At 67.2% G+C, this 57,671-nt stretch carries 42 protein-coding genes (1 of these 42 running past the window's edge); 20 read left to right on the top strand and 22 right to left on the bottom strand.

Annotated features, from left to right (window positions below):
- The 6 genes in view from gspE to gspG are tightly spaced (at most 6 nt apart) and all read right to left on the bottom strand, a layout consistent with a single transcriptional unit that may run on beyond the window.
- Nucleotides 1-1,338 carry the 5' portion of a type II secretion system ATPase GspE gene (gene gspE, locus ACODS9_RS20455; RefSeq protein WP_046856003.1) on the bottom strand. The gene continues 84 nt to the left of window position 1, outside the view, so the window shows 1,338 of its 1,422 coding nt (coding positions 1-1,338); the start codon lies at nucleotides 1,336-1,338; the stop codon falls past the left edge of the window.
- A complete protein-coding gene (gene gspD / locus ACODS9_RS20450) occupies nucleotides 1,335-3,698 on the bottom strand; it encodes a type II secretion system secretin GspD (protein ID WP_489094612.1) in 2,364 nt (787 codons plus the stop codon). Before gspD ends, gspE begins: the two co-directional genes overlap by 4 nt.
- Nucleotides 3,695-4,213 carry a type II secretion system protein M gene (locus ACODS9_RS20445; protein WP_489094611.1) on the bottom strand — a complete coding sequence of 173 codons (519 nt, stop codon included), beginning with the start codon at nucleotides 4,211-4,213 and terminating at the stop codon, nucleotides 3,695-3,697. Before ACODS9_RS20445 ends, gspD begins: the two co-directional genes overlap by 4 nt.
- A complete protein-coding gene (gspL, locus tag ACODS9_RS20440) occupies nucleotides 4,203-5,123 on the bottom strand; it encodes a type II secretion system protein GspL (RefSeq protein WP_489094610.1) in 921 nt (306 codons plus the stop codon). Before gspL ends, ACODS9_RS20445 begins: the two co-directional genes overlap by 11 nt.
- Nucleotides 5,120-6,070, bottom strand: a complete 951-nt coding sequence (gspK, locus tag ACODS9_RS20435) for a type II secretion system minor pseudopilin GspK (protein ID WP_489094609.1) — start codon at nucleotides 6,068-6,070, stop codon at nucleotides 5,120-5,122. The genes gspL and gspK overlap by 4 nt, the downstream gene beginning before the upstream one ends.
- A 6-nt stretch (nucleotides 6,071-6,076) precedes the next feature.
- Nucleotides 6,077-6,523: a type II secretion system major pseudopilin GspG gene (gspG, locus tag ACODS9_RS20430; protein WP_038705895.1), complete on the bottom strand. Its 447-nt coding sequence runs from the start codon at nucleotides 6,521-6,523 to the stop codon at nucleotides 6,077-6,079.
- Nucleotides 6,524-6,670: 147 nt separating this feature from the next.
- On the opposite strand from gspG, the gene gspI reads away from it, so the two are divergent.
- The gene (gspI, locus tag ACODS9_RS20425; protein WP_401110580.1) at nucleotides 6,671-7,051 is read left to right on the top strand and encodes a type II secretion system minor pseudopilin GspI; all 381 of its coding nucleotides are present in this window, start codon (nucleotides 6,671-6,673) and stop codon (nucleotides 7,049-7,051) included.
- A gap of 36 nt (nucleotides 7,052-7,087) precedes the next feature.
- Here the strand turns inward: gspI and ACODS9_RS20420 are convergent, their stop codons facing one another.
- On the bottom strand, nucleotides 7,088-9,322 hold the full coding sequence (locus ACODS9_RS20420; protein WP_489094608.1) for a TonB-dependent siderophore receptor: 2,235 nt from the start codon (nucleotides 9,320-9,322) through the stop codon (nucleotides 7,088-7,090).
- A gap of 303 nt (nucleotides 9,323-9,625) precedes the next feature.
- Here ACODS9_RS20420 and ACODS9_RS20415 point away from each other — a divergent pair, with 303 nt between their 5' ends.
- Nucleotides 9,626-10,714, top strand: coding sequence for a TerC family protein (locus ACODS9_RS20415; RefSeq protein ID WP_401110584.1), 1,089 nt, complete (start codon nucleotides 9,626-9,628; stop codon nucleotides 10,712-10,714).
- Here ACODS9_RS20415 and ACODS9_RS20410 read toward each other — a convergent pair whose 3' ends face one another.
- On the bottom strand, nucleotides 10,715-11,008 hold the full coding sequence (locus tag ACODS9_RS20410) for a DUF1330 domain-containing protein (protein ID WP_038705893.1): 294 nt from the start codon (nucleotides 11,006-11,008) through the stop codon (nucleotides 10,715-10,717).
- 78 nt (nucleotides 11,009-11,086) lie between these two features.
- Between ACODS9_RS20410 and ribBA the strand changes: the two genes are divergently transcribed.
- The 5 genes from ribBA to ACODS9_RS20385 all read left to right on the top strand — a co-directional run bounded on the left by ribBA (nucleotide 11,087) and on the right by ACODS9_RS20385 (nucleotide 16,446).
- The gene (gene ribBA / locus ACODS9_RS20405; RefSeq protein ID WP_489094607.1) at nucleotides 11,087-12,199 is read left to right on the top strand and encodes a bifunctional 3,4-dihydroxy-2-butanone-4-phosphate synthase/GTP cyclohydrolase II; all 1,113 of its coding nucleotides are present in this window, start codon (nucleotides 11,087-11,089) and stop codon (nucleotides 12,197-12,199) included.
- Between the two features lie 326 nt (nucleotides 12,200-12,525).
- On the top strand, nucleotides 12,526-13,551 hold the full coding sequence (locus ACODS9_RS20400; RefSeq protein WP_489094606.1) for an ABC transporter substrate-binding protein: 1,026 nt from the start codon (nucleotides 12,526-12,528) through the stop codon (nucleotides 13,549-13,551).
- Nucleotides 13,548-14,465: an ABC transporter permease gene (locus ACODS9_RS20395; RefSeq protein ID WP_038705891.1), complete on the top strand. Its 918-nt coding sequence runs from the start codon at nucleotides 13,548-13,550 to the stop codon at nucleotides 14,463-14,465. The genes ACODS9_RS20400 and ACODS9_RS20395 overlap by 4 nt, the downstream gene beginning before the upstream one ends.
- A gap of 6 nt (nucleotides 14,466-14,471) precedes the next feature.
- Nucleotides 14,472-15,278, top strand: coding sequence for an ABC transporter permease (locus tag ACODS9_RS20390; protein ID WP_046856011.1), 807 nt, complete (start codon nucleotides 14,472-14,474; stop codon nucleotides 15,276-15,278).
- A gap of 19 nt (nucleotides 15,279-15,297) precedes the next feature.
- On the top strand, nucleotides 15,298-16,446 hold the full coding sequence (locus ACODS9_RS20385) for an ABC transporter ATP-binding protein (RefSeq protein WP_046856012.1): 1,149 nt from the start codon (nucleotides 15,298-15,300) through the stop codon (nucleotides 16,444-16,446).
- 27 nt (nucleotides 16,447-16,473) lie between these two features.
- Here ACODS9_RS20385 and ACODS9_RS20380 read toward each other — a convergent pair whose 3' ends face one another.
- The 3 genes from ACODS9_RS20380 to mqo form a co-directional block, all read right to left on the bottom strand.
- Nucleotides 16,474-28,962 carry a putative filamentous hemagglutinin family protein gene (locus ACODS9_RS20380; protein ID WP_489094605.1) on the bottom strand — a complete coding sequence of 4,163 codons (12,489 nt, stop codon included), beginning with the start codon at nucleotides 28,960-28,962 and terminating at the stop codon, nucleotides 16,474-16,476.
- Between the two features lie 207 nt (nucleotides 28,963-29,169).
- Entirely contained in the window at nucleotides 29,170-30,318 is a 1,149-nt protein-coding gene (locus ACODS9_RS20375; protein ID WP_401110603.1) for a substrate-binding domain-containing protein, read from the bottom strand.
- 348 nt (nucleotides 30,319-30,666) lie between these two features.
- Nucleotides 30,667-32,241 carry a malate dehydrogenase (quinone) gene (gene mqo, locus ACODS9_RS20370; RefSeq protein WP_489094604.1) on the bottom strand — a complete coding sequence of 525 codons (1,575 nt, stop codon included), beginning with the start codon at nucleotides 32,239-32,241 and terminating at the stop codon, nucleotides 30,667-30,669.
- 216 nt (nucleotides 32,242-32,457) lie between these two features.
- Between mqo and aroQ the strand changes: the two genes are divergently transcribed.
- Together aroQ and ACODS9_RS20360 are read left to right on the top strand one after the other, a co-directional pair.
- A complete protein-coding gene (gene aroQ / locus ACODS9_RS20365; protein WP_489094603.1) occupies nucleotides 32,458-32,907 on the top strand; it encodes a type II 3-dehydroquinate dehydratase in 450 nt (149 codons plus the stop codon).
- Nucleotides 32,904-33,749, top strand: coding sequence for a shikimate dehydrogenase (locus ACODS9_RS20360; RefSeq protein ID WP_401110609.1), 846 nt, complete (start codon nucleotides 32,904-32,906; stop codon nucleotides 33,747-33,749). Before aroQ ends, ACODS9_RS20360 begins: the two co-directional genes overlap by 4 nt.
- A 71-nt stretch (nucleotides 33,750-33,820) precedes the next feature.
- Here ACODS9_RS20360 and ACODS9_RS20355 read toward each other — a convergent pair whose 3' ends face one another.
- Nucleotides 33,821-34,483: a TetR/AcrR family transcriptional regulator gene (locus tag ACODS9_RS20355; RefSeq protein ID WP_038705885.1), complete on the bottom strand. Its 663-nt coding sequence runs from the start codon at nucleotides 34,481-34,483 to the stop codon at nucleotides 33,821-33,823.
- Between the two features lie 126 nt (nucleotides 34,484-34,609).
- Nucleotides 34,610-36,517, bottom strand: coding sequence for a 3-dehydroshikimate dehydratase QuiC (gene quiC / locus ACODS9_RS20350; RefSeq protein ID WP_401110612.1), 1,908 nt, complete (start codon nucleotides 36,515-36,517; stop codon nucleotides 34,610-34,612).
- Nucleotides 36,518-36,910: 393 nt separating this feature from the next.
- On the opposite strand from quiC, the gene ACODS9_RS20345 reads away from it, so the two are divergent.
- Entirely contained in the window at nucleotides 36,911-38,284 is a 1,374-nt protein-coding gene (locus ACODS9_RS20345; RefSeq protein ID WP_489094602.1) for an MFS transporter, read from the top strand.
- Between the two features lie 99 nt (nucleotides 38,285-38,383).
- Here ACODS9_RS20345 and ACODS9_RS20340 read toward each other — a convergent pair whose 3' ends face one another.
- A complete protein-coding gene (locus tag ACODS9_RS20340; protein WP_489094601.1) occupies nucleotides 38,384-39,727 on the bottom strand; it encodes an OprD family porin in 1,344 nt (447 codons plus the stop codon).
- Between the two features lie 278 nt (nucleotides 39,728-40,005).
- On the opposite strand from ACODS9_RS20340, the gene ACODS9_RS20335 reads away from it, so the two are divergent.
- The gene (locus ACODS9_RS20335) at nucleotides 40,006-40,329 is read left to right on the top strand and encodes a DUF2790 domain-containing protein (RefSeq protein WP_023631816.1); all 324 of its coding nucleotides are present in this window, start codon (nucleotides 40,006-40,008) and stop codon (nucleotides 40,327-40,329) included.
- Nucleotide 40,330: 1 nt separating this feature from the next.
- On the opposite strand, the gene ACODS9_RS20330 is transcribed toward ACODS9_RS20335, so the two are convergent.
- Nucleotides 40,331-41,485: a GGDEF domain-containing protein gene (locus ACODS9_RS20330; RefSeq protein WP_401110620.1), complete on the bottom strand. Its 1,155-nt coding sequence runs from the start codon at nucleotides 41,483-41,485 to the stop codon at nucleotides 40,331-40,333.
- Nucleotides 41,486-41,629: 144 nt separating this feature from the next.
- Nucleotides 41,630-42,514: a LysR substrate-binding domain-containing protein gene (locus tag ACODS9_RS20325; protein ID WP_038705881.1), complete on the bottom strand. Its 885-nt coding sequence runs from the start codon at nucleotides 42,512-42,514 to the stop codon at nucleotides 41,630-41,632.
- Between the two features lie 104 nt (nucleotides 42,515-42,618).
- Between ACODS9_RS20325 and ACODS9_RS20320 the strand changes: the two genes are divergently transcribed.
- The 8 genes from ACODS9_RS20320 to ACODS9_RS20285 all read left to right on the top strand — a co-directional run bounded on the left by ACODS9_RS20320 (nucleotide 42,619) and on the right by ACODS9_RS20285 (nucleotide 50,282).
- Nucleotides 42,619-43,584, top strand: coding sequence for a DMT family transporter (locus ACODS9_RS20320; RefSeq protein WP_489094600.1), 966 nt, complete (start codon nucleotides 42,619-42,621; stop codon nucleotides 43,582-43,584).
- A gap of 135 nt (nucleotides 43,585-43,719) precedes the next feature.
- Nucleotides 43,720-44,559: a glutathione-dependent disulfide-bond oxidoreductase gene (gene yghU, locus ACODS9_RS20315; RefSeq protein WP_489094599.1), complete on the top strand. Its 840-nt coding sequence runs from the start codon at nucleotides 43,720-43,722 to the stop codon at nucleotides 44,557-44,559.
- Between the two features lie 165 nt (nucleotides 44,560-44,724).
- Nucleotides 44,725-45,288, top strand: a complete 564-nt coding sequence (locus ACODS9_RS20310) for a hypothetical protein (protein WP_401110790.1) — start codon at nucleotides 44,725-44,727, stop codon at nucleotides 45,286-45,288.
- Nucleotides 45,289-45,304: 16 nt separating this feature from the next.
- Entirely contained in the window at nucleotides 45,305-45,889 is a 585-nt protein-coding gene (locus tag ACODS9_RS20305; RefSeq protein ID WP_489094598.1) for a hypothetical protein, read from the top strand.
- Between the two features lie 208 nt (nucleotides 45,890-46,097).
- The gene (locus ACODS9_RS20300) at nucleotides 46,098-47,801 is read left to right on the top strand and encodes an amidase (protein WP_489094597.1); all 1,704 of its coding nucleotides are present in this window, start codon (nucleotides 46,098-46,100) and stop codon (nucleotides 47,799-47,801) included.
- A 140-nt stretch (nucleotides 47,802-47,941) separates the two neighbouring features.
- Nucleotides 47,942-48,637, top strand: a complete 696-nt coding sequence (locus ACODS9_RS20295) for a helix-turn-helix transcriptional regulator (protein ID WP_201754845.1) — start codon at nucleotides 47,942-47,944, stop codon at nucleotides 48,635-48,637.
- A gap of 15 nt (nucleotides 48,638-48,652) precedes the next feature.
- Complete coding sequence (locus ACODS9_RS20290; protein ID WP_489094596.1) at nucleotides 48,653-49,567, top strand: pyridoxal-phosphate dependent enzyme; 915 nt, start codon at nucleotides 48,653-48,655, stop codon at nucleotides 49,565-49,567.
- 100 nt (nucleotides 49,568-49,667) lie between these two features.
- The gene (locus tag ACODS9_RS20285) at nucleotides 49,668-50,282 is read left to right on the top strand and encodes a TetR family transcriptional regulator C-terminal domain-containing protein (protein WP_489094595.1); all 615 of its coding nucleotides are present in this window, start codon (nucleotides 49,668-49,670) and stop codon (nucleotides 50,280-50,282) included.
- Nucleotides 50,283-50,304: 22 nt separating this feature from the next.
- Here the strand turns inward: ACODS9_RS20285 and ACODS9_RS20280 are convergent, their stop codons facing one another.
- From ACODS9_RS20280 to ACODS9_RS20260, 5 genes are all read right to left on the bottom strand, one after another.
- A complete protein-coding gene (locus ACODS9_RS20280; RefSeq protein ID WP_489094594.1) occupies nucleotides 50,305-51,723 on the bottom strand; it encodes a DOPA decarboxylase in 1,419 nt (472 codons plus the stop codon).
- A gap of 79 nt (nucleotides 51,724-51,802) precedes the next feature.
- Nucleotides 51,803-52,747, bottom strand: a complete 945-nt coding sequence (locus ACODS9_RS20275) for a LysR family transcriptional regulator (RefSeq protein WP_401110638.1) — start codon at nucleotides 52,745-52,747, stop codon at nucleotides 51,803-51,805.
- Between the two features lie 85 nt (nucleotides 52,748-52,832).
- Nucleotides 52,833-53,543, bottom strand: coding sequence for a YebC/PmpR family DNA-binding transcriptional regulator (locus ACODS9_RS20270; RefSeq protein WP_023631852.1), 711 nt, complete (start codon nucleotides 53,541-53,543; stop codon nucleotides 52,833-52,835).
- Nucleotides 53,544-53,648: 105 nt separating this feature from the next.
- Nucleotides 53,649-55,040, bottom strand: coding sequence for an FAD-dependent oxidoreductase (locus ACODS9_RS20265; protein ID WP_489094593.1), 1,392 nt, complete (start codon nucleotides 55,038-55,040; stop codon nucleotides 53,649-53,651).
- A gap of 14 nt (nucleotides 55,041-55,054) precedes the next feature.
- Nucleotides 55,055-56,371, bottom strand: coding sequence for an MFS transporter (locus ACODS9_RS20260; RefSeq protein WP_217869400.1), 1,317 nt, complete (start codon nucleotides 56,369-56,371; stop codon nucleotides 55,055-55,057).
- Nucleotides 56,372-56,617: 246 nt separating this feature from the next.
- Between ACODS9_RS20260 and ACODS9_RS20255 the strand changes: the two genes are divergently transcribed.
- Complete coding sequence (locus tag ACODS9_RS20255) at nucleotides 56,618-57,481, top strand: LysR substrate-binding domain-containing protein (protein WP_489094592.1); 864 nt, start codon at nucleotides 56,618-56,620, stop codon at nucleotides 57,479-57,481.
- A 110-nt stretch (nucleotides 57,482-57,591) separates the two neighbouring features.
- Here the strand turns inward: ACODS9_RS20255 and ACODS9_RS20250 are convergent.
- The coding region (locus ACODS9_RS20250) for an IS3 family transposase (RefSeq protein ID WP_489094621.1) at nucleotides 57,592-57,671 on the bottom strand (80 nt) is incomplete at its 5' end.

The raw sequence follows: 57,671 nt of genomic DNA, 5'->3' as shown, positions 1-57,671 counted from the left end.
GCGCATGCCGTTGCCCCGGGCGGCGGCGCGCAGGGCCTGTTCATCGGCGCCCTGGTGCACCAGGGCGCGCACTGCATCGTCCACGCAGAACAGCTCATGGATGCCGGTACGCCCGCTGTAGCCACAGTGATTGCAGTGCGCGCAGCCCACCGCTCGGTACTGCCCGGGCGTGGCCGGGTCGGGCTCGCGGCAGTGCGGGCACAGGCGCCGCACCAGGCGCTGGGCCAGCACGCCGAGCAGCGCCGAGGCCAGCAGGAACGGCTCGACGCCCATGTCGACCAGGCGGTTGACCGCCGACACCGCATCGTTGGTATGCAGCGTGGCCAGCACCAGGTGCCCGGTCAGCGAGGCCTGCACGGCGATCTGCGCGGTCTCCAGGTCGCGGATCTCGCCGATCATGATCACGTCCGGGTCCTGGCGCAGAATGGCGCGCAGGGCCACGGCGAAACTCATGTCGATACGCGCGTTGACCTGGATCTGGCTGATCCCCGGCAGGTCGTATTCCACCGGATCCTCGACGGTGAGGATGTTGCTGACACTGGCATCCAGCCGCGCCAACGCGGCGTACAGGCTGGTGGTCTTGCCCGAGCCGGTGGGGCCGGTGACCAGCACGATGCCATGCGGCTGGCGGATCAACTGGTCCAGCCGTGCCAGCACCGCGGCGTCCATGCCCAGCGCCTCCAGGCGCAGGCGCCCAGCCTGTTTGTCCAGCAGGCGCATGACCACGCGCTCGCCATGGCCGGTGGGCACGGTGGACACGCGGATATCGATGGGCCGCCCGGCCACGCGCAGGGCGATGCGGCCGTCCTGGGGCAGGCGCTTCTCGGCGATGTCCAACTGCGCCATGATCTTGATCCGCGACACCAGCGCGCCGTGCAACGCCTTGCGCGGCGAGACCACGTCGCGCAGGGTGCCGTCGACCCGGTAGCGCACCAGGCAGTGGCTCTCGAACGGCTCGATATGAATGTCGCTGGCCTGGTCACGGGCCGCCTGGGTGAGCAAGGCGTTGATCATGCGGATCACCGGCGCGTCGTCCTGGGCCTCGAGCAGGTCGGTGACTTCCGGGATGTCCTGCAGCAGGCGGTCGAGGTCCACCTCGTTCTCCGCCGCGCCCACCACCGCCGCGGCGCTGCCGGTATCGGCGTAGGCGCTGACCAGCAACGCGTCCATGTTCGCGTCGGTAACCGCTTCGACAGCCACCGCGCCAAAGCGCCGACGCACCTCTGCCACCGCCCAGCCCGGGCTCGAAGGGCAGCACGAGAGTACCGCCCTCGCCTCGTCATCGGCCTGCAGCACCACCCGCTGGGCCTTGGCCCAGGCATACGGCAGGCGGCTCAACGGGCCACCTCGCCCACCGGCACGGCACGGATCGAGGCCCGTGGCGCCTGCGATGATACCGGCCGCGCGCGGCCCTGGTCGGGCACGCCCTGCTCCACCGGCGGCAGCAGCGGCATGTCCATGTCCGGCAGCGCCCAGGAGTGCTCGGGCTTGAGATTGCCCTGGGTACGACGGATGAAGTCGTAGCGGTTCAGGGTGATGCTGCGCCCGGCTGCGGCATCGCGCACGATGTACGGGCGCAGGAACACCATCAGGTTGGTCTTGGTGCTGGCCCGGCGCTCGCTGCGAAACAGCGCGCCGACCCCCGGCAGCCCGGACAGCCACGGGATGCCCTCGTTGCTCTGGGTATAGCCGTCCTGTAGCAACCCGCCAAGGACCATGATCTGACCATCGTCGAGCAGGATGCTGGTGTCGATGGCGCGCTTGTTGGTCACCGTGCCGGCGGCACTGGAGGCGCGCGGGTCGACGCTGCTGACCTCTTGGTAGACATCGAGCTTGACCGTGCCGCCCTCGGAGATCTGTGGCCGCACGTTCAGGCGCAGGCCCACTTCCTCACGCTGGATGGTCTGGAACGGGTTGTTGCTGTTGCCGCCGCCATCGGTGACGTACTGGCCGCTGACGAAGGGGATGGTCTGGCCGACGAAGATGCTCGCCGCCTCGTTGTCCAGGGTCAGCAGGTTGGGTGTCGACAGCACATTGCTGCCACCCTTGCTGGTCAATGCACGGGCCAGTACCTTGAGGTCGAGCACCTCGCCGATGCCGGGGATCTTCACCGTGCCATCGACCACGCCCACCGACAGCCCCTTCGGCAGCACATCGATGCTGCTCGGCCCCTTGACCAACCCACTGCCACCGAGGTTGGCACCGCCGAACACGCCATTCTTGCCAAGGTTGCCGGCCTGCCACTGGATGCCGAATTCATTGGCATCGTCCTCGCCGACCTCGACGATCAGGCTTTCCACCACCACCTGGGCGCGGCGCTGGTCAAGCTGGTCGATGACCTCGCGCAGGCTGCGGTACAGAGGCTCGGGGGCGGAAATCAGCAGGGTGTTGGTGGTCTTGTCGGCCTGAATGGTCGCGCCGCCGGCAGAGAATGCGGTGCCTTGGTCGTTCTGCTGCGCGCTGGCGCCGTAGCCGTTCGGCGTGCTGCCGGCGCCCAGGCCGTTGCCGCGGTTCTGGCTGCCAGTTGTGTTGTTGTTCTGCATGCCGGTGTTGTTGCCGGTGCTGGCGCTATTGCTGTTGCCACTGCCGCCGGTGAGCATGCCGCCACCGCTGAGCAGCGCACGCGTGCCGTCGGCAGTGGCGCTGTCGCTCTCGCCGGTCAGCAGCCCGCGAAGGCTCTGCGCCAGCTTGTCGGCCTGGGCATTGCGCAGGTACACCACGTGCAGGTTGCCGGCGCTGTTCTGCGCATTGTCGAGCTTGTAGATCAGGTCACGGGCCAGCTGAGTGCGCTCGGGGCTGCCGGAGCGGATCACCACGCTGTTCGAGCGCGGATCGCCCAGCACGCTGATCTTCTGGGTCGGGTCGCTGCCCTGGCTGTCGAGCAGTTCGTTGACCATGCTGGCGATGTCGCTGGCGATACCGTTGTTGATCGCCACCACATCGGTGTCGATGGCGCTGGGGATGTCGACCCGGTCAAGGATCTGCGCGACCCGCTCGAGGTTTTCGGCGTAATCGGTGACGACCAGAGTGTTGTTGCCCGGGTAGGCGTTGATCGGGTTGTCCGGCGAAACGATCGGGCGCAGCACCGGGATCAGGTTGACGGCATTTTCATACTGCAGGCGGAAGGTCCGGGTGACCATGCCGTTGCCAGCGTCGCGGTCGCCGCTCACCAGCGCGCCGCCGAGCAGCTTGGCGTCGGCCTGGGGCACCACCTGGGCCACGCCGCCGACATCGACCACGCTGAAGCCCTGCATGCGCAGGGCCGACAGCAGCATGGAATAAGCCTTGGCGGCAGGCACCTCGCCTTCGGAAACCAGGGTCAGCTGGCCCTTGACCCGTGGATCGACCAGGAACTGGCGACCGGTGGCGCGGGACAGGCCGCGCACCACTGCCTGGATATCGGCGTCGACGAAGTTCAGCTGTACCGGCTGGTCGCCGAGTGGATTGGCCGGCGCGGGTGCGGCCACGGCGCGGCTGTGGCGCTGTCCGACCCGGGGCGGCGACTGGCGCTGCAGCGGGCGGCTCTGCGGTTCGCGGTGATCCAGGGTGCCCGCCGTGGCACCGGCTTCGGCCAGCGGGCGGCCCAGCTCGCTGCTGGCCAGGGGGCGTTGCACGCTCGGCGCGCTGGCGCAGGCGCTGAGTGCCAGGGCCAGGAGCAAGGGCGCGAACGGCAGTCGCGGTGAACGGAGGCACGTCATGAAGGGTCCTTAGCGCCATGCGCCTGAGTCATGCGAAGGGTTCCGGAAAAGGTCACCGGGCTGCCGGGCTCGCCGGAGTCCCGGCGCAATGTCAGCTGGCCAACACCGAGCCCGAGGCGCAGCGGCACAGACTGCAACCAGGCCATGGCCGCCTCTGCGGGGGCCCGCTGCCAGCCCAGGTGCCAGGTATCGCCCTCGCCGTCGAGCTGTGACTGCGCCAGCAGGCCAGCCTGCTCCAGGCTCTGGCGCAAAGCCTGGGCGGTATCCGCAGGCCGTTGTGCCAGGCGCTCCCCTAGCAGTGCATCGAGCGCCTGCGCCTGGCTGCGCAGCTTGGGTGTTTCGGCCTGCCAGTGGTCGATCCGGGCCAGGGCTGGCAGCACCAGTACCTGCCAGCAGAACAGCGCGCCGAGCAAGCCGCCTGCCAGGGCAACCGCACGACGCTCCCTCGCGGCCAGGGCTTGCCAGCGTTGCCGGCCCTGCCCGCGCAGCAGGCCCAGGCGGGCCTTAATCGACATGGGCCAGCTCCTCGCCGGATGGGTTGGCCGCACGCAGGGTCCAGCCCTGCCCACTGGCCTGGCCTTCGATGCCGAGTGCGGCGAGGTCGGCCTGCCAGGCGCTGTCGGCCGGGGCCTTGCCGCCTTCGTCCAGGGGAGTGAGGCGCAGCACGCCCTCCTGATAATCCAGCGCCTCGACATTACCCGCGAGGAACGGCATGACCTGACCGGCGCCGTCGAGCAAAGCCGCCAGCCCCGAGCCGGCGCCACCCTGCCCGGCCTGCAGCTGCTGACGTGCTTGCTGCAGGGGGTTGAGCACTACCGGCAACTGCGGGAAGGCCATGCGTACCTGGGCGACCATGTGCGCACGCAACTGCTCACCCTCGTCGGCCAGGTGCGCGGCATAGAGGTTCAAGCCCAGGCACCAGATCACTGCCGCCGCGCCCCAGATCGCCAAGGTGCGTCCCAACGCTGGCGATTTCACTGGCCCGGCAAGCCCGCCAGCCAAATCGACCGACGACGCTGTATCGTCCTGCCGGGCGAACAGCCCGGCCACGCGGATACCATCGGCCTGCAGCCATGCCTGCAAGCGCGCCATCTGCGCAAGGCCCAGCCATGCCACGGCAACCTGCCCGTCAGCCTGGCGCGGCCCGTGCGCCACGTGGACCTGCCCGCCATCGCCGAGCACCAGGCCCTGGACCGCGCAGCCCACCGCCGCGCTCAACCGCTTGCCCGTCAGCGGTGGCAAGGCCAGGACCAGGGCCAGGCTGTCGTGCGTATGCAAGTGCAGGCGCCAGGATGCACCCTTGATCTCGCGCTGCAATTGCCCGCGTGTGGCCTGGCCGCTTCGCTCGGCCTGGCGGTAGTCCAACAGTGAGGCATCCTCCAGCTCCGCCAACGGCGGCAGCTGCACATCAACCAGCGTACTCATGCGCCCACCCGGCTCCAGATGACATCCGGCAACTGCCCCTCGCGCTGGCGCAGCAGCGCCTGCAGCGGGAGTTCGCGGCTGCCCAGGCGCGCCTGGCCGCGCAGGCGGAACCAGTCGCTGTTGATCCCCACCCGCACATTGGCCATGGCCAGTTGCGGCATGCGCAAACGGTTGACGAAATCGCCCCGGTTGATGAACCAGCGCCCACTGTCGCGCTCGGCCACCAGCGCCATGGCCTGCTGCAGCGACAGCCCCGGCACCTGCGCGGCAAGCACTTCGGCACTGGCAGTGTTGCCATTGATCCAGGTCAGCGCCGGCAGCACCGTGACGAATCGGCGCAGGCGTTGCAGGGCCTCTGCGTCCATGCCCTTGAGCCCGACCAGGGCATCGACGCTGCGCAGCATCGGGCGCCTGGCCGGCAACGGCTCGGCGGCAACGGCCGGCGAGGTCGCACGGCCGCCTTCCAGGCCTTGACCGGCACTGCCGGAGGATACCGGCGGACGCTGTGGGTAGCTGTCGATCACCTGCCCGGCAATGGCCGTGGCCAGCCGCTCGCCGATGCCGATCAGCGCGCACAGACGCTGGAAGGTCGCCAGCGCCTCGCTGTCCACCTGGCCATCGACCACCAGGTTGCGCAGGTTGAACTTGCCCTGCTCATCCTCCAACTGCCCGTCGAAGCGCACGCTACCGGACGGCACATCGCGCATCGGTCGCGTCCAGGGTTGTCCGCCACGTACCAGCGGATCGCGCAGGCGTTGTTCGAACAACACCCGACGGCTCAGCTGCAGGCCGCCCTCCAGGGCCCATTGCCCCTGCAGCGCCATCTGGCGGCTCTCCACCTGACGGGTCTGCAGCCCCTGGCGTTCGATCATGCCTGCGGCGATCACCGCCACCACCGCGGCAATCAACAGCGCACTGATCACGGCCATGCCTTCCTGGCGCGCCATGGCCGGTCACAACTGCCAGGAGCCGAGGTCGGCGTTCACCCCATCGCCCCCGGCCTGGCCGTCGGCGCCCAGGGAAAACACATCGATCTCGCCGTTGGCGCCCGGGTTCAGGTACTGGTAAGGGCGGCCCCAGGGGTCGTTGGGCAGGCGGTCGAGGTAGGCACGCCATTGGCCATCCTTGGCCTGCGCCGGCTTCTCCACCAACACCTTCAGGCCCTGGTTCTGGTTCGGGTAGGCGCCGTTGTCCAGGCGGTACAGCTTCAGTGCCTGCATCAGCCCGCCGATGTCCTGGCGCGCCGCCGTGGCGCGGGCCTGGTCGGGGCGGTCGAGCACCTTGGGCACCACCATCGCCGCGAGGATCCCGAGGATCACCACCACCACCATGATCTCGATCAGGGTGAATCCCTGCTGGCGCAAGCGGCGGGCGGGAAGGTTGCGGCGGGCGATCTGCATCTCGGCATTCCTTGCGTGAGTTCGAATCGGGGGCCGATTGTGGCAAGGCGGTATGTCACGGATATTGAAAAAGCTCGGGAGTCGGCGTCGTCAAAGCGTCATCGGGCCGCTCTACAGTGCTGCTTTGCCTTGCGCGAAAGGTGCCCTGTGCGTGCCACCGAGGATGGTTTCACCCTGATCGAAGTGCTGGTGGCGTTGACCATCGTGGCGGTGGCCATGGCCGCCGCCGTGCGCGCCAGCGGCTTGATGACCCAAGGGAGCGGGCTGTTGCGCGACAAGGCGCTGGCCTTGCTCGCCGCCCAGGGACGCCTGGCCGAACTGCGCCTGGAAGGCAGCGCCAGGCCGGGCGTCAGGCAGTTCGAATGCGACCAGGGCCGGCTGCGCTTGCGCTGCGAGCAGCGCGTGTCGCGCTCGCCACAAGGGCTGCTGGAGGTGTCGCTGCAGGTGTTCGACCGCCAGCATGAAGGGCCGGCGCTGGCGCGGTTGCAGACGTTGCTCGGGGGCGCCGAGGCTGCGCCCGCCACGTAAGAAGCGGGCGTGCCCGCTCCCCCGTGGCGGGTACCCTCAGAACGCGTAGCGCGTGGTCAGCATGAAGTTGCGTGGGTCACCGTAGTAACCGCCGTTGTAGAAGCCCAGGTTGTTGAAGTACTTCTTGTCGGTGAGGTTGTTGCCGTTGAGGGTCACCGACAACTGATCGGTCACCTGGTACCGCGCCAGCGCATCGAGGGTCAGGTAGTTCGACTGGGTGTAGCGGATGGTCTCGCCCGCCGCCACCGGGCTGTCGAGGTCCTTCCAGATCTTGCTCTGCCAGTTGGCCGAGCCGCCCACGGTGAGCTTGTTCCACACCCCCGGCAGGCGGTAGGTGGTGGACAGGCGCAGCAGGTTCTCCGGCTCGATGGTGGAGATCTTGTCGCCCTCGCCATCGCGGGTGATGCGGTGGGTGAAGCCACCCTGCACATGCCAGTCCGGGGTCAGCTCGCCCGCCACTTCCAGCTCGAAGCCACGGGTCTTGGCGCCCTGGATCGCGCGGTAGATGCCACGGTTGGTGACCGGGTCGGTGCGGTCGAGCTCAGCGAGGTTGTCCTGGCGAACCTCGAACAGCGCCAGGCTGGCGTTGAGACGCCCGTCGTAGAACTCGCCCTTCAGGCCCAGCTCATAGGCGTCGCCCTCCTCCGGCTCGATCATCTTGCCGTTGGCGTCCTGCTCGGTCTCGTGCGGTTTGAAGATGCTGGTGTAGCTGCCATACACCGACCAGCTGTCGTCCAGGTCATAGACCACCCCGGCATAGGGTACGACCACGCCGTTCTTTTCCAGGTCCTGGGTCTTGCTGCGCTGGCCGCTGGTGGTGTCCAGGCGGGTGCTGTCGAGCTGCCAGTTGGACAGGCGACCACCGAGGATCACCGACAGTTTGTCGGTGGGCTTGAAGCGGCCGGTCAGGTAGGCCGCGTCTTCCTGCACACGGGTATCGACCTTCGACAGCGGACGCCCCCAGTCGGGTTCGCTGAACTCGCCGCGCCACTGGTAGATGTTGGCGCCCCCGAACAGGAACGGCCAGTTGCTTTCATGAGCGCGCACGTCACGGTGGGAAATACCCGCTACCAACTCGTGCTCACGCCCCAGCAACTGGAACGGGCCACTGGCATACAGGTCGTAGGCGTTCTGGTCGGTCTGGTAGCGGTAGCGGCCCAGCCACACGCCCATGCCGGCTCCCGTGGCGGCATCGGGGTAGCCACTGGCAGCCGAACCCAGGCGCATCGGCGCATCGGTCTCGCTGCGAGTGGCCGAGGCCTTGAGCGTCCAGTCGTTGGCCAGGCGCTGCTCGAGGGTGACGAACAGGTTGTCGGCGGTGTTGTCCCAGGCACTCCACTTGGCCCCGGGGTTGAACGAGCGCGACATGCCAAAACGGTTGCCCTGGCTGTCCAGCAAAGGTGTCGACGGCCCCCAGGACGAACCTTCCGGGCGGTTGCTCTGGCGGCTCAGGCCGACGCTGAGCAAGGTGTCATCGCTGAGGTCGGCCTCGACGATGCCGTACATCACCTGTTTCTTCTCGGACAGGTTGTCCATGAACGACTGGCCGTCCTCGTAGGCCGTGACCAGGCGCCCGCGCACGTTGCCGTCCGGCGTCAGCGCGCCGCCGATGTCGAACTCGCCACGGTAGGTGTCCCAGCTGCCGGCACCGAGCGATACATAGCCGGACAACTCGCGGGTCGGCCGCTTGCGCACCAGGTTGACGGTCGCCGACGGGCTGCCGAAGCCACTGAGCAGACCCGTGGCGCCACGCAGCACCTCGACCCGGTCGTAGATCACCAGGTCGGTCTGGTCGATGCCATTGCCGAAGCGGAAGGCCGCCGGGATGCCATCGACCTGGAAGTTGTCGATGTCGAAGCCACGGGCCTTGAAACTGGCGCGGTTGCTGTCGAGCTTGGTGACGGTGACGCCAGGCGTCTTGCCCAGCACATCGCTGATGCTGGTGAGGTTCTGGTCATCCATCTGCTGGCGGGTGATGACCGTGACCGACTGCGGCGTCTGCCGTGGCGACAAGGCCATGCGCGTGGCGGTGCGGCTGGCGCCGGTGGTGTAGGACCCGCTGCCTTCGGTGGTCTCGCCCAGCGCGGTATCGGTGATGGCGGTGGCGCCCAGCTCCAGGGTGCCCTTGCCGCTGGCGGTTTCCGCCCAGGCCGGGCCGGCCGGCGCGGCAAGGCTTGCCGCAAGGATGGCCAGTGCCAGCGGATGGCGCTGGCGGACGGTGGTGGCGTTCCCTGCCCTTTGAACCGTGTTCAGAGAGTGCTGTCGTTGCACGCTTGTCGACCCCTAGTTGTTGTGTCTGCTTGATGCAGGTAGGGCTAATCACTGGCGATTGTTGTGGTTGTGCGCCTGTTCTGCGACGGCTGCGGCGCATCCTAGGGTTTTTACGAATTTTTTACAATTGCGAATATTTCGCATTGATTGGATCCAGGCAAAGAAATGTAACAGCCTGCCATTCGGCAACCCCGGCGAACGCGACTAGGCTCAATCGCATGTGATGCCGGGCCCCTCTGACGGTTTGCGCCGCCATGTCGGAATCACTGTTGCCATGCAACGTCGACAATCAAGGAGGGGCTCATGACGGCTCTGCACACATTCCTTTTCACGCCTTTTCTCGGTACCAGCACCTGGTTGTGGCTGGTCTTCATCACCATCGTCATCGCCTTGCTGGTCCTCGACCTCGGTGTGCTGCACCGCCAGGACCGTGAGATCGAAATGCGCGAAAGCCTGCTGCTGTATTCGGGCTACTTCAGCGTCGGCGTGCTCTTCGGCGTATGGGTCTGGTATGAACTCGGGGCACAGCCGGCGCTGGAGTTCTATACGGGTTTCCTGGTCGAGCAGTCGTTGTCGATGGACAACGTGTTCGTCATGGCGATGATCTTCAGCTTCTTCGCCATCCCCCGCCGCTATCAGCACCGCGTGCTGTTCTGGGGCATCCTCGGAGTGGTGGTGCTACGGGCGATCATGATCGGCGTGGGCGCCGCGCTGGTGCAGCACTTCGCCTGGGTGCTGTATATCTTCGGCGCCTTCCTGCTGTTCACCGGGGTGAAGATGGCCCTGTCCAAGGATGACGCCCACCCGGACCTGGCCAACAACCCGGTGCTGCGCTTCGTGCGTCGGCACATGCGGGTAACCGACCAGCTGCATGGCCGGCACTTCTTCGTTCATCTCACGCCGCCCGGAACCGACCGCGCCATCCGCTATGCCACGCCGCTGTTCCTGGCCCTGGTGCTGATCGAGCTGGCCGACCTGGTGTTCGCCGTCGACAGCGTGCCGGCGATCTTCGCCATCACCCAGGACCCGTTCATCGTCTACACCTCGAACATCTTCGCCATCCTCGGCCTGCGCTCGCTGTACTTCGCCCTGGCGGCGCTGATGCACCGCTTCGTCTACCTCAAGTACGCGCTGGCGTTGGTGCTGATTTTCATCGGCTGCAAGATCTTCTGGCACGGGCTGGTGGGCAAGGTACCGGCCGGGATTTCGCTGGGGGTCACGTTCGGGCTGTTGCTCGGCGGCGTGCTGCTGTCGTTGCTGCGCACGCGCAATCAGCAGCAACCGGCCGAACAACAACCCGTGCAGGACGAACCACTGCCCACAGTGGACAAGCCGACAGCCATTGCCACCGACAGCAATCCCGAGAAGAAAGGCCCGCACCTGCGGGTCTGATCAGGGCGCGAGCCCCTCGACGATGATCACCTGCGCCATCGCCGCGCCCTGGCGATGGCGGCAGGCCTCCTGGTACAGGTCCGAGCGATAGCAGGCCACGGCCTGCTCATAGGAATCGAACTCGATCACCACGCTGCGCTGCGGCGTCGCCCGCCCCTCCAGCGCCTCGCTACGCCCGCCCCGGGCCAGGAAGCGCCCGCCGAAGGCGACGAACGCCGCCGGGGCGCGCTGGGTGTATTGCAGGTATTGCTCGGGGTCGGTGACGTCCACGTGGGCGATCCAGTAGGCCTTCATTCGTCGCGCTCCTGTTGCATGGTCAATTTCGTATTATGGTATACCATAAAACTTTCTTGACCAGCATGAGCGTGCAACATGGCCTTCAACAGCATCGAAGAACTCCTCGAGGACTATCGCCAGGGCCGGATGGTTCTGCTGGTGGACGACGAAGACCGGGAAAACGAAGGCGACCTGCTGATCGCCGCCGAGCGCTGCGACGCCCAGGCCATCAACTTCATGGCCCGCGAGGCGCGTGGCCTGATCTGCCTGACGCTGACCGACGAACACTGCCAGCGCCTGGGCCTGGAACAGATGGTGCCGAGCAACGCCAGCGTGTTCGGTACCGCCTTCACCGTGTCGATCGAGGCCGCCAGTGGCGTGACCACCGGTATTTCCGCCGCCGACCGGGCGCGCACCGTCGCCGCGGCCATGGCTGCCGACGCCCGACCCGAAGACCTTGTACAGCCCGGCCACATCTTCCCCCTGCGCGCCCGTGAAGGCGGCGTGCTGACCCGCGCCGGGCACACCGAGGCCGGTTGCGACCTGGCCCGCCTGGCAGGCTTCAGCCCGGCCTCGGTGATCGTCGAGGTGCTCAATGACGACGGCAGCATGGCCCGCCGGCCGGACCTGGAAGTGTTCGCCGCCCAGCATGGCATCAAGATCGGCACCATCGCCGACCTGATCCACTACCGGCTGAGCACCGAGCAGACCATCAAGCGCATCGGTGAACGCGCATTACCCACGGTGCACGGCGCGTTCCGCCTGGTCACCTACGAAGACCGCATCGAAGGCGGCGTGCACATGGCCATGGTCATGGGCGAGATCCGCCGCGAGCAGCCCACCCTGGTGCGCGTGCATGTGATCGACCCGCTGCGCGACCTGGTCGGCGCCGAGTACGCAGGCCCGGCCAACTGGACGCTGTGGGCGGCGCTGCAGAAGGTCGCCGAAGAAGGTGCCGGAGTGGTGGTGATCCTGGCCAACCATGAATCCTCTCAAGCTCTGCTTGAACGCGTGCCGCAATTGACTCAACCGGTACGGCCCTACCAGCGCGGCCAGTCGAAGGTCTACTCGGAGGTCGGCACCGGGGCGCAGATTCTCCAGGACCTGGGCGTAGGCAAGCTGCGTCACCTGGGGCCGCCGCTCAAGTACGCCGGGCTGGCCGGGTACGAGCTGGAGGTGGTGCAGAGCATTCCGTTCGAGGGCAATTGATTTCACGTGGCTGCAAGCACTGCCTGTCAGCTGGCTCCCACAGGGACCTCGCGATTCCTGAGACCCGCGCCGTATCTGTGGGAGCCGGCTTGCCGGCGATGGGCCGCAAAGCGGCCCTGTCGCCACGCGGAGTGATGGCCGGTCAGCGCCGACCTCTTGCGAAAAGTTTGGAATACCATAATATGACATTCCGTAGACCTTGATTCTGCCGGCCGCACCTACACTGACATGACGGCCACGCTCCACCCGTTTGACGCTGCTCCCCGAACATGATTGGCGGGCGACAGAAGCCCGCCTCGAATAACAAAAGCAACGAGGGCGTAACCATGCTGTTGAGCAAACGAGTAACCGCAGTGCTGTCCGCCAGCCTGCTGACCCTGGCCTGCCAGGCCACCCAGGCGGCCGACAGCCTGAACTTCGTCAGCTGGGGCGGGACCACCCAGGATGCGCAGAAGGCCACATGGGCCGACCCCTTCAGCAAGGCGTCCGGCATCAAGGTGGTGCAGGACGGCCCCACCGACTACGGCAAGCTCAAGGCCATGGTCGAAAGCGGCAACGTGCAGTGGGACGTGGTCGATGTCGAAGCCGACTTCGCCCTGCGCGCCGCCAGCGAAGGCCTGCTCGAACCCCTCGACTTCAAGCAGATCCAGCGCGACAAGATCGACCCGCGCTTCGTCTCCGACCATGGCGTCGGCTCGTTCTTCTTCTCCTTCGTGCTCGGCTACAACGAGGGCAAGCTCGGCGCCAACAAGCCGGTGGACTGGTCCGCCCTGTTCGACACCAAGACCTACCCCGGCAAGCGCGCCCTGTACAAGTGGCCCAGCCCCGGCGTGCTCGAACTGGCCCTGCTGGCCGACGGCGTGGCACCAGACAAACTCTACCCACTGGATCTGGACCGCGCCTTCAAGAAGCTCGACACCATCAAGAAAGACATCGTCTGGTGGGGCGGCGGCGCCCAGTCGCAGCAACTGCTGGCCTCGGGTGAAGCCTCGCTCGGGCAGTTCTGGAACGGCCGCGTGTATGCCTTGCAGCAGGACGGCGCGCCGGTCGGCGTGAGCTGGAAGCAGAACCTGGTCATGGCCGATTTCCTGGTCATCCCCAAGGGCGCGAAGAACAAGGACGCAGCCATGAAGTTCCTGGCCAACGCCAGCAGCGCCGAAGGCCAGGCCGAGTTCGCCAACAAGACCGCCTATGCCCCGGTCAACGTCGACAGCGTGGCCAAGCTCGACAAAGACCTGGCGCCGAACCTGCCGACCGCCTACGCCCAGGACCAGGTGACCCTGGACTTCGCCTACTGGGCGAAGAACGGCCAGGCCATCGCCGCCCGCTGGAATGAGTGGCTGGTCAAATGAAAGTCGCCATCAATGCCCTGCACAACGCGCAAGGTGCCCCCAGCGGCACCGGCGCTCCCGGGGCGGCCGAGCGTCGCCCGCCCATCAGCCAACGCTGGCGCGGCAGCCGCAACCTGCTGCCGGCGCTGCTGTTCCTTGGCCTGTTCTTCTTCGCCCCGCTGGTTGGCCTGCTGCTGCGTGGGGTGCTGGAGCCCGAGCCGGGCCTTGGCAACTATGCGCAGCTGTTCGCCAACTCGGCCTATGCCCGGGTACTGTTCAACACCTTCTCGGTGGCCGGCCTGGTCACCCTGATCAGCGTGCTGCTGGGCTTCCCGCTGGCCTGGGCAATCACCCTGGTGCCCAAGGGCTGGGGCCGCTGGCTGCTGAACATCGTGCTGCTGTCGATGTGGACCAGCCTGCTGGCGCGCACCTACTCGTGGCTGGTGCTGCTGCAGAGCTCGGGGGTGATCAACAAGGCGTTGATGGCCATGGGCATCATCGACGCCCCCTTGGAGATGGTGCACAACCTCACCGGCGTGGTGATCGGCATGAGCTACATCATGATCCCGTTCATCGTGCTGCCGTTGCAGGCGACCATGCACGCCATCGACCCGATGGTGCTGCAGGCCGGTTCCATCTGCGGCGCCAGCCCCTGGACCAACTTCTGGAAGGTGTTCCTGCCGCTGTGCCGCTCGGGGCTGTTCTCCGGCGCGCTGATGGTGTTCGTGATGTCGCTCGGTTACTACGTCACCCCGGCCCTGCTCGGCGGCGCGCAGAACATGATGCTGCCCGAGTTCATCATCCAGCAGGTGCAGTCGTTCCTCAACTGGGGCCTGGCCAGCGCCGCCGCCGCCCTGTTGGTGGTGATCACCCTGGTGCTCTTCTACCTGTACCTGAAGCTGCAGCCGGAGTCCCCGGTCGGCAACGCGAGGTAAACCGCCATGCTGCTTTCCCCCAATGCCATGGGTCGCCCGCTGCGCACCGGGCTGTACCTGACCACCGGGCTGATCGCCGCCTTCCTGCTGCTGCCGGTGGTGTTCATCATCCTGCTGTCGTTCGGCTCGTCACAGTGGCTGGTGTTCCCGCCACCGGGCTGGACCTTCAAGTGGTATGCGCAGTTCTTCGCCAACCCCGAGTGGATGGACGCGGCGCTGGCCAGCCTCAAGGTGGCGCTGCTCACCACCTTCGCCGCCGTGGCGCTCGGCCTGCCCACCGCCTTTGCCCTGGTGCGCGGTCGCTTCCCGGGCCGCGAGCTGCTGTACGGGCTGTTCACCATGCCGATGATCGTGCCCCTGGTGATCATCGCCGTGGCGGTTTACGCGCTGTTCCTCAAGCTGGGCTACACCGGCACCTTGTTCGCCTTCGTGGTGAGCCACGTGATCGTCGCCCTGCCCTTCACCATCATCTCGATCATCAACTCGCTCAAGTTGTTCGACCAGTCCATCGAGGACGCCGCGGTGATCTGCGGCGCCTCGCGCCTGCAGGCGATCGTCAAGGTGACCTTCCCGGCGATCCGCCCGGGGATGATCGCCGGCGGCCTGTTCGCCTTCCTGGTGTCGTGGGACGAGGTGGTGCTGAGCGTGATGATGGCCAGCCCCGACCTGCAGACCCTGCCGGTGAAGATGTGGACCACCCTGCGCCAGGACCTGAGCCCGGTGATCGCGGTGGCCTCGACGTTGCTGATCGGCCTGTCCCTGCTTGTGATGTTCATTGCCGCCGCCCTGCGCCGGCGCGCCGAAAACGCCTGACTGCCCGGAGACAATGACAATGAGTGCAGTGATCAAAGACGATACCCGCAACCAGACCCTGGTCAGCCTGCGCGGTCTGAACAAGCACTACGGCGACTTCACCGCCGTGGACAACCTCGACCTTGAGATCCAGGACGGCGAGTTCCTCACCTTCCTCGGCTCCAGCGGCTCGGGCAAGTCCACCACCCTGTCGATGCTGGCCGGCTTCGAAACGCCCAGCAGCGGCGAGATCCTCGTCGACGGCCAGTCGCTGGTCAACGTGCCGCCGCACAAGCGCGACATCGGCATGGTGTTCCAGCGCTACTCGCTGTTCCCGCACCTGAACGTGCGCGACAACATCGGCTTCCCCCTGGCCATCCGCAAGCTCGGCGCCGACGAGACCCGCAAGCGCGTGGAGGCGATGCTCAAGCTGGTACGCCTGGAACCCTTCGCCCACCGCAAGCCCTCGCAGATGTCCGGCGGCCAGCAGCAGCGCGTGGCGATCGCCCGGGCGCTGGTGTACGAGCCGCGCATCCTGCTGATGGACGAGCCGCTCGGCGCGCTGGACAAGAAGCTGCGCGAAGACCTGCAGGACGAACTGCGCCAGTTGCACCGGCGCCTGGGCATCACCATCGTCTACGTGACCCACGACCAGGAGGAGGCGATGCGCCTGTCCCAGCGCATCGCCATCTTCAGCCATGGCCGCATCGTCGGCCTGGGCACCGGCTACGACCTCTACCAGAACCCGCCGAATGCCTTCGTCGCCTCGTTCCTGGGCAACTCCAACTTCCTGCGTTTCACTGCCAGCGGCAACGGCGCTGGGCACTTCGAGGGCCAGCCGGTAACGGTGCGCCTGACCCCGGGCCTGGCCAACGGCCAGGAAGCGCTGATCATGGTGCGCCCGGAGAAAGCCCTGGCGCTGACCGTCGAACAGGCGGCGCGTGAACCCTTGCCGGCAGGCTGGAACGAAGTCACCGCCACGGTCGCCGAGCTGCTGTTCCTCGGCGAAAGCCAGACCTGCCACGTGGTCACCCAGGGCGGCACGGCGCTGACGGTCAAGGCGCTGTCCGCCGCGGGCATGCCCATGCAGCCGGGCGACCAGGTCAGGGTGCGCTGGGCCGTGGCGGATGCGTGCATCTACACCGACTGGGCCGAGAGCGACCTGAGCAAGGGCGCCGGGGCGCATTGAGCCAACCAGGGGCCGTAGCACGGCCCCTCACAGCAACAGGTTGCCCCGCTCCTCCTCGGTCAATTGCGCCTTGGCCCGCTCATCCAGCGCCCCTGCGCCCAACACCTGCACCGGGCTCTGGCGGTTGTACTGCGGGTTGAGGCTCGCCCCGTCCTGCCCCGGCACCAGCCGCTCGCCACCGAAGCCCAGCACCTGCACGGTGATCACCGATGGCTGGCGCTGGCGCGACGCGGCCTGTTGCTGGCGGCCCGCCTCCTCGGCAGCCTGGCTCGCCGACGACGCCGCGGCGCTGGCCGAAGCGATCGCCCCGGTATTCACCGAGGCCACCACCGGCATGCCCTTGGCATCGCCCTGCACCTGGATGTTGGCAGCGTTGACCACCTGCAGCGCGGCGATGTTGACGTTGCCCGACACGCGGATCCCCGCCTCGCCGGCATCGATGGTGCCCAACGGCGCGATCAGGTCGATATCCCCCGGCGCCACCTCGGCGATCGGGTTGAGCGTGGCAATACCGGCACCGGTGCTCGGCACGCTCGGCGCCAGGCCGACGTTGCCCCACAGGTCGTAAGTGCGCTTGGGCGGCGTGTACACCACGGTGGTCTTCGAGCCGCGACCGGCGTTGATGTCGCCCTGGGCCGACCAGCCGAGAATCGAGCCGCCGAAGGTGGTCATGATCCGGCTCTGGCCGAGCAGGATGCTGCCCTGGGAGTACAGCTGGATGTCGCCGCTGCCCTGGGTGATCACCCCGGCGGTGGACGGCGGCGCTTCGCCCTCGATGCCGAATACCTGCTGGCCACCCGGGGTCAGCACCTGGATGCCGCCGCCGAAATCGGTGTGGATGCCCGCGCCGCCGTAGAAGGTGGCGCTGCCGTCGTAGCGGATCGGATTGCCGGCCACGTCCTTGTCCGGGAACAGCGTGGCGATCGCCTGGCGACCGCGCAGGTAGCTGCCGGTACGCGGGCCGTTGACGTCGTTGTACTCGCGCCCGCCTTCGCGCAGCTCGCTGAAGTAGACCTGGCGGGCAAAGATGCGCTGCTGCTCGGCGGGCAAGGCGGCGAAATAGGCACGGCTTGCGGCGTTATCGCCGATGAAGCCGAAGCGTTCGCGCAGCCAGGCCTGCAGCTCCTGGTCGTAGACCTTGAACGGCTGGTCCGTCGGGGTCTGCTCCGTGCCCAGGTAACGCTCGAGCAGGCGGGTATAGTCCGGCCCGGTCTTGCCGGCGCCGACAACGATGGCGATGGCAGCGCCGTCGTTACCGCCACCGCTGCCATCGACCCGACCGACACTGTTGATCGCCGCCTCCTGATAAGCCGAGCCCACGCCCTGACCGGACTGGAACAGGTTGCCCCCGGCGATCACCTCCAGCTGACCGGGGCCAGCGACATTGAAGGTACTCAAGCGAATGTCGCGGCCGGCGCTGATCAGCGAGACATCCAACGCGTCACCATGGATGACAAGGTTGCCCGAAGAATGGATGTTGCCCTGATCCCCCGCCACCATGGCCGTCGCCCCGAAACGTTCAGTCCCCAGCGCCTTGCCGGCATAGACGATATCGCGCCCGGCCATCACCCGCACCGGCCCAGCGCCCTGGTACAGCTTGAGCCCGGTCCGCTGGTATTCAATGATCTCGCCGGTGTTCAAGCCGAGGATGTCCCCCGTCAAGGCGTAGAAACGCGCAGGCGCCTGCGGTCGCTGTCCGGCCCTGTAGGTGTTCAGCCCATAGGTGAACAACGGCGCCGTATCCAGGCTGGCGGCAACGTCCCCGCTCAGGTTGCCGGCCCGGTACACGAACGAGAAGTCCTGGCCCAACATGGCTGGTCGCTGCGGCGTGGCGATGGCTGACGTGTCGGTGCCGGTCTGGCTGATCACATAGCCACCGGCATAGATCGAATCACCCGCGATCAGTTGCAGGGCGCTGCGCGCGGACGGGGCGGTCATCAGCGAGTACACCGATGTCGCGACGCCCCGCTCACTGGCCGAACTGCCGTAGTACAGGCTGCCATTGGCCGCCGACACACGCAGCGCCGTCGGGTAAAACAGCCGCCCACCGTAGAGCGGCAGGTTGCGCCCTGGCCGGGCGTCGTCGATGTTGACCGGCGTGATATTGCCGCCCAAGGCCAGCAGGTCCACGGCGGTGGTCTCGCGCCACAGCGAGAACCAGCTGCTGCCCTGCCCGGCATAGCGCACACCGTTGCCGCCGACGAAGCCGGTCATGTTGAACTGCGGTACCCGGCCTGGGTCACCCACCCCCTGCACGACCAGGTCGCCCCGACTGTCCAGGCGCACGGCGGCATCGCCGGGCATGAGCGTCAGGCCACCCAGCGCCGCGGCCTTGGTCGAGGTATACGGGTCGTAGGCGCGCGACTCGCTACTGTCATTGAAGGCGAAGCTGCTGCCATACACCTGCCTGACCACCCCGACGCTGCCCGCCTGGACATTCAGGGCACCGCGCAGGTTGACCAGCGTACCGCCCAGGTCGGGGGTGACCCGCGCCATCTCCAGGGCCGCGGATGCCGGGTTGATGCCGCTGGCCACCCGCAGGTTCAGGTCGCCGCCGCCGGTCTGCACCAGGCGACCATCCTCGGCGATGCGGCCGCTGCCGCCGACCACCAGGTTCAAGCCCTGACTGCGCTCGGCCTCCACGCCCGCGCTGTTGCTGGCCTGCAGCAGGCCAGCCGAGCCACCCACGCCGACGTCCAGATTGCCACCGCCCAGGGTGCCGATGCCGGTGAAGCCCACCAGCCAAGGTTCGGCCACCGTGGCCTGGGGCTGCTGGGCGAAGGTACCGAAATTGACCCACCAGGCCGCCGGGGTATCGGCGCTGGGCTGTCCCTGGCGCCATAGCCAGTTGCCCACCGCGGCCGATGCCACTTGCGGCCTGGCGACGGCGCTGCCGGTCCTGGTCGCCACCAGGTTGCCCGTCAGGTCGCCTCCGGCGGCGATCCGCAGGTTGCCGCCCTGCTCCGGATACCAGGCGCGGTACAGGCTGGCAGTCAACGCTTCATAGGCCGTGCCGGCGCCGCCGAGCAGGCTGCCGTCGGCCAGCCGGCCACGGGCGACCTGGTAAGGATCGCTGCCGTCACGCAGCAACGACGGGGCCTGGGTGCCGGCGGTGTAGACGCCGAACAGCGAATCCATGCGCCAGTCACCGGCGCTGAGCAGGTCCAGATCGCCGGTTCCGGTACGCAGCACGCTGAACATCAAGGTCTGCGGCGTGACCTCGATACGCTCGGGCTCGGTGGGCACATCGATCTCCAGGCACCAGCCGGGGATGCTGCAGAATTCCATGTCGGCCTCGGCCACGGGGGTGCCGGGCTCCATGCCGAAGGTGTTGTCCGGCCCCCAGACCCAGATCTTCTTGCCGCCCAGCACCTTGTCCATGCACCAGCCGTCGATCTCGCACATCACCAGGTCTTCCGGCGCCACCGGGGTGCCCGGCTCCATGCCGAAAGTGTTGTCGGGGCCCCAGACCTTGATGACCTTGACCGCAGGCTCGCACCAGCCTTCGTTCTCGCACATCACCAGGTCCTCCGGTGCCACGGGGGTGCCCGGCTCCATGCCGAAGGTGTTGCGCTCCCCCCAGACCAGGCCGGTCCCCGAACCCTCGCCCCCCGTGCGTTTCTGTTGCGCAATGTAGTGCAGGTCGGCCAGGCGCAGCACGCCGGCATCGGTGTCGGGACGCGTGATGCGACTGTCGGCGGCTTCCAGGTCGGCGCCGGCCACCAGGCGCATCGACCAGGATTGCGAACCTTGCGGCAGCATCTGCGCCAGCGCCCAGTTGCGCCCCTGCTGGCCATTGCTTGCGGGGCGCAGCTCGATCAGATCTACGCCTGCGGCGAGCTTGACATCGGTGCCCGCCGGCAGCCGCGAGCCCACGGCCAGGGTGAGCGCGCTGCCTTGGGTCAGGCCGCCACTGGGCAGGGCAATGCCCTTGCTCCAGATACCGCCCTGCACGGCCACGCTGACTGGCAGGCGGCTGCCGGCGTCCAGGCGCGTGCCCGAACCCAGGGTGAGCGCCTCGCGCAGCAGCGTGCCAGCGGCGTACAACAGGTTGCCGCCAGCGTCGCGTACCGCGGCCTCGAGTACCGTGCCCGCGGGCAGGGTCAGCGGCGCCGACAAGCTCATGGCGCTGGGCAGGCGCAGGTTGGCCGGCAAGGTGGTGGCGGCGAACGGCAGGTCGAAATTGAGCAGGCTGCCTTCGGGGAACAGCGTGCCCTCGGCCAGCTCGACACCGCTGCGCGGGATCACCAGGTCGCTGTCGAAGGGCTGTTTACCAGGCACAAGCAACCAGCCCTTGCCGTCCGTGCGTGTGTCGTCGGTGGCCAGGTCCACCGGCATGAAGCCATCGCTGATGCTGCCATACACCTCCAGGTTGCCGCCGGCGCGCAGCACCAGGTTGCCCACCTCGCCCGAGCCGTGAACGGCAGTCCTTGGCGTCAACGGGTTGAGGCTGGCGTAGCGATGGCCGGACAGGTCCAGGTCGCCCTGCACCACCAGGTCGGTGCCGGCATCGACCGTGGCGATCTCCACGCCCGGTCGCAGGTGCAGGGCCTGGGCGTAGCGGGCGTTGTTCAGCCCGGCCAGGCGCACATCGAGCAGGTCGCGGTTGCGCAGCAGGTTGTCGATGAACAGCACACTCAGGTCGTGCTTGCGGGTCAAGTAGTCCTGGTCGATGAGCTGGATCGGCCGGCCACTGGCCGAGGTGCCGCCCGGCGCCGCGTCGGTGTAGCGCTGGTTGCCGATCACGGCGATGGAGCGCGCGCCGAGAATGTCCACCGGACCACGCACGTCGATGGCGATGTCGCCCGCCGTATCGCTGCCCAGGCGCGGGGCGATCAGCTCCAGGGTGCCCCGTGGCCGACCATCGCCCTGCCCGGAAGCAGTGCCGTGACGCAGGTCGATGCGCGCGCCGCTGGCCAGGGTCAACTGGCCCTGGCCGCTGTTGAGCTCGACCACGGCACGGTTCGGTGCATCGATGATCGCGCCGTAGCTGTCGACCCGCAGCACACTGCCGTGGGCGTCGAGCAACGCCCCGGCGCCGAGGGTCAGGCCACGTCCGGCGGCCAGGCGGATGCTGCCGACCTGCTCGCCGCTGGCATCGACATGGCCCTCGACCCTGAGCTGGCCATGATCCAGCGACACGTTGATCTGCCGTGCCTTGAGCTCGTCGCCGATCACCAGGTCGCCCTGCTTGATCTGGAAGCTGCGCGCGCCGAACACCTGGTCCCGGTTCAGGCGCTGGTTCAATCCGGTAAAGTCGTCCAGGTGCCGGGCACGGATATCGACTGCCCCGCCCGCGTAGGGGACCAGAGTGCCGGCGGCATCATACTGGCCGCTGGCCGCACCAAGAATCCGGCCGAGCAACTCGATGCCCCCGCCCTGCTCACCCAGGGCGATGGCGCTCAGGCGACCGGCGCGGTTGTTGCGGGCGCTGAGGTCGATCAGCGCGCCGGCGGCCTGGTGAATGTTGCCGAACTGGCTGCCGAGCACCAGCTCGCCGCCCCAGCTGTACTGGGTCACATCATTGAAGGTCAGGGTGCGCCCGGCCAGGTCCACCCGCGCGGCGTCGCCCAGACGCAGGTCGTCCACGGCCTGCAAGGTCAGGCGGCCGCTGGGCAGGCTGAAGGTGCCATCGACCAGAAGTTGTCGCGCCTTGAGACTCAACTCGGCCCCCAACGCCTCACGACCGCTGGCCAGCGTACCCGCACCGCCCTGCACACGCAGGGTGCCACCGGCCTCGATGCGGTTGAGCGAACCGGCGGTGCCGGTCCACAACGGCGTGTCCACCAGCAGGTCGCCACCGCTGTAGGCAAAGCCGCCGCCGGCCTGGTAGTCGCCACGGCGGTGATGAATCAGCAGGCTGCCTTTGTGGTTGGCCGTCACCTGGTGGCTGGCGTGCAGTTCCACGCGGCTGAAGCCCAGGATCTGGCGCGCCATCTCGACGCTGCCGTCGGGCTGGCTGTTGGCGCCATAGCCGAATTCCAGGTCTTTGACGCGGATGGCCAACACGCCATCGCCACTGCCGGCCCCACCCGCGATCGGCGCCCCTGCGGTGTTGCGGGCACTGCTCCAGATCAGACGCTCGGTGCGGATGGTCGCCTGGTCGCCGGCCAGACCACTGCCATGGATGGCCGGCACCCCGAGGACCAGGGCCTGCAGGCGGTTCTTGCCGGTTACCGGGTCGTAGGTGTCGAGCGCCGTGGTGCCGAAGAAGTTCAGCGAATCAGACGCCGCCAGCGTCAGGGTCTCCAGCGCCGGTACGCCATCGGCCGGGCTGCCCTGCAGCAGGCGGTCGAGCACCTGCTGGTTGAGGGTCAGGCCCTGACCCAGGACCCCGTTGGCCAGGGCCTGGGCCAGGGCCTCGGCGCTGCCGACGTTGATGCGCCCGACCGACAGGCCCAGGTGGCGGGTGCCGAAGGCCACGCCATCACCGAGACTGAAGGTCTTGTCGGTAGCGGCGAACAACGAGCCTTCCGAGTACAGCCGGGTGGTGCCCTGGCAACCGCCGGCACTGCAGCCGCCAATGACAATCGAGCCCGGTGCCCCGCTGGTGGTTAGCGGCGAGGACACCACTTCCAGTCGGCCATTGGACACCGCCAGCAAGGCGCGGCCATTGCTGTTGATGAAGTAGCCGTCATCGGCGCCGAAGGGCACCGCGCCACGGCCAAGGGTAACGATACCGGCCCCCTGCTCGACGACGATGCCACCGCGCGGATCGTTGGTGGTCAGGAACACCTCGCCGACCCGCAGCTCGGCGCCCGAACGCACCCAGATATCGCTGGTGCCTTCAAGGAAGGTCATCTGGTTGCCGCCTTGGCCGTAGAGCACATTGGCGCGGCCGCCCAAGGTCAGCCGGGGCGCCTGCAGGGCATTGAGCTCGCGGGCCGACAGCACCGCGATGTTCTCGCCATTGGCCTGGCCGGCGCCACCATCGGCCACCACTTCAAGGCCACGGGCGCCGAACACCGCCGCGCTGCCGGCATGACCGCCTTCGGCGGCGGCGAAGTTCACCCGACCGGCGACACGCAAGGTACTGGCGGCCTCGTTGTTGCCCTGCACCCGCAGGTTCAGCCACTTGCCATCGGCCTCGATCGCCGCGCGCGGCACGCCTTTGGCCACGGCATCGGCACGGGCGAAGGCGGCGTAGGAGGTTTCGTTGTACTGCGAATAGCGCCGCAGCACGTCGCCCGAGGTCACGATCACCTGGCTCGACAGCGGCTGGCGGATACCGGTGTTGGCCACCGACAGGCTGCCCGTGGTAGTCCAGGAGCCGTTGCGCATCGCCAGGCTGGCAGCGCTGCCCCCGGCCATGGCCAGGCCATTGAGCTCGACCCGGAACGCCCCCGGCAGCAGCGCAAAGCTGGCCGGCAGCAAGGTGTAGGTGCCCGCCGCCAGGCCAGGAACGCTGCCATCCAGGGTGATCTGCTGGCCGATCCCCGGCGCCGTCACGCCGGCCTCGCCGGTCACCGGTGCATAAGGGCCGGTGAAGCTCGGCACAATGGCGTAGACCGGGTTGCTGCCCAGCGTGGGCAGGACCAGGCGGCCCTCGCCATCGAGTTGCATCAGCGGATGGTAGCGGGCGTCGGTGGAGCCGCCACGCCCGGAGACGAAGCCGGCGCCGGTCAGCGTGCCGCCTCCGGACAGATCGATCAGCGCGTCCTGGCGGATGTCGATGGACTTGCCGTTGAGCGATACCCCATACAGGCTGTCGCCCGCCGCGCCCAGCAGCTTCACCGCCTGGCCACCGAACAGGTAGCTCAGGCCATCCACCGTCCCGCCGTAGGGCATGACCAGCCCTGCCGCGCTGACCGAGGTGATGCTGCCCGGCAGCAGGGTGACGGACTTGGTGCCCCCCGTTTCCTGCCCCAGCGACAGCCCGCCCAGGGGCGCTCGCAGCACACCGCCCTGCTCGACCTTGCCGGCGACCAACGCCAGCCGACCGAACACCGAGAACGGCTGGTCGGGCGTGCCTTGCCCAGCCCTGCCGATGCGCAAGGTGGCGTCGCTGCCCGTCTCGATCTGGCCGAAGGCGCCGGTGGTCGGGTAGATCTGCGCAGCGAGCAGTTCCAGGTCGGCATTGCTGCGCAGCAAGGTCCTGTCGGTGCCTTCGCCAACCTTGCCCAGTACCCGCAGGTCGCCTTGACTGCGCAGGCTGCCAAGGGCAAAACCACGGCGGTCGAAGTCCAGTACGCCACCGGCGGCCAGCGCCAGGCTGCCATGGGCGCCGAGGGTCACGGCGTCACGCAGGTCCAGCAGGTGGGCGTCGACCTGCAACAGCGCCGCGCTGCCTTGCGTCGACAGCCCGCCCTTGAGGGTCGGCCGGGTCGCCTGGTCGGCGCTGCGATGGTTGCTGCCGGCAAGCCGCACATAGGGCGCTTGCAGGTGGACGCGGGCGTCGCCGGCGCTCCCTTGGGCCAGCACCAGCGAGCCGGTGTACAGCTGCAGGCTGCGGGCCATGCGCAGGTCGAGGTCGCCGTCGAACGCCACCACGCCGTCGCTGAGCAGCGAGAGGCTGTCGAAGCCCCCTGCGTTGATCCTGGCGACGTCTAGCCTTCCCTGGCCATAGCGCAGCGTGCCGTCCTCGACGTTGGCCGCGCCCTGGGCAAGGACCAGCTCGCGGGGGGCCTTGACTGCGTCGACCAGGCTACCGTTGAGGTAGAGACCACTATCCAGCGCCACCTCCAGGCTGCCGCCTGCGGCGCCAAGGCCACCGGAGGCGGCGCTGAAGCTGCCGTTCAGGCGTAGCCCGTGGCTCGATGCCAGGCTGATGCGCCCACCGTTGCTGGCCATGGCCAGCGGCCCCTGGCCACGGATATCCAGCGTGGCCTGAGCACCATCGGCGCGCAGGCGAGCGCCCTCGGCCATGTCCAGGAACAGGTAGGCGCCGTTGCTGGTGCCCTGGTCATGGTCGATCTGCCCGCCGATGACGATGCTGCCGCCAGCGTCAACCCGCCCATAACGGCGACCTTGCGCATCCAGGGCGGTGACCGCCCGCCCGGACACATCGATCAGGGCCTGGTCACCCAGGCGGATCGAGCGCTGGTGCGCCCCTTCCGTCACGCCGGAGTCCATGGTCGGCAACCATTGCTGCAGCAAGCTGACACTGCCGCCCCAGGCATTGAGGGTACCGTTCAGGTTCAACTGCGCGGTGCTGGTCAGGCTGATGGACTGCAAGGGGTCGACGCTGATCGTCGCGCCGCGCCCGACCTCGAGCACCGCCGCTTCACGGCTCGCCTGGTCGAAGCGGCTATCACCCGCCGCCAGGGCCAGGCTCGCGCCGGCACGCGGCTCCAGCTTGCCAGCCACCGCGTTCTGCGCCAACAGCGGCGCCAACACGATCAGCGCCGGATCGCCGAGCGGCCGGCTGGCGTCGAGCTGCTCCACCGGCCGGGTGACGTCGATACGGCTGCCGGCGGCCACACTCAGGCCATGGTTGCCGGTGATGGCGTAATGCGCGAAACCACGGTTGAAGAAATCCTCGGCCAGGTGCACGCCGGTCTCGCCCTGCGCGCTGCCCCCCACGCTCACCCGCTCGGCGGCCACGGTCAGGGTGCCTGCGCCACTGCTGCCGTAACCGCGCAGTTCGCCGTCGAGGCGCATCCGGCCGGTCCCGGCGCTGTTCAACGCGCTGCTCTGCAAGGTCAGGTTGCCGCCACTGCCACCGAGCAGGCGGTTGGCTTCGCGGCGTACCACGCCGCCGGACACGTCCAGCACGCTGCCGCTGTCCAGCAACACATCACCGCTGCTGCGCAGGCTCAGGCTGCCACCGTTGCGCCAGGCGCGCTCACCTGGGTCAGTGCCCTCGCTGCGCAGACCGCTGACATCCAGGCGCACCCCGGCGGCCACGCCGACCTGCGCGCGCAGCCCTGCCGGGGTGGCCAGCGCCTGGTCCTGCAAGCTGGCGAGAACACGCTGGCGGAGCACATCGCCCAGGACCATCTGCCCGCCCCTGGCGGTAAGGTCGGCATTGACCTGGACCTGCGGGGCATAGAGGGTCAGGCTGCCGCCATCGGCCAGGCGCACGGCATCATCGACCTCGATGCGACGCTGGGCGGCAACGCTCAAACCACCTAGTTCCAATCCGTTGAGCCAGTCGCTGTCGAGTGCCAGCTGGCCACGGCGCCGCTCGTCCAAAGGTGCCTGCAGGCCGACGTCGGCGCTCTGCCCCCCGGTGCCCTGGCGTATCAGCACCTGCTGCATGACCGGGGTCAGGCTGAAGCCCAGCTCCTTGGCGTCGCTGAGGTAGCCGGGCACCTGTTGGCCGATCACCAGTTGCGCGCCCTGCGCCCGGGCGGTGTGCACCTGGCGATAGCCGTCGCGCCCGCGTATCGGCGCCTGCACCTGGCGCTCGTCCTGCCAGGTCTGGCCGATCAGCTGGCCGTCGAGCAGCGCGCTCTGGGTCGCCACCACCAGGCTGCCGGCGTCGCGCCCCACGGTATAACCCTGCTCGTAACGCTGGCCGGGGGCAATCAGCGGATTGTAGAAGGTGTGGGTCTGGTCCCAGCGCGCGCTGTGCGCCTCGTAGCCGTTGTACAGGCCGGTGTAGAGCAGGTCGCCCGGGGCCTTCGACAGTTCGTAAAGGCGACCGTCCTCACCGCGCAGCCAGCTTTGGCGGATGTAGCCGTCCTGCACCGCCAGGGTGCCGCCGGACAGGTTGATCTCGGCGCCAGCGCGGGTCACCAGGTCCTGGCCGGTGAAGGTCACCGTGCCGCCCTGGGCCATCCACTCGCCGACGCTGTGGTTGCGCGTGCCCAGGTAACCGCCCACCTCGAGCAGGCCACCGGCGGTGTACCAGCGCTCGCTGGCATAGCCGTTGATGCCTTTCTCGACATGCACCAGCTCACGCACGTCCACCCACACATCGCGGTTGATCAGGCCGCCCTTGTCACGGTTGCCGGCCGCATCGCGCTGTTCGTTGCCCTGCACATTGATCTTGATGACATTGCTTTCCATCGCCACCTTGACCCCGAGGGCCCCGGCCACGTCGATGCGCGCGCCATCATCCACCAGGCTGCGCAGCCCGGCGCTTACGGCCACCTGGCCGCCGGTGGCCAGGGTCAGGGCGCCTTCCTGGAAATGCACGGTGCCGCCGCTGACCACCTCCACCCGCGACTGCTCGGGGCGGTCGATGATCTTGCTCAGGTTGTCGAAGCGGCCCGTGGCATTGTTGCCGCTGACCCCATCCACACTCTGCCGCGAGGCCTCGCGCTGGCTGTCCAGGGCCTGACTGTCGTCGAGCAGTACGGCAGTGACGCTGCCCTTGCCGAAACTCACCGTGCCGCTGGCGTCACTGGCCGAGTTGAGCAGGTGGATGCTGCCGCGCCGGTCCACCGCAGTGCTGGCCAGGGCCACGCCATCCTGGCGCACGGCATGGCCAGTCAGGGTGATATCACCGCCCGCCGTCTGGATCAGTCCGTTGTTGATCACGCTGCCGGCGCTGCTGCCGGGCTTCAGGCTGCTGGCGACCTCGTTGCCACGGGTGGTGGAGAAGGCGTTGGCCTGGGTGCCCCTGCCCCGACGGATGTAGAAGTCGTCACCGGCGGCAAGCGTTGCCTGGCCCTGGGGTGTGATGATCTGGCCTTCGTTGTTTACCTCGCTGCCCAGCAGCAGCACATAGCCGCCGCCCTCGGTGGAGGTGGCTGGGGCGCGGGTCTGCAGTTGCGCGCCCCGTTGCACCACGACCTTGCCGCCAGCCTGGGTGAAGGTGGCCTGGCTGCCGTTGCTGTCGACATACAGCCCACGCTCACGGAACTGCTCGTCGCTGACCTGCGCCGCCGCCGCCACCAGGTTGCGCACGTTGACCTGGCTGCTGCCGTTGAATACCACGCCATTGCGGTTGACCAGCATCACCATGCCCTGGGCCTCGATCTGGCCGTGGATCTGGCTCGGCCGGGCATTGGGGTCGTTGACCCGGTTGAGCACCGCCCACTGCGCCTGCTGGTCGAACTTGACCGTGGTGTCCCGGCCGACGTTGAAGGTCTCCCAGTTGAGGATCGCCTTGTCGGCGGTCTGTTCGATCAGCACCTGGGTCTTGCCGCCCACCTGGCTCTGCTGCGGCGCCTTGGCGTTCTGCCAACCCTTGGTCAACGGGTTCTCGTCGACCTTCAAGCCGCCCTCGCCCAGGCCGTTGGGCACGGTCTGCGGCTGCACCTGCGCCAGGGTGCGGCCGGCGGCCTGCGCCGCCTGCTGCGCGGCGATGGCGGCCACGGTGTTGTCGAGGTTGCCCAGGGAGCGCTGGAACCGTTGCTGCAGGCGCTGCTGCTGGGCCAGCGGTGGCGGCGCGCCGGGCAGCTGCACTTGGCCGCCTGCTGCGCCGCCACCGGCCGCGGGCGCGGCGCCCTTGGCCGCGAACCAGGCCGAGCTGAACGGCTGCGCGGCCTGGGCCGTGCCTGACAGCAACAGCAGCGCGATGGCCTGGGCCAGGGGCTTGAGCAGCATCGGCGCGTGGCCTGCAGGCTGGCGACGCCGGTGGGCGACGGTGGCTGGTAGGTCTGGCTGGTGCTGGCCGCGCGACATTGCAGGGTTCCTTGTGCAGGGTCATGGAAGGCAGGTCGGTGCGGCGGTGATGCCGCTTTGCCATAAGGCAGTCGGCCTGGGCGCGGACCGAAGCTTTGTCATGCAAAGTTCATCTGCCTGGGGTACGCGCACACGCGAAAACCGACGGTGCCGTGCCGGCCACCGTCGGTTGTCAGCCCGTTGCGGGCCTGGCGCTTCGCGTGACGCTTACAGACGGCCGATACCGTTGCAGACCGAAGCGTTGGCGATGTCGGTGCCTTCGTTGTAGCCGTTGTCCAGGAACACCTTCTTGATCTCGGCGGCGTAGGCGGCCGGCAGGCTGACGAAGGAGTGCTGGACGATGGTGGCGGCCTTGGCGCCGGTGTACAGGTCATTCAGGAAGCTGCGCACGGCAGTGGCGTCAGCCGCGGTCTGGTAGCACTGGCCGACCAGCAGGTTGGTGTAGCCAACGATCGGGTAGCCCGAAGTCGGTACCACGCCACCGGCGTTGAAGATCGGCACCCACTTGCTTGGGTCGGCGCGATCGGCGGCGGTGCTCGGGGCGACAGCGGTACCCAGGGCGGTGCGGGCGTTGGCGGCGGTTGGCAGCGGCGCGGTGCCGGCGGCCATGGCGTTCTTGCTGACACGGGCGACCACGGCGTTGTTGCCGGTGGCGACATAGTCAGGGCTGACGTAGCCGATGGTGCCATCGGTGGCGTTGACCGCGTTGACCACGTCGGCGCTGCCGGCGACGGCTTGCCAGGTGGCCGGTTCGCTACCGACGTTGGCAGTGGTGAAGGTGCTGCTGACCACGAAGGACGATGGGCAGGAGTCCGCCAGGAAGCGCGACAGCAGCTCGGTAGTGCCGCTGCTGCCGGAACGGTAGATCACCTTGATCGGGGTGGTGTCGGCGCTACCCAGCAGCTGGCCCCAGGTGGTGGTGGTGCCGGAGAACACGGCGCACAGCTGGGTACCGGTCAGTTGCAGGTTGGTCACGCCCGACTTCTTGTAAGGGATGGCGACAGAAGTGCCCACGGACGGGATCTGTACCAGTTTGCCCCAGGTGGCGGCCTTGTTGCTGTTGTAGGTCGACAGCTCGGAAGCGCTCAGCACCGAGTCGCTGCCGGCGAAGTCGACGTTGGTGCCGGCTGGCTGGTTGATCGAGGCCGCTGCGTTGGTCAGGAACGCCGTCTTGCCGCCACCGCTGCCGACACCGGTGTAGCTGAAGTCGGCCGGCAGCAGGCGCGGCAGGCTCGAGGTGCCGTTGTAGAGGTTTTCCGGCAGGGTGGCGCCGCCACCGACAACAGCAGCCATGGATTGGGCCGAAGCCAGGGTAGCAGCCACCAGGGAGGCGGCGATCACAGTACGCTTAAACATGAAGCAATCTCCTATCGTCGTGTTCATACGTTGAGTGGGTCGCGCATTGCCGTGGCCACAGGCCGTATACCCTGATCCAGAGGGGCTGAGGCCTGTCCACGGGCCAACATTCGCAGCTTGTGGTGACAGGCAAAGGAAAAAACATCGGGAGTTCGACGGGGAAAGACTCGGGTGTCGGAGGGCGCTTTTCGGGCTTGCAGCGGGCTGGCCATGAGCCGGCGCAGGCGGTACGGGAGGGGACGGTCCGGAGGATCGCGGATCAGGCACTCGGGAGTTTGGCCAAGGGGAGAAAAAACAGTGCGCCAGTGCCGGCCACTTCACAGTGGCCGGTTGGTCATTGCCGGGTCTTCAGGGCGCGGCCACCTCGCTGGGCGATGCCAGTTGCAGGAGCTCGCTGGTATAGGTCCACTCTTCCTGGACCTTGTCCGGATGCTCGTTCAGGCGGATGCCATAGGACGGGATGATCTGCTTGATCTTCGCCTGCCACTCAGGCGTGGCCACCTTGTCCTTGAACACCTTGTTCAGCAGATCGAGCATGATCGGCGGCGCGGTCGAGGCGCCCGGCGAGGCGCCGAGCAACCCGGCGATGCTGCCGTCCTTGGCGGTGACCACCTCGGTGCCCAGCTTCAGCACCCCGCCCAGGTTGTCGTCCTTCTTGATGATCTGCACCCGCTGCCCGGCCTGCCACAGGCGCCAGTCTTCCTTCTTCGCTTCAGGGAAGTAGGTCTGCAGGGCGGCGAAGCGGTCATCATCGGACTGCATCAACTGGCCGATCAGGTATTGCACCAGGTCGAACTCGCGCACCCCCACCCGCACCATCGGCCAGGTGTTGTGCAGCGACATGCTGGCGAACAGGTCGAGCAGCGAGCCCTCCTTGAGGAACTTGGTGGAGAAGGTGGCGAACGGCCCGAACAGGATCATGCGCTTGCCGTCGAGCACCCGAGTGTCCAGGTGCGGCACCGACATGGGCGGCGCGCCGGTGGCGGCGATGCCGTAGGCCTTGGCCATATGGCGCTGGGCGATGGCCGGGTTGTCGGTGACCAGGAACGAGCCGCCCACCGGGAAGCCGGCGTAGTCCTTGGCCTCGTCGATACCTGACTTCTGCAGCAGGTGCAGCGCGGCGCCGCCGGCACCGATGAACAGGAACTTGGCGTCGGTGGTCGCGGTGCCGCCGTCCTTGAGGTTCTTGTACTCGACGTGCCAGCTGCCGTCGTCGTTACGGGTGATGTCCTGCACCTCGCTGGACAGCTTGAGGTCGAAGTTCGGCCGGGTCTGCAGGTAGCCCACGTACTGGCGGGTGATCTCGCCGAAATTGACATCGGTGCCGATCGGCGTCCAGGTGACGGCGAGCTTCTGATTGGGGTCACGCCCTTGCATCATCAGCGGCACCCATTTGGCGATCTGCGCGTGGTCCTCGGAATACTGCATCGGCTTGAACAGCGGGCTGGCCTGCAACGCCTCGTAGCGCTTCTTGAGGAAGCGGATGTTGTCGTCGCCCCAGACGAAACTCATGTGCGGGGTGGTGTTGATGAACGAACGCGGGTTCTTCAGCACGCCCTGCTTGACCTGCCAGGCGAGGAACTGACGGGTGACCTGGAACGACTCGTTGATCTCCACCGCCTTGCTGATGTCGATCTTGCCGTCCTTCTCCGGCGTGTAGTTGAGTTCGGCCAGCGCCGAGTGGCCGGTGCCGGCGTTGTTCCAGCCGTTGGAGCTCTCCTCGGCCACCTTGTCCAGGCGCTCGACCATCTGCATCGACCAGCCCGGCTCCAGCTCGTTGAGCCACACCGCCAGGGTGGAACTCATGATGCCGCCGCCCACCAGCAGCACATCGACGCGCTTGCTGTCGGCGGCCTGGGCATGTAGCCCCAGGGCCAAGGTGAGGGCCGCCAATGCCCATCTGGGCGTTTTTTGGATGTTCATGTGCTCTCCCGTTTTGGTCATTCCGTGCGCCTGGAGGACAAGCTTAGCCGAGTGTTTTGCTCGGGCATGGTCGCAGTGTTTACTGGCCCCTTGCCCCGCGACAAGGCCAGTAGCGCGAGTTCGATAATCGCCCGTTTTCAACCCTCCAGGATTTGACGAAACTAACCAGATAGTTCAAATATCGAACTATTCAAAAACAACAAAGCGATACCCGCCATGACACCCCGAATCCTCATGCTCAACGGCCCCAACCTCAACCTGCTGGGCACCCGCGAACCCGCTCAGTACGGCCATGAAACCCTCGCCGACCTGGCCAGCCTGTGCGCCGGCAGCGCTCGCGAGCTGGGCCTGGAACTGGAGTTCCGCCAGACCAACCACGAAGGCGAGCTGCTCGACTGGATTCACGCCGCCCGTGGCCGCTGCCACGGCATCGTGATCAACCCCGCCGCCTGGACCCACACCTCGGTAGCCATCCGCGATGCCCTGGTGGCCTGCGAGCTGCCGGTGATCGAGGTGCACCTGTCCAACGTGCACAAGCGCGAGCCGTTCCGCCATCTGTCGTTTGTCTCCAGCATCGCCGTGGGAGTCATTTGCGGCCTTGGCAGCCAGGGCTACCGCATGGCCCTGGGCTACTTCAGCGAACAGCTGCGCGAGCACGCGGCATGAGCGCCCAAGGTATCCTTGCCGGCCTCATCGGCCGTGGCATCCAGGCTTCGCGCACGCCGGCGTTGCACGAACACGAAGGCGACGCCCAGGCGCTGCGCTACCTGTACCGGCTGATCGACGCCGACCAGCTGGGCCTGGACGACAGCGCCCTGCCCGAGTTGCTCGACGCGGCCCAGCGCACCGGGTTCAGCGGACTCAACATCACCTACCCGTTCAAGCAGGCGATCCTGCCGTTGCTCGACGAACTGTCGGACGAGGCCCGTGGCATCGGCGCGGTGAACACCGTGGTGCTGCGCGATGGCAGGCGGGTCGGCCACAACACCGACTGCCTGGGCTTCGCCGAAGGTCTGCGCCGGGGCTTGCCCGGCGTGGCCAGACGGCGCGTGGTGCAGTTGGGCGCGGGAGGCGCGGGCGCGGCGGTGGCTCACGCACTGTTGGCCGAAGGCGTCGAGCAACTGCATGTGTTCGAGGTGGACCCGGCCCGTGCCCAGGCGCTGGTGGATAATCTCATGCAGCGCTTCGGCGCTGGCCGTGCCATGCTCGGCAGCGATCTGGGCGAGACCCTGGCCGGCGCCGATGGCCTGGTCAACACCACGCCGGTGGGCATGGCCAAGCTGCCGGGCACTCCCTTGCCGCCGGCGTTGCTGCACGCACGGCTATGGGTGGCGGAGATCATCTATTTCCCGCTGGAGACCGAGTTGTTGCGCCAGGCCCGGGCCCTGGGCTGCCGCACCCTCGATGGCGGCACCATGGCGGTGTTCCAGGCGGTCAAGGCGTTCGAGTTGTTCAGTGGACGCCCGGCGGATGCCGCGCGGATGCAGGCGCATTTCGCCAGGTTCTAGTCGCCAGGTAGTTAATTGCGGGGCAAGCCCGCTCCCACGAACGAGGGAGCAAGGCTGCCCCGCGCCTGCATTCAGGCCTTGATGTAACGCATCACCGCCTCGCAGATCACCTGCTTGTGGCGTTGCTTGATCTGCTCGTCGGACAGGTCGATCTGGAAGATGTCGCCAAAGGTATGGCGGTTGGACACCCGGTAGAAGCAGAACGAGCTCATCAGCATATGCAGGTCGATCACTTCGATGCCGGGGCGGAACACGCCCTGGGCAACGCCACGGGCGAGGATCTTGCCCAGCGCGTCGAGCACCATGCTGCTCATCTCGCGGATCACCGGCGACTGCTTGACGTACTCGCCGTAGTGGATGTTCTCGGTGCAGACGATGCGCACGAAATCGACGTTGTTGGCGTGGTGGTCGAAGGTGAACTCCACCAGGCGCTGGATCGCCTGCTCGGGCGCCAGCGAGTCGAGGTCCAGGCTGTGCTCGGTCTTGCGGATGTCGCCGTAGAGCTTGACCAGGCACTCGACGTACAACTGCTCCTTGCTGCCGAAGTAGTAGTAGATCATGCGCTTGGAGGTAGCGGTGCGCTCGGCGATGGCATCGACCCGGGCACCCGCCAGGCCCTGCTGGACGAACTCGGTGATGGCGGCCTGGAGAATGTTCTCGCGGGTCTTTTCCGGATTGTTCTTGCGCGTCTTGCGCAGGCCTTCGACTTCAGGCTTGACGACCGAATCACTCATACCGACTCACAGGCTCGTTGTAGTAATCCGGGCGATTATCCGTGAGCCGGGCGATGCTGGGAAGCGCGGTGTTGGTCGGCTGCGCAGGTTTGACCTAGCGGCCCCGTCGCCGGGCAAGGGCCTGGCTCACAACACCACCTTGCGCCCTGCCCCGCTGCGCGCCTTGGCCATTGCTGCCAGGCGCACCGCCACGTTGGCCGCGCCATAGCCGGCATAGCCGCCCTTGCGCTGCAGGACCTCGAAGAAGAAGCGCCCTTCGAACGGCTCGGTGTACACGTGGAACAGCTCGCCGCCCTGGGCATCACGGTCGTACAGCACGTTGTAGTACGCCAGCTCGCTGAGGAACTCGTCGTCGAAGTCGAAGCGCGCCGCCAGGTCGTCGTAGTAGTTCAGCGGGATCTCCAGCAACGGCACGCCGGCCTCCTTGGCCCTGGCCACCTCGCGGAAGATGTCGTCGCAGTCGAAGGCGACGTGATGCACACCAGAGCCGCGATAGCTGTCCAGGGCATGGGCGATGGCGGTGTTGCGGTTCTCCGAGATGTTCAGTGGCAAACGCAGGGTGCCGCAGTGGCTACGCAGGGCACGGCTCTTGACCAGGCCATAGGGGTCGGGCAACACCACCTCGTCGTCGGCGGTGAAGTCGAACAGGCTCTTGTAGAACAGTACCCAACTGTCCAGGGCCTCGGCCGGCAACGCCAGGGCCATGTGGTCGATTCGCTTGAGGCCACCACTGGCGCGGGCTGTCGGGTCCAGGCGGAAATCGGTGTCGTAGAGGGTCTGGCCGTTGCCATCGGGCTGCACCAGGTACAACAGGCTGCCATCTGGTGCTCGCACCGCCGGGATCTCGCGCTCGTTGGGGCCGACCAGGCCGCGGAACGGCTGGCCACGGTAGGCCATGGCGCGCTGCAGGGCGTCCTGGCCAGCGTTGACCCGCAAAGCGGTAGCGCACAGCGACGGGCCATGGGCTTCGAAGAAGTTGTGGGCAAACGAATAAGGTTCGCCATTGAGGACGATGTTGATATCGCCCTGGCGCAGCAGACGCACGGCCTTGCTGCGGTGCTCGCCCGCTTCGGCGAAGCCCAGCCGCTTGAGCCATGCGCCCAGGCGTGCGCCGACCGCCTCGTCGACGGCGAACTCGAGGAACTCCACGCCGTCGTAGCGGCTGGCGGCCGGCGGCGCGAACAGCACGCCCGGCTCGACCGCCCGCGCCTCGCGCTCGAGCTGACGGCGGGTCTTTTCCTCCAGGTACAGCAGCGAGCGCAGGCCATCGGCGGCGTTCTGCCGGGGTGGCGCTGCGCGGAAACCGTCATTGAAGATCTCCAGCGACAGCGGGCCGCGATAGCCGCTGGCCAGGATCGGCGCGAGGAAGCCCGCCAGGTCCATTTCCCCCTGCCCGGGGAAGCAGCGGAAGTGCCGGCTCCACTCCAGCACGTCCATGGCCAGGATCGGCGCGTCGGCCATCTGCACGAAGAAGACCTTCTCGCCGGGGATATCGCGGATGCCGCTGGGGTCGCCCTTGAGCGACAGCGTATGGAAGCTGTCGAGGATCACCCCCAGCGCCGGGTGGTCGGCCTGGCGCACCAGGTTCCACACCTGTTGCCAGGTATTGATGTGGCGGCCCCAGGCCAGGGCCTCGTAGCCGATGCGCAGGCCCCGCGCGCCAGCATGCTCGGCGAGCAGGCGCAGGTCGTCCACCAGTAGCTGTTCATCGCCCAGGGCGTCTGGCTGGACATTGCTGCACACCAGCACTAGGTCGGTGCCCAGTTCCTGCATCAGGTCGAACTTGCGCTCGGCGCGGTCGAGGTTCTTGCGCAGGCGGTCGCGGCGGCAGCCCTCGAAATCGCGGAACGGCTGGAACAGGGTGATGGCCAGCCCCAGGTCGGCGCACAACTGGCGCACCTCGCGGGGGCTGCCGGCGTAGTACAGCAGGTCGTTCTCGAAGATCTCGACGCCGTCGAAACCAGCGGCGGCGATGGCTTCGAGTTTTTCCGGCAGGGTGCCGCTCAAGGAAACGGTGGCGATCGAACGGTGCATGGCGGGTGTTCCTTGTTATTGAGTGAGGCCTGGCACGATCGATTATTCGCAGGTAAAGTCGCCCCGGCAACGAACTTTGTACGGAATAGTTAGTTTTTGTTCGATTACCGAACAAAACCCGTTCCAGCGAATTGCTTCACCCACCCCCGTGAACAACCATGAACACCAGTCGCAGGCCCGCCAGCCCTTCTCGCCGCCACGCCGGTCGTTCGGCGGAACCTGCGCTGCACTACCCAACGTCACCACATAATAAGTTCAAGAAAACGGGTACCGAACTATGCACACCTTGCTCGCCCTGCGATCCGCGCCGCCTCGTTCGTCTTCTCCACACAGCCCCTGCCCGCGCCTCAAGCGCTGACCAATCCGGCCCCTGACAAGAACAACGGAGACAACATGGCCCGCTCAAGCTCCCAAGCCAAGAAAGCCACCGCCAGCGGATGGATCGGCTCTGCCCTCGAGTACTACGACTTCTTCATCTACGCCCAGGCCGCGGCGCTGATCTTCCCGCAGATCTTCTTCCCGTCCGCCGACCCGAAGATGGCCATCATCGCCTCGCTGGCCACCTACGGCGTGGGTTACCTGGCGCGCCCGGTCGGCGCCTTCGTGCTTGGCCACTGGGGCGACACCCGCGGGCGCAAGAATGTGCTGCTGCTGTGCATGTTCCTCATGGGCCTGTCGACCATGGCCGTGGGCCTGCTGCCGACCTACCACGATGTCGGCCTGCTGGCCCCGGCGCTGCTGGTATTGCTGCGCCTGGTCCAGGGCTTCGCCGTGGCCGGCGAGATCTCCGGCGCCAGCTCGATGATCATGGAACACGCGCCGTTCGGCCGCCGTGGCTACTACGCCAGCTACACCCTGCAAGGGGTGCAGGCCGGCCAGGTGATGGCCGCCGCGGTGTTCCTGCCGCTGGCCTACTTCATGCCTAGCGAGGCCTTCAACGACTGGGGCTGGCGCATTCCGTTCCTGATGAGCGCGCTGGTGCTGGTGGCTGGTTTCATCATCCGCAAGGAGGTCCACGAGACCCCGGCCTTCGTCCAGGAAGAGCAACAGGACAAGGTGGCCAAGTCGCCGATCAGCGAGGCCTTCCGCCACAGCTGGAAGCACATGGTGCTGGTGATGTTCATGGCGCTGATGAACGTGATCCCGGTGGTCGCCACCATCTTCGGCGCCGCCTACGCGGTGCAGCCGGCCTATGGCATCGGCTTCGACAAGAGCGTGTACCTGTGGATCCCGGTGGTGGGCAACATCGTCGCGGTGCTGGTGATCCCCTTCGTCGGCAACCTCAGCGACAGGATCGGCCGGCGCCCGACCATGATCGCCGGTTGCCTGGGCTCGGGCCTGCTGGCGTTCGTCTACCTGTATGCGATCAGCATCCAGAACGTGCCGCTGGCCTTCGCCGCCTCGATCATCATGTGGGGCATGGTCTACCAGGGCTACAACGCGGTGTTCCCGAGCTTCTATCCGGAGCTGTTCCACACCCGCTACCGGGTCTCGGCCATGGCCATCGCGCAGAACCTCGGCACCATGATCACCGCCATGCTGCCGGCGTTGTTCGCCGCAGTCGCGCCGCCGGGTTCGGACAATATCCCGCTGGTGGTCGGCGGGCTGGCGTTCCTCATCACCTGCGTGTGCGCGCTGGCCGCCTACCTGGCACCGGAAACCCACCGGCTGGCAATGGAAGACCTGGGCAACCCGCAGGCACAACCCATGGCGCGGGAAGCCTATGAAGCGAGCCGCAAGGGCAGCCTGAAAGCGTTCGGCCACTGACATCGGCAGTGCCGAAAAAAAGACGCCTCGTCAGAGGCGTCAAGACATTCACCAGCAACCAAAGGAGCACAGGGGCTTCTCAAGGTGAATCCGGGTGGTTCAGAGAATCGACAACGGGTACTCGACGATCACCCGCACCTCGTCCAGGTCCGACTCGAAGGCCGTCGCCCGGGTGGTGGCCTGGCGCACGCGCAGTGCCAGGTCCTTGGCCGCGCCGGTCTGCACCACGTACTTGACCTCGATGTCGCGCTCCCAGCGCTTCTGCTCGGTGAGCGGGTCGCCGTTGCCGTCGCGGCGCATGTAGTAGGCGTTGGCATGGCTGTAGTCGGCATCGCTGCCACGGCCATAGCGGGTCATGAACGACAGCCCCGGTACACCGTAGGCGGCCATGTTCAAGTCATAGCGCAGCATCCATGAGCGCTCTTTCGGCGAGTTGAAGTCGCTGTACTGGATGGAGTTGTCGAGGAAGATCGAATCGGACTGGCGCAGGTAGTCGAAGTCGTCATCGCCGTTGTTGCGCTGGTGGGTCAGTGCCAGGATATGGGCGCCGTAGCGCACGCCGAGCTTGGCGCTCCAGATGTCGTTGTCGAACTGGCCCAGGCGCTGCCGCCCTTCGTCCCTGGCGTTGTAGAAATTGAACCCGCCGATCAGCGCCAGCTCGTCAGACAACGGCCAGGTCACGCTGGTGCCGGCGTAGTACTGGTTCCACACATCCTTCAAGCGACTGCCGAACAGGCTGACGCTGACGTTTTCGTTGATCGCGTAGTCGCCACCGCCGTAGGCGATCCACGGCGAATCCACCGGGCCGCCGTAGAACGTCACGAAGTTGTCGCGCAAGTCGCTGGACACCGGCTGGCTCATGGCGTGCAGGCGCCCGCCCTGCAGCGTCAGGCCTTGCACACTGGTGTTCTCCAGGGTCACGCCACGAAAGCTTTCCGGCAACAGCCGCGAGTCGCCGGCCGCCACCACCGGGTTGACCGGGAACACATCGCCCACCCGCAGCACGGTGTCGAACAGGCGCACCTTGGCCGCGCCGCCGAGCTTGCTGTATTCGTCGCGGGCCTGGCCATCGCGGTCCACCGGCAGCACGTCGAACGAGCTGCGCCCACCGTTGCGCCCGCCACCGGTGTCGAGCTTGAGCCCGAGCATGGCGAAGGCGTCCACCCCGACGCCCACCGTGCCTTGGGTGAAACCGGATTCGAAGCGGGTGATCACGGCATGGGCCCAAGCCTCGGAGTAGCCATTGCCGCTGTCCTTGCCGCTGTTGTAGGTGGGGGCCGGGCCATCGCGATGGTCGCGATTGAAATAGTAATTGCGGTTGAGCACGCTCAGGCGGCTGCCCTCGATGAAACCTTCCTTCTGCTCTTCTGCGGCCCAGGCCGCCGGGCCGAAGCCGGCCAGCGCCACCAGGGCGGCCAGGGAAAGTGTTGGATTGCTCTTCATCCACTGCTCCTTCGATTGCGGCTGTTCTTGTTGTCAGGCCCTGGCGCTGGAGCATCCCTGGTCTGGCCAGATGCGCACGCACCCAGCCCCATTGGCCGAGCCTGATGCTCGCCGCTGACGGATAACGGGAAGGTGATGGGGGCATTACAATCGTGTCATGCGCAGCCGGGGGACCTGCGCGCACGCCCAGCTTTCATATCTGTAACCCGGCCGTCATGCCCCTGTTGGCCGGGCATCGCTAGCGTGGTCTGCGAAACGAACCTTTCGGAGGCACGACCATGCTACGACCGACCCTGACCGCCGCCCTGCTGGCGCTTTCCCTCTCGACCCAGGCCAGCGGCTTTTCCAGGCTGGACAGCGAACAGCTGCTGGCGGACCACCAGCAGGCCGTGGCGGCCTATGCGGCCAAACAGGCGAAGCCCATGCCGGAGATCGTCGACTACCGCTACGGCATGAAGCTCGACGTTGCCCGCCTCGTGCGCCAATCGGGCGACCCGCGCACCTGCGAGGTGGTGCCGCGGCTGATGACCTTCGAAGATAGCCAGGGCACCTTGCGCACCGTACGCTACGCGGTGCAGTCGCAGTGCATCAACAACAAGTAGTTCAGCCGCGCAGCCCGTCCACCAGTTGCAGGCTGTTGCGCCCGCTGCGCTTGGAGGCGTACAGCAGCACGTCGCCTTGCTCGATCAACGCCGCCAGGCTGGCCGGTGGGCGGTCGAACAGGTTGGCGCCAATGCTCAGGGTCACCGCCTCGGGGGTGCGGAACGACTGTTCGGCGGTGGCCTGGAACTGCTGGCGCAAGGCTTCGGCCAGGCGCTGGATGGCGTCGCGCGAAGCCCCGGTCAGGAGGATGACGAACTCGTCGCCACCCAGCCGTGCGGCGATCGCCCGCTCCGGCAGCATGGCCCGGATCATCTCGCTCAAGGCCACCAGCAGACGGTCGCCAGCGGCATGCCCATGCAGGTCGTTGACCAGCTTGAAGTGGTCGATGTCGATCAGCAGCAAGGCCCCGGGGTTTGCCGGGGAAACCTCGTTGAACAGGCCCGCCGCGCGCATTTCCAGGGCACGGCGGTTGTACAGCGCGGTCAGCGGATCGCGCGCGGCCAGGCGCTCGATGCGCTCCTCGCGGCGGTAGCGCACGGTGCCGGTCATCGACAGGGCGATCAGCATGATCGCCATGGCCCCCTCCACCAGCGACACCTGGATGATCTGCCCGCGAAACGCGGTCAGGTCGATCAGCGTTCCCGGCAGCAGCGCCGGCAGCGTCTTGGCCAGGTAGAACAGCCCGTGCAGCAGCAGGATGCAGCGCAACTGCACCGCGCCGACGCTGAACGATTTGCCGTGCGGGCGCAGCAACGCGCTGGCGTACAGGGTGAACGCGGCGACCAGCAGCGAGTTGGCCACTAGGAAGGTCTTCGACCAGGTGGGCCACTGCGGCAGCAGCAGCAAGCTCAGCCAGGCCAGCGGGGCCAGGTAGCAGAGCCGTGACAGACGGGTTTCGGTAAAGCGTGACACCCCCAGCAGGAACAGCCAGTGAGCGGCCACCAGCATGCCGTTGGCGAACCAGATGCCGATGAACAGATAACCGCTGCCACGCAGCAAGGCGAGCGAGGAACCGACGCTGATGGTGGCGAAGCTGGCGCTCCAGCACAGCAGCGAAGACTCGCGCACGCTGCGCCACTCCACGGCCAGATAAAGCGCGGCGGCCGCGGCCAGGGCGATGGTGAGGGTCAGCATGGTGGAAGCGTCGAACGCCATGGGTGGAAGTGGCCTGTATCTGGGTTACCGTTCAGAACGGTGATTGTATGCGTTCAAGGGTCAATGCACAGGCATAAATGATATCCAAATGATGGCATTCGGACGGACAGCCCATTCATTCGCCTACCAGACGACAGTCACCTGTCATTGCCCGGAGAGGAAGCTCACCAACTGTCGCCCATGCGAGCTGAGCGCTTCCCAACTGCGGAAACAGATACGCAACTCCAGGGTCGCCCAACGCTCCTCCAGCGCCACCCGGCGCACCGCCAGTTCCTGTTCGGCGCGCACGGCCGCCGTTTCCGGCAGCATGGCGATACCCGCGTGCTGGGCCACCAGCTGGGCGATGGCTTCGAAGCTCGGTGCCCGTACCCGCACCTTCAGCGGCATGGCCAGGTTCATCGCCAGTTCCTCGACGAAGCGCTGCATGGCACGCTCGGCGGGCAGGCAGACGAAGGGAAAACCCAGCGCGTCCGCCAGGCGCAGCTGGCCGCGCCCGGCCAACGGGTGATCGAGCGGCACCAGCAGCACCAGGCGCTCGGTGCGAAACGGCAGCGATACCACGCCCTCGTTGACCAGGTTGCCGTCGTACACGCCGATCTCGCACTCCCCGGCCAGCACCACCCGCAGCACATCGATGCTCTTGTGCTCGACCAGTTGCAGGTCGACCTCCGGGTAGTCGGCCAGGAACGGCCCGAGCACGGCCGGCAACAGGGTGCTGTTGGTCACGGTGGACGCCGCCAGGTGCAGGGTGATGCGCCGCTGGCCGGCGAGTTCGCGCAGCGTGTCCTGCAGTTTCTGCGCCTCGCCCAGCACGCCCCGCGCCGACTCCAGCACCAGGCGCCCGGCCGGGGTCAGTTGCATGCCGTCGGCCTTGCGCAGGAACAGGGTCAACCCGCTGCGCGCCTCGAACAGGCGCAGGCGGGTGCTGGCGGCCGATACCGCCACCGGGAAGGTAGCCGCCGCCTTGCTCAGGCTGCCGGTGGCGGCAATGGCGGCGAGCAGCCGCAGGTCGGCCAGGTCGAAGTGCATCAAGGCTTCTCCAAATCAGAACGCCATGTTCGAGAAAAAGCGATTCTAGCGCGGTTGCGTTCTGCGCAGAATAAACCGCACTTCTTCTGTGCCACGGACCCGCCATGACCCGCCTGCCCGCCCCGCTCCAGCGCGCCCTTGCCAACGGCAGCCTGTACGCCGTACTCGCCGCCCTGGGCTTCAGTTTCAAGGCCATCTTCGTCAAGCTCGCCTATGCCGCAGGCCCGGTGGACGCCATCAGCCTGCTGGCACTGCGCATGGCCCTGTCGCTGCCGTTGTTCGTCTGGCTGGTGTGGGCCAGCCGTGGCCAGGGCGGCGCGCCGCTGAGCGCCGGCGACGGCCTGCGCGTGGCCTTGCTCGGCCTGTTCGGCTACTACCTGGCCAGCCTGTTCGACTTCTACGGCCTGCAATACATCAGTGCCGGGCTCGAGCGGCTGATCCTGTTCACCTACCCGACCCTGGTGCTGGTGATCCAGGCCATCGTCCAGCGCGAACGCCCGACCCTGCGCACCCTGGCGGCCATGGGCCTGTGCTACCTCGGGCTGGGCATCGCCTTCGTCCACGACATCGGCGCCGCGGGCGGCGGCAATGCGGTACTGGTCGGCTCGCTGTGGGTGTTCGCCAGCGCGGTCACCTATGCCCTGTACTACTCGGGCACCGGCATGATGCTCAAGCGCATGAATTCGATGCGCCTGGCCGGATTGTGCGGTACCGCCTCCTCGCTGATGGTGCTGGCCCACTACCTGCTGGTGGCCGATGTCGCGCCGCTGCTGCAGCTGCCCGGCACGGTGTGGCTCAACGCGGCATTGATGGCGCTGTTCTCCACGGTGCTGCCGATCTACTGGGTGGCGCTGGCGATCCAGCGCCTCGGGCCCACGCACACGGCGGCGGTGGGCAACCTGGGGCCGGTGCTGACGATGCTGGCCTCATGGCTGATCCTCAGCGAGGCGATCAGCGTGTACCAGGTAGCCGGGTTGGTCCTGGTGCTGTTCGGGGTATCGCGGCTGAAACCGGCGAAAAAGCCAGAGGCGCCGACCGCGCCGACCCCGGCCTCGGCGCGGCCCCTGTAACGACAGCGGTGCACCTGCAAGGCGCCATGCATCCGCTGCGGGCACGCATTGCATTTGCCCTGCACGGCGAACCCATGGCATAGAGAGGCTGTCCACGTCCTTACCCGGCCACATCGCGCCCTCCAGGAGATTCCCATGAGCAAGCCCCCTTATGTTCCGCCCAAGGTCTGGACCTTCGAGGCCCCTTCCGGCGGCCAGTTCGCCAGCATCAACCGCCCGGTGGCCGGCCCCACCCACGACAAGCCGTTGCCCACCGGCAAGCATCCGCTGCAACTCTACTCCCTGGCCACGCCCAATGGGGTCAAGGTCACCATCCTCCTCGAGGAGCTGCTGGCCCTCGGTCACGGCGGCGCCGAGTACGACGCGTGGCTGATCCGTATCGGTGAAGGCGACCAGTTCGGCAGCGGCTTCGTGCAGGTCAACCCCAACTCGAAGATCCCCGCCCTGCTCGACCGCAGCGTCGAACCGCCGGTGCGGGTATTCGAGTCGGGCGCGATCCTGCTGTACCTGGCGGAAAAATTCGGCGCCTTCCTGCCCCAGGACCTGGCCGCGCGCACCGAGACCCTCAACTGGCTGTTCTGGCAGATGGGCTCTGCACCTTACCTGGGCGGTGGTTTCGGCCATTTCTATGTCTATGCGCCGGAAAAGTTCGAATACGCGATCAACCGCTTCACCATGGAAGCCAAGCGCCAGCTCGACGTGCTCGACCGGCGCCTGGGCGAAAGCGCCTACCTGGGCGGCGACGCTTACAGCATCGCCGACATCGCCGTATGGCCCTGGTATGGCCAGCTGGTGCGCGGCAACCTGTATGGCGCGGCCGAGTTCCTGGCGGTACACGAGTACGCCAATGTGCAGCGCTGGGCAGAGGCCATCGCCCAGCGCCCGGCGGTACAGCGCGGCACCCGGGTCAACCGCACCTGGGGCGAGGAAGCCAGCCAGGTGGCGGAGCGCCACGCAGCCAGCGACCTGGCCTGAAGGGTTCCGGTTCGAGCGGCCGAGCATGGCCGGCACAAATAGTGGCATTTTGCACTAAAGCTGCCGGCCCCTTGGCCGTAAACCTTGATCAGGTTCAACTCCGATCAAGGATGACATCACTTGAAGAAACTGTTCCAGGCCAGCGCCGTCGTTGCCTTGCTGACGATGAGCGGCTGCGTCTCCTACAACGTCATCGGCCCGGTGGGCACGCCGCCCCACGCCTCCGCCGTCGCCAGCCCACGCAGCGCCCAGGTCGCCGATGTGCAGGTCAACGCCCCCGGCATTGACAACGCCACCGGCCAGGCCATCAGCCGCGCCCTGACTCCGCAGCTCAGCCAGTACGTGCAGCGCGCCGGCTACTTCAAGGCCGTCACCGAATACCCCACGCGCCTGGACGAACAGGACGTGATGCTCAAGTTCGACATGACTTCGCTCAAGGGCCATCGCGCCCCGCACCCGGCGTACTTCCCCGGCGCCCTGCTGACCCTGACGTTGTGGATCTGGTTCAACGGCCCGATCTACGTCGACAGCTTCGACGTGGCCGGCAACCTGGTGATCGTCGACCGCGACGGCGTCGAATTGGCCAGGGCCAAGGAACAACTGCGCTTCGAACACAACGTCGGCCTCTACGGCGGCGAGTACTGGGCGCCTTCGATGGGCGGCAAGCAACTGACCAAGCTGGTCGGCGAGCTGCTCGACGACGCCACCGTGAAACTGGCAAAACGCTGATAACAGGAACACTTGGATGAACATCTGCAAACACGCCCTGCTGCTCGGCACCCTGCTGCTCGGCGGCTGCGTCTCCTATTCCACCGGCGACCTGGCACCGGTCGGCACCTGGCCGCCGGCGGCGAGCACCGCCGCGGCCAAGCCCAACGCCTACCTGCGCAGCACCGCGCTGTACCAGGTCAATGACGGCGCGGCCGTGGCCGCCGCCGGCGCCCACGCCGACATGTGGGAGAAGACCATCAGCGAGACCTACCAGCAATCCGGCCGCTTCACCCAGGTCAGCACGCAGAAGGGAGAAGCGGACCTGTACGCCGAATCGACCCTGACCAACCACGAGGAGTTCGTGACCGCGTCGGCGTTCATCACCGGCTTCACCCTGTTCCTCATCCCCTCCACCGCCAAGAACACCTTCACCCTGCAGACCGTGTTCAAGGACAAGGACGGCAAGGAGCTCGGTCGCGTCAGCAAGAGCGAGTCGATCCGTACCTGGATGCAACTGGTGCTGATCGTCGGCCTGCCATTCCAGGCCGACACCCGCGACGTGGTGCGCGAACTGGCCCGCAGCACCCTGGACGAGGCGGTACAGCGCAAGCTGCTCTGATCGTCACCACCGTTCGAAACGGCGGGCTTGGCCCGCGATCGGCGCCAACCGGTCGCGGGCCAAGCCCGCTGCCGTTTCAGCCCCGCCATCCGGCGCTCAGCGTGCCGCGCTGCAACGAACCATTTCCCCGCTGCATGCCTGCGCCCACCAAGACCTTCTTGCTACACTCGCCGCCATGATTTTCCACCTGCACAACTGTGGTGACAGCATGATCGAGGTAACCGAGGTTTCCATTGCCGAGCTGCGCGACGCGCTCGAGTCCGGCCGCACGACGGCCGTCGAGCTGGTCAAGGCGTACCTGGCCCGCATCGACGCCTACGACGGCGCCGACACCGCCACGCGGCTCAATGCCGTGGTGGTGCGCAACCCCGAGGCCCTGAAAGAGGCCGAAGCCTCCGATGCCCGCCGTGACCGTGGCGAAACCCTCGGCCCGCTGGATGGCATCCCCTACACCGCCAAGGACAGCTACCTGGTCAAGGGCCTGACCGCCGCCTCCGGCAGCCCGGCGTTCAAGGACCTGGTCGCCCAGCGCGACGCCTTCACCGTCGAGCGCCTGCGCGCCGGCGGCGCGATCTGCCTGGGCAAGACCAACATGCCGCCGATGGCCAATGGCGGCATGCAGCGTGGCGTGTATGGCCGCGCCGAAAGCCCGTACAACGCCGCCTACCTCACCGCCCCCTTCGCCTCCGGCTCCTCCAACGGTGCCGGCACCGCCACCGCCGCCAGCTTCAGTGCCTTCGGCCTGGCCGAGGAAACCTGGTCCAGTGGCCGCGGCCCGGCCTCGAACAACGGCCTGTGCGCCTACACGCCGTCGCGCGGGGTGATCTCGGTGCGCGGCAACTGGCCGCTGACGCCGACCATGGACGTGGTCGTGCCTTATGCGCGGACCATGGCCGACCTGCTGGAGATCCTCGACGTGGTGGTCGCCGACGACGCCGACAAACGCGGCGACCTGTGGCGCCTGCAACCCTGGGTGCCGATCCCGGCCGCCTCGAGCGTGCGCCCCGCCTCGTACCTGGACCTGGCCGTGGGCGCCGAGTCGCTCAAGGGCAAGCGCTTCGCCGTGCCACGCATGTACATCAATGCCGACGCCGAAGCCGGTACTGCCGAGAAACCCGGTATCGGCGGCCCGACCGGCCAGCGCATCAATACCCGCGCCAGCGTGATCGAACTGTGGCAGCAAGCCCGCCAGGCCCTGGAAGCGGCCGGCGCCGAAGTGGTCGAGACCGACTTCCCGCTGGTCTCCAACTGCGAGGGCGACCGCCCCGGCGCGCCGACCGTGTTCACCCGCGGCATCGTCAGCAAGGAGTTCCTCCACGACGAACTGTGGGAACTGTCCGGCTGGGCCTTCGACGACTTCCTGCGCGCCAACGGCGATCCCAAGCTCAACCGCCTGGCCGATGTCGATGGCCCGCAGATCTTCCCCCACGACCCCGGCACCCTGCCCAACCGTGAAGACGACCTCGCCGCCGGCATGGACGAGTACGTCAACATGGCCAAGCGCGGCCTGAAGACCTGGGACCAGATCGCCACCGTGCCCGACGGCCTGCGCGGCCTGGAAGCCACCCGCAAGCTCGACCTGGAAGACTGGATGGACGCCCAGGGCCTGGACGCGGTGCTGTTCCCCACCGTGGCCGATGTCGGCCCGGCGGACGCCGATGTGAACCCCGAATCGGCAGACATCGCCTGGAGCAACGGCATCTGGGTGGCCAACGGCAACCTGGCGATCCGTCACCTGGGGGTGCCGACCGTGACCGTGCCGATGGGCGTGATGGCCGACATCGGCATGCCAGTGGGCCTGACCTTCGCGGGCAAGGCGTACAGCGACAACAATCTGTTGAAATTCGCCGCCGCCTTCGAGTCTACCGGCTCGCGCCGCATCGTCCCGCCGCGTACGCCGAAACTGGGCTGACGCACCTGATCGCGGGGCCCTCCCGCTCCTGCCCTGGGTAGGAGCGGGACGGCCCCGCGATTGCTTTTGAGCGTTCGACACCTTCACCAAATTCAACTTTTTGTGTAATATTCAACACAATATTGAATCTGGTGCCGACCATGCTCACCCTCGCCCACGAACGCCAGCTCACCCTGAACGTGCTCAAGACCGCCCTGCAGGCCTTGGGCAGCGTCGTCCCGCGCAATGTTGAAATCCTTCTGCACGACCTCGAACACCCGGAACGCTCGGTGGTGGCGATCGTCAATGGCGAGCTCTCCGGCCGCCAGGTCGGCAGCCCGATACTCGCCGCCCCCGAACAGGACCAAGGCTTCAAGGCGCTGATGCAGGCCGCCGCCGACCAGCAGGGCTGCGACCCTGTGGTGCTGCCCGACTACCCCACGACCCTCAAGGGGCGCAGCCTGCGCAGCGCCACGGCGATCTTCCGTGACAGCACCGGCCAGCCCTTCGCCAGCCTGTGCGTGAACACCGACGTCACCGGCCTGGACGCCGCCATGGCGTTCCTGCGGCACTTGCAGCCGCTGGGCGCCGCGCCAGCCACGGTATCCGGCGACGAGCCCGCCGACATGACTGCATTGATGGCCGGGATCATCCAGGACGCGCTGCAGCGCAGCGGCCAGGGGCGGATGACCAAGCAGGCCAAGGTCGAGGCCGTGCGCGTGATGCAGGAGCGCGGCCTGTTCATCGTCAAGGGCGGCGTCGAGAAAGCCGCCGAGGCCCTCGGCGTGACCCGCTACACCGTCTACAACTACCTGGAGCAGCTGCGCGGCGAACCCGCCGCGGCTGCCCGCGACTGAGCCACGGAGCCCACCATGCCCTTGCATATCCCAACCCCGCTGATCGAATCCCGTCCGCTGTCGCTGAGCGCCGGCCGCCCGGTGTGGCTCAAGCTCGAAGCCCTGCAACCCTGTGGCTCGTTCAAGCTGCGCGGCGTCGGCCACGCTTGCGAGACGCACCATGCTCGCGGCGCCCGTCACTTCGTCTCCTCGTCCGGCGGCAATGCCGGGCTGGCGGTGGCCTACGCCGGCCGCAAGCTCGGCGTGCCGGTGACCGTGGTGGTGCCCGAGACCACCACCGAACGGGCCAAGGAACTGCTGCGCCTGGAAGACGCCAGCGTGGTGGTGCACGGCAGCTCCTGGCAGGAAGCCAACGAGCACGCGCAAACCCTGCTGGGGGCCGGCGATGCCTTCATCCACCCGTTCGACGACCCGCTGCTGTGGACCGGCCACGCCAGCATGATCGATGAAGTGGCCCAGGCCGGCTGCAAGCCGGATGCCGTGGTGCTGTCGGTCGGCGGCGGCGGCCTGCTGCGCGGCGTGGTCGAAGGCTTGCAGCGCAATGGCTGGCAGGACGTGCCGGTACTGGCAGTGGAAACCGCAGGCGCCGCGTCGCTGCACGCGGCCATGACTGCCGGGCACAGCGTGGAACTGCCTGGGATCACCTCGGTAGCCACTTCACTGGGGGCCAAGCGGGTGGCCGAACAGGCGCTGGCCTGCACCCGCCAGCACCCGGTGGTCAGCCACCTGGTGAGTGATCGCGAGGCGCTCGACGCCTGCGAACGCCTGCTGCGCGATCACCGTCTGCTGGTGGAGCCGGCCTGCGGCGCGGCGCTGGCCTTGCTCGAACACCCCGAGGCAGTGGCGGCCTTCGGCAATGTGCTGGTGATCGTCTGCGGTGGCGCCACCGCAACGCTGGAGCAGATCCGCGCCTGGCGCGAAGCCTGCTGATCCGACACAGGCTCACTTGAACACGAGCCTGGGCAGCTGTCGGCGAACATGCTACCGCTATATACTTTTGAACATATCGATTCAGAAGTACGTGTTTGCCATGCCCAGTATCCGTGATCGCAACCTGCAACTGATCCTCGCCGCCGCCAGCGAGGAATTCGCCCACCATGGTTTCGCCGCCGCCCGGGTCGACGCTATCGCCGTCCGCGCCGGGCTGCCCAGGGCCAACGTGTTCTATTACTTTCGCAACAAGCGTCTGCTCTACACCGCAGTGCTCGACCTGGTGATGGAACCCTTGCTGCGCGCCTCGCGCAGCCTGGTGCCGGAGGCTCACCCCGAACAGGCCCTGCCCCGCTACTTCAAGGCCAAGGCCGAGGTGGCGCGCCAACACCCCGGCGCGGTGCGGGTCTGGCTCAAGGAAATGCTGCATGGCGCCCGGCAACTACCCGGTGAACGCGCCGAGCTGCTGCGCAGCAGTGCCAGGCAGACCCTGGCCTGCCTGGTGCAGTGGATGGAGCGCGGGCTGATCGTGCGCACCACGCCCGAGCACCTGTTGCTGTACCTGTGGTCTACGTCCCTGGCGACCTTCCGCTTCGGCATGGCCCCCGGCAGCTCAGGGCAGATCAAGCCATCCCGCGCCTCGACCCAGGCCCAGGCCGAGCTACTCTTGCGCGGCGGCCTGCGCCCCACGCCCTTTTTTGCCCAATCGCTATAGCATAAAGAATATATCGACAGCTTCAGGCTTGTTTAGCCACCACCCCCTGCAACCGCGCCCACAGCCGCTCGACATGCTCGCGCTCGGTGGGCAGCGCCCCCACCGAGACCCGCACCATCCAGCGCCCGTCCAGGGTCGCAGGGGTCACGTAGGCATCACCCGAGGCGTTGAGGCGCTCGGCCCAGGCGCGGGTATGGGCATCCAGCGCCTCGCCCTCGAGACCCGTCGGGCGATGGCGGATGCACAAGGTCTGCAACTGCACCGGCGCCAATACCTCCCACGTGGGAGCCGCCTCAACCTGCGCGGCCAGCCACTGCGCGTTTTCCAGGTCGCGGCGCAGGCGTTGCTGCAGGGCCTCGACACCTTCGCTGCGCAGCATGAACCACAGTTTCAAGGCGCGGAACCGGCGCCCCAGGGGGATGCCCCAGTCGCGCAGGTTCTTCACCTCGCCATCGACCGTCGACTGCAGGTAGCTGGGGTTGGTGCTCATCACCCGGATCAGGTGCTGCGGGTCGCGCACATAGTAGATCGAGCAGTCGAAGGCCACGCCCAGCCACTTGTGGGCATTGACCACCACCGAGTCGGCCAGCTCGATGCCGTCCCACATCCAGCGGCATTCCGGAAGGATCATCGCCGAACCGGCCATGGCCGAGTCCACATGCAGCCACAGCTGGTTGGCCTGGGCGATCTCGCCGATCGGGCGCAGCGGGTCCAGCGCGGTGGTGGTGGTGGTGCCGGTGGTGGCGACCACGGCGCAGGGCTGGTTGCCGGCGGCGAGGTCCTGGGCGATGGCTTCGCGCAGCGCCTCCGGGCGCATGGCGTAGTGTGCGTCGGTGGGGATCAGGCGAATGTTTTCACGGCCGAACCCGGCCAGCAGCGCGGCCTTGTCCACCGAGCTGTGGGCATGGGCGCTGACGTAGACCACCAGGGGCTTGCCCTGGGCCTGCAACCCGCCGCGCACCTGGGCATGGTCGGTGGCACGCTCGCGGGCGCAGATCAGCGCCACCAGGGTGCTGGTCGAGGCGGTGTCCTGGATCACCCCGCTCCATTGCCCGCTCAGGCCGAGCAGCTGGCGCAGCCAGTCGAGGGTGGTTTCCTCCAGTTCGCTGAGGGCTGGGCTGGACTGCCACGACAGGCCGAGCACGCCCAGGCCCGTGCTGAGGAAGTCGCCGAGCACCGACGACAGGGTGCCGTTGGAGGGGAAGTAGCCGTAGAAGTCCGGGTGCTGCCAGTGGGACAGTCCGGGCATCACCAGCTTGTCGACGTCGGCGAGGATGGCCTCGAAAGGCTCGCCTTGCTGCGGCGCGGCCTGAGGCAGCGCGGCCTTGAGGTAGCCGGGCTCGACCTGGGCCATGACCGGGCGTTCGCCGACGGTCTGGCGGTAGTCGGCGATCAGGTCGATCAGTTGGTGGCCGTATTGGCGGAATTGTTCGGGGGTCATGAGTGGTCTCCTGGCAGCACAATGCCTCGCAGTCTAGGCCTCCATCACCCGCCGAATAACCCCGCTTCGCGCATAGCTGCTATGGCAAAGGCGCATGCCCACCCTGCACCCCGAACTGCGACTGGCGCCACACCTCGAACACCCGGTTACGCAACCAGCGATGTTCGGCCGAGGCCTGCAGACGCTGATGCCATACCACCCAGTAACGCTGGGTATGCTCGACAAAGCCCATCGGCCGCCAGCTCAGCCCATGCAACCGCGCCAGTTGCCGGGCGATATGCTCGGGCACCGTGGCCAGCGCCTGGCCGTTGCCGACCACCTGGACCATCGCGCTGAAGAACGGCACCTCCAGGCTGACACGCCGTTGCAGCCCCTGGGCACGCAGATGGCGGTCGATGAAGCTGTCCTTGTCGCCGCCACCGGACACCCGCACATGCTTGAATGCCAGGTAGTCGTCCTGGCTCAGTTCGGCGCGGGCGCTCAGTGGATGGTCATGGCGCATCAGGCACACCGCCCGGTCCTCACCCAGCAGCCGGCCATGCAGGTTGGGTGGCGACTCGTCGAACAGCGTGGTGGCCAGGTCGATCTCGCCGCTGGCGAGCAAGGCGTACTGCCCGGCCTGCCAGGTGCGGTACTCCAGCGACACCCCCGGCGCCTCCTGCTCCAATGCTTTCACCAGCTGCGGCAGCATATGTTCGGCCACGTAGTCCGAGGCCGCCAGGCAGAAGCGCCGCTCGCAGCGCGCCGGGTCGAACGCTGCGGGCTGACGCAGGGCGTTGAGCTCGTCCAGTACCTGGCGCAATGGCTCGACCAGCGCTTCGGCGTGTTCGCTGAGCACATAGCCACGCCCCTGGCGCACCAGCAGCGGGTCGTCGAAGGCCTCGCGCAGGCTGGCCAGCTGGCGGCTCAGCGCCGATTGGCTGCAGCCCAGGCGCTCGGCGGCATGGCTGAGGTTCTTCAGCTGCAGGAGGCAGTCGAGGGTGCGCAGGTGGGCGAGGCTGAGGGAGGCGAAGGTGGGGTGCATGCACAGGTCCGGAAATGATCGCGGGGCAAGCCCGCTCCCACAGACACACTGGGAGAGGGCTTGCCCCGCGAGGATAACGCGCGGATCAGTCAGTCAGACCGACATAGACGTTCTGCACGTCTTCGTTCTCGTCGATAGCCTCGAGGAAGGCCTCGACCTCGGCCAGGGCTTCGGCGCTCAGGCTGGCAGCACTCACCGGGTTCTTCGGGGTATAGCCGATCTTCGCCGAAGTCACGGTGAAACCATGCTCCGGCAGGGCTTTCTGCACGGCATCGAGGTCGGTGGTGTCGGTGATGAACAGGGTCGAACCCTCTTCCTCGCCGTCCTCGAAGTCCTGGGCACCGGCTTCGATGGCTGCCATTTCCGGATCGGCGTCGCCTTCCGGGGTCGCCTCGATCAGGCCGACGTGGTTGAAGTCCCAGGCCACCGAGCCACTGGCACCCAGCTGGCCCTTGCGGAACAGCACGCGGATCTGCGCCACGGTGCGGTTGACGTTGTCGGTCAGGCACTCGACGATCAGCGGCACCTGGTGCGGGGCGAAGCCTTCGTAGCTGACCGCATGGTATTGCACGGCCTCGCCGTCCAGGCCGGCGCCTTTCTTGATCGCGCGCTCCAGAGTCTCACGGGTCATCGAGGCTTTCTTGGCCTGGACGATGGCCAGGCGCAGGCGCGGGTTCATGTCCGGGTCGGCGCCGGACTTGGCGGCGATCTGGATCTCCTTGGCCAGCTTGCCCATGATCTTGCCCTTGGCGTTGGCCGCCGTTTCTCTATGCTTGGCTTTCCACTGTGCGCCCATATCGACTCTCTTTGTTTCAGCGGCCGGTTCAGGAAGCGACCGGCCAAAAAGTGGGGAGAGTTTATACGCCCTGCGCACCGGGTTCGACAAGAAATCGCATCAGCTTCAGCCCTTGTCGGCCTTCCCCGCCGCCGCCGCGAACTTCGCCAGGCGCACATCCAGCCCGCGCGGACGCACGCCGCGGTCTTCGGCGCGCTCTTTGCGGCGGATGGCGTTGCGCACCATCAGCGACCCCAGGTAGCGCACCGGCTCCGGCGGGAAACGCCCCAGCGGGCCCTTGACCAGCGGCGAGCGGGTCCAGGCGTTGTCCAGCCCCAAGGCCAGCGACGAGAGGATCTGCCCGCCCATGTGACACGGCCCCACCCCGCTGCCCGAATAGCCGAAGCCATAGAACACGTTGCCCTGCCCATCGAGCCGGCCAAAGAACGGCAGGCCGGTCACCGAGCGGTCCGACGGCCCGTTCCAGCTTGCCGCCAGCGGCACCTCGGCCAGCGCCGGGAAAAACTCGGCCAGGCTGTCACGCAGCAACGGCTGGTACGGCGACGGCTGGTCGAACACCGGCAGCATGCGCCCGCCGTAGGCGAAGGTATTGCCGCCCTTGCCGAGCATCAGCCGGCCATCCGAGGTGTTGTGGTAGTAGTGCACGAAGATCCGCGAATCGAGCACGCTCACGCCGCTGTCCAGGCCGATCTGGCGCAGCAGTTCGGGGCATGGCTCGGTGATCACCATGTCGCTGGAGACGATCGCCACGCTGCGCTCGAACTGCGGGAAGGCCCGCGCCATCCAGGCATTGAGGCCGAGGACCACGCGGTCGGCACGGATGGTGCCGGTAGCGGTGCGCACCTGCGCCGGCGCGCCATGTTCCAGGCCGGTCATCGCCGTGCCTTCATGGATGCGCACGCCACGCTGCAAGGCCACCCGGCGCAAGCCGCGCACCAGCCGCCCCGGCTGCACCGTGGCCGCGGCCGGCGAGTACCAGCCCTCCAGGTGCCGCTGGGAGCCGGCCAGGCGCTGTACCTGCTCCAAAGCCAGGCGCTGGAACGAGTTGATGCCCTGGCGCTCCAGCGCGGCGATCACCGCATCGGTGCCGCCGAGCTGGGCCTGGTTGGTGGCGGTGTAGAGCGTGCCGTCCATGCGGAAATCGCAGCGGATGCCATTGGCCGCGCAGAACTCGCCGATGGCGCCGATGCTGCGTTCGGACTCGCGCACCAGGCGCACCGCCTCGACCACCCCGAACAACCGTTCAAGGGTGAAGTACTTGGCCGACCAGGACAGTGCGCAACCTCCGTTACGTCCGCTGGCCCCGGCGCCACAGATGTCGGCCTCGATCAGCAGCACCTCCAGCTGCGGCGCCTGTTCCTTGATCATCAAGGCAGTCCACAAGCCGGTGTAGCCACCGCCGACGATGCACACGTCGCAGCGCGCATCGCCAGCGAGCGGCGGGCACAGGGCCTCGTCTTCCTGGTCCAGGGCCTGTTGCAGCCAGAAGGGTCTCATCTGCTCGCTTTCCTCTAGGTACGCAGTGGCTTGATCGCCATGCCGGTATTGGGGGCCACGTCGGTGGCCTGGGGTGCCGTTGCCGGACGGCTGTTCCAGTGCGGCAGCAGCACCAGGGCGGAGAACAGCGCGGTGCCGGCGAAGACGATGAAGACCGTGACGCTGTCGAAGTAGCCCGGCAGCAAGCCGCCAAGCACCGCGCCCACCGAGCCGCAGCCGTTGACGAAACCGGCCGCGGTGGCGCCGGCCTTGGCCGTGCCGAAGTCGATGGCCGCGGCGCCGCTGATCATCGAGTCCGGGCCATACAGGGTCAGGCCCATGACGAACAGCAGGGCCACCACCAGCACCACGCTGCCGCTGTGCATCGCCGCCATGAAACCGGCCAGGGTCAGGGTCAGCAGCACCAGGCTGATCACGCAGGCCGGCATGCGCCGGGCGCCGAACAGCTTGTCCGAAGCCAGGCCGATGAGGATCGGGCCAAGCAGCCCGGCCAGCTCGAAGGCCGTGGGGATGATCGCCGCGCCGACCTTGCCCACCGAGGGCATCTGCTCGAAGACGATCACCGGCCCCCACAGCAGGATGGCGTAGCGCGCCGGCTTGAGCATGAAGTAGGCCAGGCCCAGGGTCAGCACCGTGCGATTGCGCAGGATCTCGCGCAGCGGTGCCCAGACGCTGCACAGGTTCGCCCCCGGGGCCATGCTCTGCGGTTCGGGCTCCACCGCCGGCAGGCCGACGTCCTCGGGTTTGTTGCGCTGGAAGATGAAAAACAGCACCGCCACCGCGGCCACCACCACGGCACTGGAAAAGAATGCCGCGTGCCAGGTGCCGACCAAGGTGTAGGCCCACCAGCCGGCGAACGGCGAGGCCACCAGGCCGCCGAAGGCGTAGCACGAGCTCCAAAGCCCGAGCACCCGTCCGCGCTGGGACGCCGGGAAGAAACTGCCGATGTTCTTGCACAGCCCGGCCCAGCCGGTGGATTGCGCCAGCCCCTGGACCAGCATGCAGGTGGCGAAGATCGGGAAGGTCGCGTAACTGCCCATCACCACCGCCGCCGCCGCCGAGATCAGCAGCCCACCAAGCACCACCACGCGCGGCCCGAAGCGGTCGGCGAGCATGCCCCAGGTGAATTGGCCCACCGCATAGGCGGCCAGGTAGATGGCGTCGAGGTTGGCCATGGCGGCCTTGTCGAGCATGAACGAGGGGTCTTCGCCGATGCCGAGCTTGGCCACCGAGAAGGCTTTGCGGGTGAAGTAGAAGGCGGCGTAGGCCAGCCAGGTGATCGCGAAGATCTGCACGCGCCAGCGCTTGATGGCGCCCAGGGATTGGTTCATTTGACTCTGACCTCTTGTTTGAGTGTGCCGGCAGAAGGTGAAGAAACGCCTGTCTTGTTGTTGTGTTGCGCACTGCGTGACGGAGGGACGTCACCTGGTCAGATGGCGGTGGTGCCGCCACGGCCGACATGCCGCTGCTCGTGGCAGAGGCGTCGGGTTGAAACACATGGAAACAGCTGCTGACTGATAAATAAAATCGATTTATCGTATTTCACACATAAGCCCAGCTTTTAAGTGGAGTGTTCGATGTCGGTCTCCCATGCTCAACTCAAGGCCTTCCACGCGGTTGCCGAACAGGGCAGCTTCACCCGTGCGGCGCAGAAGCTGTTTCTCACCCAGCCGGCGGTGTCCGACCAGGTGCGCAAGCTCGAGGAGCGCTTTGGCGTGCTGCTTTTTCACCGCAACAAGCGCTCGGTGCAGTTGACCGACCTGGGCGAGCGCCTGCTGGGCGTCACCCAGCGTCTGTTCGCCTGCGAGGCCGAGGCCCTGGAGCTATTGCAGGACTCACGCGCCCTGCACTCCGGCAGCCTGACCCTGGCGGTGGACGCGCCGGTGCATGTGCTGCCGCAGATTGCCCGGTTCTGCCAGCGCTATCCGGGGATCCAGGTGAAGATCGAGACCGGCAACACCGATGAGTCGCTGGCGCGGCTGTTCAGCTACCAAGCCGACCTGGCCCTGCTCGGGCGCGATGTCGATGACGAGCGGCTGTTCTGCGTGCCGATGCGGCGTGACCCGATGGTGGCGTTCGTTTCGCACCAGCATCCTTGGGCCAGCCGGGGGCAGATCAGCCTGGCGGACCTGGACGATACGCCGCTGGTGCTGCGCGAGCCGGGGTCGGTGACGCGGCAGACGCTGGAGGAGGAGATGCAGCGGGCGGGGTTGCGGATTCGGTCGGCGATCCAGGTCGAAGGGCGGGAGGCGGCGCGGGAGGCTGTGGTGGTGGGGATTGGCGTGGGGGTGGTGTCGGCGGCGGAGTTCGGGGCCGATGCTCGGGTTTGTGCTTTGCCGATTGTGGATTGTCAGCGGCATTTGACGGAGACGTTGGTGTGTTTGCAGGAACAGCGGATGCGGCGGGTGGTGGCTACGTTTTTGGAGATGGTTTTGGAGTAGGTTCTTTGGTTATTGTTTTGGTTTTTGTATGCACATTCGTAGGTGATGTCGACTTTTAGTCACCTTTCCGCCCTTACGTGAACTGACCCCCGAAAGTTGGACAGGTAGCGCTATGCGGCCAGCGCTTGGGTTCGAAATTCTACCGGACTCAAGCCATTCAGTCTGAGACTGATGCGTTCTTGGTTGTAGT

This window comes from Pseudomonas sp. FG36, from assembly GCF_057809275.1.
The sequence above is the reverse complement of the archived record's forward strand: the minus strand, read 5'-3'. Positions and strand labels throughout refer to the sequence as shown.

Excerpts from the sequence above, each read along its gene's own strand:
- gspD (WP_489094612.1), bottom strand. The coding sequence starts at position 3,698 with ATGACGTGCCTCCGTTCACCGCGACTGCCGTTCGCGCCCTTGCTCCTG.
- ACODS9_RS20445 (WP_489094611.1), bottom strand. The coding sequence starts at position 4,213 with ATGTCGATTAAGGCCCGCCTGGGCCTGCTGCGCGGGCAGGGCCGGCAA.
- gspL (WP_489094610.1), bottom strand. The coding sequence starts at position 5,123 with ATGAGTACGCTGGTTGATGTGCAGCTGCCGCCGTTGGCGGAGCTGGAG.
- gspK (WP_489094609.1), bottom strand. The coding sequence starts at position 6,070 with ATGGCGCGCCAGGAAGGCATGGCCGTGATCAGTGCGCTGTTGATTGCC.
- gspG (WP_038705895.1), bottom strand. The coding sequence starts at position 6,523 with ATGCAGATCGCCCGCCGCAACCTTCCCGCCCGCCGCTTGCGCCAGCAG.
- ACODS9_RS20415 (WP_401110584.1), top strand. The coding sequence starts at position 9,626 with ATGACGGCTCTGCACACATTCCTTTTCACGCCTTTTCTCGGTACCAGC.
- ACODS9_RS20410 (WP_038705893.1), bottom strand. The coding sequence starts at position 11,008 with ATGAAGGCCTACTGGATCGCCCACGTGGACGTCACCGACCCCGAGCAA.
- ribBA (WP_489094607.1), top strand. The coding sequence starts at position 11,087 with ATGGCCTTCAACAGCATCGAAGAACTCCTCGAGGACTATCGCCAGGGC.
- ACODS9_RS20400 (WP_489094606.1), top strand. The coding sequence starts at position 12,526 with ATGCTGTTGAGCAAACGAGTAACCGCAGTGCTGTCCGCCAGCCTGCTG.
- ACODS9_RS20395 (WP_038705891.1), top strand. The coding sequence starts at position 13,548 with ATGAAAGTCGCCATCAATGCCCTGCACAACGCGCAAGGTGCCCCCAGC.
- ACODS9_RS20390 (WP_046856011.1), top strand. The coding sequence starts at position 14,472 with ATGCTGCTTTCCCCCAATGCCATGGGTCGCCCGCTGCGCACCGGGCTG.
- ACODS9_RS20385 (WP_046856012.1), top strand. The coding sequence starts at position 15,298 with ATGAGTGCAGTGATCAAAGACGATACCCGCAACCAGACCCTGGTCAGC.
- ACODS9_RS20380 (WP_489094605.1), bottom strand. The coding sequence starts at position 28,962 with ATGTCGCGCGGCCAGCACCAGCCAGACCTACCAGCCACCGTCGCCCAC.
- ACODS9_RS20375 (WP_401110603.1), bottom strand. The coding sequence starts at position 30,318 with ATGTTTAAGCGTACTGTGATCGCCGCCTCCCTGGTGGCTGCTACCCTG.
- mqo (WP_489094604.1), bottom strand. The coding sequence starts at position 32,241 with ATGAACATCCAAAAAACGCCCAGATGGGCATTGGCGGCCCTCACCTTG.
- aroQ (WP_489094603.1), top strand. The coding sequence starts at position 32,458 with ATGACACCCCGAATCCTCATGCTCAACGGCCCCAACCTCAACCTGCTG.
- ACODS9_RS20360 (WP_401110609.1), top strand. The coding sequence starts at position 32,904 with ATGAGCGCCCAAGGTATCCTTGCCGGCCTCATCGGCCGTGGCATCCAG.
- ACODS9_RS20355 (WP_038705885.1), bottom strand. The coding sequence starts at position 34,483 with ATGAGTGATTCGGTCGTCAAGCCTGAAGTCGAAGGCCTGCGCAAGACG.
- quiC (WP_401110612.1), bottom strand. The coding sequence starts at position 36,517 with ATGCACCGTTCGATCGCCACCGTTTCCTTGAGCGGCACCCTGCCGGAA.
- ACODS9_RS20345 (WP_489094602.1), top strand. The coding sequence starts at position 36,911 with ATGGCCCGCTCAAGCTCCCAAGCCAAGAAAGCCACCGCCAGCGGATGG.
- ACODS9_RS20340 (WP_489094601.1), bottom strand. The coding sequence starts at position 39,727 with ATGAAGAGCAATCCAACACTTTCCCTGGCCGCCCTGGTGGCGCTGGCC.
- ACODS9_RS20335 (WP_023631816.1), top strand. The coding sequence starts at position 40,006 with ATGCTACGACCGACCCTGACCGCCGCCCTGCTGGCGCTTTCCCTCTCG.
- ACODS9_RS20330 (WP_401110620.1), bottom strand. The coding sequence starts at position 41,485 with ATGGCGTTCGACGCTTCCACCATGCTGACCCTCACCATCGCCCTGGCC.
- ACODS9_RS20325 (WP_038705881.1), bottom strand. The coding sequence starts at position 42,514 with ATGCACTTCGACCTGGCCGACCTGCGGCTGCTCGCCGCCATTGCCGCC.
- ACODS9_RS20320 (WP_489094600.1), top strand. The coding sequence starts at position 42,619 with ATGACCCGCCTGCCCGCCCCGCTCCAGCGCGCCCTTGCCAACGGCAGC.
- yghU (WP_489094599.1), top strand. The coding sequence starts at position 43,720 with ATGAGCAAGCCCCCTTATGTTCCGCCCAAGGTCTGGACCTTCGAGGCC.
- ACODS9_RS20310 (WP_401110790.1), top strand. The coding sequence starts at position 44,725 with ATGAGCGGCTGCGTCTCCTACAACGTCATCGGCCCGGTGGGCACGCCG.
- ACODS9_RS20305 (WP_489094598.1), top strand. The coding sequence starts at position 45,305 with ATGAACATCTGCAAACACGCCCTGCTGCTCGGCACCCTGCTGCTCGGC.
- ACODS9_RS20300 (WP_489094597.1), top strand. The coding sequence starts at position 46,098 with ATGATCGAGGTAACCGAGGTTTCCATTGCCGAGCTGCGCGACGCGCTC.
- ACODS9_RS20295 (WP_201754845.1), top strand. The coding sequence starts at position 47,942 with ATGCTCACCCTCGCCCACGAACGCCAGCTCACCCTGAACGTGCTCAAG.
- ACODS9_RS20290 (WP_489094596.1), top strand. The coding sequence starts at position 48,653 with ATGCCCTTGCATATCCCAACCCCGCTGATCGAATCCCGTCCGCTGTCG.
- ACODS9_RS20285 (WP_489094595.1), top strand. The coding sequence starts at position 49,668 with ATGCCCAGTATCCGTGATCGCAACCTGCAACTGATCCTCGCCGCCGCC.
- ACODS9_RS20280 (WP_489094594.1), bottom strand. The coding sequence starts at position 51,723 with ATGACCCCCGAACAATTCCGCCAATACGGCCACCAACTGATCGACCTG.
- ACODS9_RS20275 (WP_401110638.1), bottom strand. The coding sequence starts at position 52,747 with ATGCACCCCACCTTCGCCTCCCTCAGCCTCGCCCACCTGCGCACCCTC.
- ACODS9_RS20270 (WP_023631852.1), bottom strand. The coding sequence starts at position 53,543 with ATGGGCGCACAGTGGAAAGCCAAGCATAGAGAAACGGCGGCCAACGCC.
- ACODS9_RS20265 (WP_489094593.1), bottom strand. The coding sequence starts at position 55,040 with ATGAGACCCTTCTGGCTGCAACAGGCCCTGGACCAGGAAGACGAGGCC.
- ACODS9_RS20260 (WP_217869400.1), bottom strand. The coding sequence starts at position 56,371 with ATGAACCAATCCCTGGGCGCCATCAAGCGCTGGCGCGTGCAGATCTTC.
- ACODS9_RS20255 (WP_489094592.1), top strand. The coding sequence starts at position 56,618 with ATGTCGGTCTCCCATGCTCAACTCAAGGCCTTCCACGCGGTTGCCGAA.